At 45.4% G+C, this 57,671-nt stretch carries 53 protein-coding genes and 1 tRNA gene (2 of these 54 only partly in view); 41 read left to right on the forward strand and 13 right to left on the reverse strand.

Annotation, left to right across the window (positions count from 1 at the left end; genetic code table 11):
* Positions 1-1,642, forward strand: the 3' portion of a protein-coding gene (dnaB, locus tag NLG07_RS04050; RefSeq protein WP_303049219.1) for a replicative DNA helicase. It extends 1,244 nt beyond the left edge of the window; only the last 1,642 of its 2,886 coding nucleotides appear in the window; its start codon lies beyond the left edge, outside the window; its stop codon occupies positions 1,640-1,642.
* A 77-nt stretch (positions 1,643-1,719) separates the two neighbouring features.
* Here dnaB and NLG07_RS04055 read toward each other — a convergent pair whose 3' ends face one another.
* Complete coding sequence (locus tag NLG07_RS04055; protein ID WP_254856418.1) at positions 1,720-2,796, reverse strand: OmpA family protein; 1,077 nt, start codon at positions 2,794-2,796, stop codon at positions 1,720-1,722.
* A 34-nt stretch (positions 2,797-2,830) separates the two neighbouring features.
* Positions 2,831-3,256 (reverse strand): transcriptional repressor, encoded by a 426-nt coding sequence (locus NLG07_RS04060; RefSeq protein ID WP_254856419.1) that lies wholly within the window; start codon positions 3,254-3,256, stop codon positions 2,831-2,833.
* A gap of 49 nt (positions 3,257-3,305) precedes the next feature.
* Between NLG07_RS04060 and nudC the strand changes: the two genes are divergently transcribed.
* Both nudC and hemE read left to right on the forward strand, forming a co-directional pair.
* Positions 3,306-4,076 carry an NAD(+) diphosphatase gene (gene nudC, locus NLG07_RS04065; protein WP_254856420.1) on the forward strand — a complete coding sequence of 257 codons (771 nt, stop codon included), beginning with the start codon at positions 3,306-3,308 and terminating at the stop codon, positions 4,074-4,076.
* A 64-nt stretch (positions 4,077-4,140) separates the two neighbouring features.
* A complete protein-coding gene (gene hemE, locus NLG07_RS04070; protein WP_254856421.1) occupies positions 4,141-5,208 on the forward strand; it encodes a uroporphyrinogen decarboxylase in 1,068 nt (355 codons plus the stop codon).
* A 74-nt stretch (positions 5,209-5,282) separates the two neighbouring features.
* On the opposite strand, the gene queG is transcribed toward hemE, so the two are convergent.
* Entirely contained in the window at positions 5,283-6,473 is a 1,191-nt protein-coding gene (gene queG, locus NLG07_RS04075; protein ID WP_254856422.1) for a tRNA epoxyqueuosine(34) reductase QueG, read from the reverse strand.
* Positions 6,474-6,475: 2 nt separating this feature from the next.
* Here queG and NLG07_RS04080 point away from each other — a divergent pair, with 2 nt between their 5' ends.
* From NLG07_RS04080 to NLG07_RS04135, 12 genes are all read left to right on the forward strand, one after another.
* Positions 6,476-7,981: an NAD(P)H-hydrate dehydratase gene (locus tag NLG07_RS04080; protein WP_254856423.1), complete on the forward strand. Its 1,506-nt coding sequence runs from the start codon at positions 6,476-6,478 to the stop codon at positions 7,979-7,981.
* Between the two features lie 30 nt (positions 7,982-8,011).
* The gene (tsaE, locus tag NLG07_RS04085) at positions 8,012-8,482 is read left to right on the forward strand and encodes a tRNA (adenosine(37)-N6)-threonylcarbamoyltransferase complex ATPase subunit type 1 TsaE (protein WP_254856424.1); all 471 of its coding nucleotides are present in this window, start codon (positions 8,012-8,014) and stop codon (positions 8,480-8,482) included.
* A gap of 8 nt (positions 8,483-8,490) precedes the next feature.
* Positions 8,491-9,798 carry an N-acetylmuramoyl-L-alanine amidase gene (locus NLG07_RS04090; RefSeq protein ID WP_254856425.1) on the forward strand — a complete coding sequence of 436 codons (1,308 nt, stop codon included), beginning with the start codon at positions 8,491-8,493 and terminating at the stop codon, positions 9,796-9,798.
* Between the two features lie 2 nt (positions 9,799-9,800).
* Complete coding sequence (mutL, locus tag NLG07_RS04095; RefSeq protein WP_254856426.1) at positions 9,801-11,447, forward strand: DNA mismatch repair endonuclease MutL; 1,647 nt, start codon at positions 9,801-9,803, stop codon at positions 11,445-11,447.
* Positions 11,440-12,387, forward strand: coding sequence for a tRNA (adenosine(37)-N6)-dimethylallyltransferase MiaA (gene miaA, locus NLG07_RS04100; protein ID WP_254856427.1), 948 nt, complete (start codon positions 11,440-11,442; stop codon positions 12,385-12,387). The genes mutL and miaA overlap by 8 nt, the downstream gene beginning before the upstream one ends.
* A gap of 93 nt (positions 12,388-12,480) precedes the next feature.
* Positions 12,481-12,723, forward strand: a complete 243-nt coding sequence (gene hfq / locus NLG07_RS04105) for an RNA chaperone Hfq (protein WP_254856428.1) — start codon at positions 12,481-12,483, stop codon at positions 12,721-12,723.
* A 53-nt stretch (positions 12,724-12,776) separates the two neighbouring features.
* Positions 12,777-14,063: a ribosome rescue GTPase HflX gene (gene hflX, locus NLG07_RS04110; RefSeq protein ID WP_254856429.1), complete on the forward strand. Its 1,287-nt coding sequence runs from the start codon at positions 12,777-12,779 to the stop codon at positions 14,061-14,063.
* A gap of 81 nt (positions 14,064-14,144) precedes the next feature.
* Positions 14,145-15,314, forward strand: a complete 1,170-nt coding sequence (gene hflK, locus NLG07_RS04115) for an FtsH protease activity modulator HflK (RefSeq protein WP_254856430.1) — start codon at positions 14,145-14,147, stop codon at positions 15,312-15,314.
* A gap of 3 nt (positions 15,315-15,317) precedes the next feature.
* Positions 15,318-16,214 carry a protease modulator HflC gene (hflC, locus tag NLG07_RS04120; RefSeq protein ID WP_254856431.1) on the forward strand — a complete coding sequence of 299 codons (897 nt, stop codon included), beginning with the start codon at positions 15,318-15,320 and terminating at the stop codon, positions 16,212-16,214.
* Between the two features lie 155 nt (positions 16,215-16,369).
* Positions 16,370-17,962 (forward strand): AbgT family transporter, encoded by a 1,593-nt coding sequence (locus tag NLG07_RS04125; RefSeq protein ID WP_254856432.1) that lies wholly within the window; start codon positions 16,370-16,372, stop codon positions 17,960-17,962.
* 86 nt (positions 17,963-18,048) lie between these two features.
* Positions 18,049-19,134 (forward strand): ferrochelatase, encoded by a 1,086-nt coding sequence (gene hemH / locus NLG07_RS04130; protein WP_254856433.1) that lies wholly within the window; start codon positions 18,049-18,051, stop codon positions 19,132-19,134.
* A 22-nt stretch (positions 19,135-19,156) separates the two neighbouring features.
* Positions 19,157-19,630: a DUF4112 domain-containing protein gene (locus NLG07_RS04135; protein WP_254856434.1), complete on the forward strand. Its 474-nt coding sequence runs from the start codon at positions 19,157-19,159 to the stop codon at positions 19,628-19,630.
* Positions 19,631-19,763: 133 nt separating this feature from the next.
* On the opposite strand, the gene NLG07_RS04140 is transcribed toward NLG07_RS04135, so the two are convergent.
* The gene (locus tag NLG07_RS04140) at positions 19,764-20,522 is read right to left on the reverse strand and encodes a sulfite exporter TauE/SafE family protein (protein WP_254856435.1); all 759 of its coding nucleotides are present in this window, start codon (positions 20,520-20,522) and stop codon (positions 19,764-19,766) included.
* A 2-nt stretch (positions 20,523-20,524) separates the two neighbouring features.
* A complete protein-coding gene (locus NLG07_RS04145) occupies positions 20,525-20,887 on the reverse strand; it encodes a DUF2237 family protein (RefSeq protein WP_254856436.1) in 363 nt (120 codons plus the stop codon).
* A gap of 148 nt (positions 20,888-21,035) precedes the next feature.
* On the opposite strand from NLG07_RS04145, the gene ubiG reads away from it, so the two are divergent.
* The 3 genes from ubiG (at position 21,036) to NLG07_RS04160 (ending at position 23,121) form a co-directional block, all read left to right on the forward strand.
* The gene (ubiG, locus tag NLG07_RS04150; RefSeq protein ID WP_254856437.1) at positions 21,036-21,839 is read left to right on the forward strand and encodes a bifunctional 2-polyprenyl-6-hydroxyphenol methylase/3-demethylubiquinol 3-O-methyltransferase UbiG; all 804 of its coding nucleotides are present in this window, start codon (positions 21,036-21,038) and stop codon (positions 21,837-21,839) included.
* 18 nt (positions 21,840-21,857) lie between these two features.
* Entirely contained in the window at positions 21,858-22,466 is a 609-nt protein-coding gene (locus tag NLG07_RS04155) for a glutathione S-transferase family protein (RefSeq protein WP_254856438.1), read from the forward strand.
* Between the two features lie 79 nt (positions 22,467-22,545).
* Complete coding sequence (locus NLG07_RS04160) at positions 22,546-23,121, forward strand: HD domain-containing protein (RefSeq protein ID WP_254856439.1); 576 nt, start codon at positions 22,546-22,548, stop codon at positions 23,119-23,121.
* Here the strand turns inward: NLG07_RS04160 and NLG07_RS04165 are convergent.
* Complete coding sequence (locus NLG07_RS04165; RefSeq protein ID WP_254856440.1) at positions 23,118-24,710, reverse strand: cisplatin damage response ATP-dependent DNA ligase; 1,593 nt, start codon at positions 24,708-24,710, stop codon at positions 23,118-23,120. The two genes, NLG07_RS04160 and NLG07_RS04165, sit on opposite strands and share 4 nt — an antisense overlap.
* On the reverse strand, positions 24,707-25,744 hold the full coding sequence (locus NLG07_RS04170) for a ligase-associated DNA damage response exonuclease (protein ID WP_254856441.1): 1,038 nt from the start codon (positions 25,742-25,744) through the stop codon (positions 24,707-24,709). Before NLG07_RS04170 ends, NLG07_RS04165 begins: the two co-directional genes overlap by 4 nt.
* Positions 25,745-25,883: 139 nt before the next feature.
* Here NLG07_RS04170 and NLG07_RS04175 point away from each other — a divergent pair, with 139 nt between their 5' ends.
* Both NLG07_RS04175 and NLG07_RS04180 read left to right on the forward strand, forming a co-directional pair.
* On the forward strand, positions 25,884-27,287 hold the full coding sequence (locus NLG07_RS04175; protein ID WP_254856442.1) for an MFS transporter: 1,404 nt from the start codon (positions 25,884-25,886) through the stop codon (positions 27,285-27,287).
* 13 nt (positions 27,288-27,300) lie between these two features.
* Positions 27,301-28,989, forward strand: coding sequence for an alpha-glucosidase (locus NLG07_RS04180; RefSeq protein WP_254856443.1), 1,689 nt, complete (start codon positions 27,301-27,303; stop codon positions 28,987-28,989).
* A gap of 16 nt (positions 28,990-29,005) precedes the next feature.
* Here the strand turns inward: NLG07_RS04180 and NLG07_RS04185 are convergent, their stop codons facing one another.
* Both NLG07_RS04185 and NLG07_RS04190 read right to left on the reverse strand, forming a co-directional pair.
* Complete coding sequence (locus NLG07_RS04185) at positions 29,006-29,296, reverse strand: type II toxin-antitoxin system RelE/ParE family toxin (protein WP_254856444.1); 291 nt, start codon at positions 29,294-29,296, stop codon at positions 29,006-29,008.
* Positions 29,289-29,510: a ParD-like family protein gene (locus tag NLG07_RS04190; RefSeq protein ID WP_254856445.1), complete on the reverse strand. Its 222-nt coding sequence runs from the start codon at positions 29,508-29,510 to the stop codon at positions 29,289-29,291. The genes NLG07_RS04185 and NLG07_RS04190 overlap by 8 nt, the downstream gene beginning before the upstream one ends.
* Positions 29,511-29,616: 106 nt before the next feature.
* On the opposite strand from NLG07_RS04190, the gene NLG07_RS04195 reads away from it, so the two are divergent.
* The 3 genes from NLG07_RS04195 (at position 29,617) to pdeM (ending at position 34,276) form a co-directional block, all read left to right on the forward strand.
* Positions 29,617-32,076: a ligase-associated DNA damage response DEXH box helicase gene (locus tag NLG07_RS04195; RefSeq protein WP_254856446.1), complete on the forward strand. Its 2,460-nt coding sequence runs from the start codon at positions 29,617-29,619 to the stop codon at positions 32,074-32,076.
* A 105-nt stretch (positions 32,077-32,181) separates the two neighbouring features.
* On the forward strand, positions 32,182-33,570 hold the full coding sequence (locus NLG07_RS04200; protein ID WP_254856447.1) for an L-cystine transporter: 1,389 nt from the start codon (positions 32,182-32,184) through the stop codon (positions 33,568-33,570).
* Positions 33,560-34,276 carry a ligase-associated DNA damage response endonuclease PdeM gene (gene pdeM / locus NLG07_RS04205; RefSeq protein WP_254856448.1) on the forward strand — a complete coding sequence of 239 codons (717 nt, stop codon included), beginning with the start codon at positions 33,560-33,562 and terminating at the stop codon, positions 34,274-34,276. Before NLG07_RS04200 ends, pdeM begins: the two co-directional genes overlap by 11 nt.
* Positions 34,277-34,435: 159 nt before the next feature.
* Here pdeM and NLG07_RS04210 read toward each other — a convergent pair whose 3' ends face one another.
* The 3 genes from NLG07_RS04210 to folM are packed head-to-tail and all read right to left on the reverse strand — an operon-like array spanning position 34,436 to position 37,084.
* Positions 34,436-35,326 carry a carbon-nitrogen hydrolase gene (locus NLG07_RS04210; RefSeq protein ID WP_254856449.1) on the reverse strand — a complete coding sequence of 297 codons (891 nt, stop codon included), beginning with the start codon at positions 35,324-35,326 and terminating at the stop codon, positions 34,436-34,438.
* A gap of 12 nt (positions 35,327-35,338) precedes the next feature.
* Positions 35,339-36,361, reverse strand: coding sequence for an agmatine deiminase family protein (locus NLG07_RS04215; RefSeq protein WP_254856450.1), 1,023 nt, complete (start codon positions 36,359-36,361; stop codon positions 35,339-35,341).
* Between the two features lie 15 nt (positions 36,362-36,376).
* On the reverse strand, positions 36,377-37,084 hold the full coding sequence (gene folM / locus NLG07_RS04220; RefSeq protein ID WP_254856451.1) for a dihydromonapterin reductase: 708 nt from the start codon (positions 37,082-37,084) through the stop codon (positions 36,377-36,379).
* A 203-nt stretch (positions 37,085-37,287) separates the two neighbouring features.
* Here folM and folE point away from each other — a divergent pair, with 203 nt between their 5' ends.
* The 3 genes from folE (at position 37,288) to NLG07_RS04235 (ending at position 39,072) form a co-directional block, all read left to right on the forward strand.
* A complete protein-coding gene (folE, locus tag NLG07_RS04225) occupies positions 37,288-37,974 on the forward strand; it encodes a GTP cyclohydrolase I FolE (protein ID WP_254856452.1) in 687 nt (228 codons plus the stop codon).
* A gap of 90 nt (positions 37,975-38,064) precedes the next feature.
* A complete protein-coding gene (locus tag NLG07_RS04230) occupies positions 38,065-38,502 on the forward strand; it encodes a lipocalin family protein (RefSeq protein ID WP_368501284.1) in 438 nt (145 codons plus the stop codon).
* 66 nt (positions 38,503-38,568) lie between these two features.
* Entirely contained in the window at positions 38,569-39,072 is a 504-nt protein-coding gene (locus NLG07_RS04235) for a DinB family protein (protein WP_254856454.1), read from the forward strand.
* Positions 39,073-39,080: 8 nt separating this feature from the next.
* Here NLG07_RS04235 and NLG07_RS04240 read toward each other — a convergent pair whose 3' ends face one another.
* Positions 39,081-40,790: a lysophospholipid acyltransferase family protein gene (locus tag NLG07_RS04240; protein ID WP_254856455.1), complete on the reverse strand. Its 1,710-nt coding sequence runs from the start codon at positions 40,788-40,790 to the stop codon at positions 39,081-39,083.
* A gap of 136 nt (positions 40,791-40,926) precedes the next feature.
* On the opposite strand from NLG07_RS04240, the gene pyrC reads away from it, so the two are divergent.
* The 15 genes from pyrC to rpoC all read left to right on the forward strand — a co-directional run.
* Positions 40,927-41,961 carry a dihydroorotase gene (gene pyrC / locus NLG07_RS04245; protein ID WP_254856456.1) on the forward strand — a complete coding sequence of 345 codons (1,035 nt, stop codon included), beginning with the start codon at positions 40,927-40,929 and terminating at the stop codon, positions 41,959-41,961.
* Positions 41,962-43,335 (forward strand): ATP-dependent RNA helicase DbpA, encoded by a 1,374-nt coding sequence (gene dbpA / locus NLG07_RS04250; RefSeq protein WP_254856457.1) that lies wholly within the window; start codon positions 41,962-41,964, stop codon positions 43,333-43,335.
* 58 nt (positions 43,336-43,393) lie between these two features.
* Complete coding sequence (locus NLG07_RS04255; RefSeq protein ID WP_254856458.1) at positions 43,394-43,801, forward strand: MAPEG family protein; 408 nt, start codon at positions 43,394-43,396, stop codon at positions 43,799-43,801.
* A gap of 531 nt (positions 43,802-44,332) precedes the next feature.
* Positions 44,333-45,718 carry a sodium:proton antiporter NhaD gene (gene nhaD / locus NLG07_RS04260; RefSeq protein ID WP_254856801.1) on the forward strand — a complete coding sequence of 462 codons (1,386 nt, stop codon included), beginning with the start codon at positions 44,333-44,335 and terminating at the stop codon, positions 45,716-45,718.
* A gap of 114 nt (positions 45,719-45,832) precedes the next feature.
* Entirely contained in the window at positions 45,833-46,456 is a 624-nt protein-coding gene (locus tag NLG07_RS04265) for an RraA family protein (RefSeq protein WP_254856459.1), read from the forward strand.
* 75 nt (positions 46,457-46,531) lie between these two features.
* Positions 46,532-48,373, forward strand: coding sequence for an ABC transporter ATP-binding protein (locus tag NLG07_RS04270; RefSeq protein ID WP_254856460.1), 1,842 nt, complete (start codon positions 46,532-46,534; stop codon positions 48,371-48,373).
* Positions 48,374-48,530: 157 nt separating this feature from the next.
* Positions 48,531-48,607, forward strand: a tRNA-Trp gene (locus tag NLG07_RS04275).
* 48 nt (positions 48,608-48,655) lie between these two features.
* Positions 48,656-49,036, forward strand: a complete 381-nt coding sequence (gene secE, locus NLG07_RS04280; protein ID WP_254856461.1) for a preprotein translocase subunit SecE — start codon at positions 48,656-48,658, stop codon at positions 49,034-49,036.
* Between the two features lie 3 nt (positions 49,037-49,039).
* Positions 49,040-49,573 (forward strand): transcription termination/antitermination protein NusG, encoded by a 534-nt coding sequence (nusG, locus tag NLG07_RS04285; RefSeq protein WP_254856462.1) that lies wholly within the window; start codon positions 49,040-49,042, stop codon positions 49,571-49,573.
* A 207-nt stretch (positions 49,574-49,780) separates the two neighbouring features.
* Positions 49,781-50,209, forward strand: a complete 429-nt coding sequence (rplK, locus tag NLG07_RS04290) for a 50S ribosomal protein L11 (RefSeq protein WP_254856463.1) — start codon at positions 49,781-49,783, stop codon at positions 50,207-50,209.
* A gap of 3 nt (positions 50,210-50,212) precedes the next feature.
* Complete coding sequence (rplA, locus tag NLG07_RS04295) at positions 50,213-50,911, forward strand: 50S ribosomal protein L1 (RefSeq protein ID WP_254856464.1); 699 nt, start codon at positions 50,213-50,215, stop codon at positions 50,909-50,911.
* Positions 50,912-51,212: 301 nt separating this feature from the next.
* Positions 51,213-51,731 (forward strand): 50S ribosomal protein L10, encoded by a 519-nt coding sequence (gene rplJ / locus NLG07_RS04300; protein ID WP_254856465.1) that lies wholly within the window; start codon positions 51,213-51,215, stop codon positions 51,729-51,731.
* A 53-nt stretch (positions 51,732-51,784) separates the two neighbouring features.
* Entirely contained in the window at positions 51,785-52,159 is a 375-nt protein-coding gene (gene rplL / locus NLG07_RS04305) for a 50S ribosomal protein L7/L12 (protein ID WP_254856466.1), read from the forward strand.
* A gap of 222 nt (positions 52,160-52,381) precedes the next feature.
* Positions 52,382-56,407, forward strand: a complete 4,026-nt coding sequence (gene rpoB / locus NLG07_RS04310; protein WP_254856467.1) for a DNA-directed RNA polymerase subunit beta — start codon at positions 52,382-52,384, stop codon at positions 56,405-56,407.
* Positions 56,407-57,671 carry the beginning of a DNA-directed RNA polymerase subunit beta' gene (gene rpoC / locus NLG07_RS04315; RefSeq protein WP_254856468.1) on the forward strand. It continues 2,917 nt past the right edge of the window, so 1,265 of the gene's 4,182 nt are visible here — the first part of the coding sequence; it begins with the start codon at positions 56,407-56,409; its stop codon lies beyond the right edge, outside the window. Before rpoB ends, rpoC begins: the two co-directional genes overlap by 1 nt.

Raw genomic sequence — 57,671 nt, forward strand, 5'->3', positions numbered from 1 at the left:
TATGGCACAACTTTCTATATCCGGAAAAGCGCTGGCTCAAATTTTATCATTGCAGCCTTCCACGATTAGTCAGTGGCGACACGCAGTTGCGTTACCTGAACCATCTATATATTTCCGTATGTGTGGGCTATTGGGTGAAGAGTTTTCAAATGACTCACATAGTGATTGGCAAGCAGGCTCATGTCGTTATAACGCATTGACTGATTTTTTGGAGAATTGTCATTTATTGGATAAAAGCGCGCATGAAAAAGTGTTGCCTGAACAAGTGTTCACTTGGCATAAACCCGCGTTAGCTTTATTACTCAATCGCATGTTTGCTTGTGATGGTAGCGTATTTACCCAAGCCAATGGACAAAGTCGAGTGAGTTATGCCACCAGTAGTCCAAGGTTAAGTCTGCAAGTTCAGCATTTATTACTTCGTTTTGGCATTATCTCAAAACGACGTGCTAAAAAGACGAAATACCATGGTGCCCACACGCCCTATGAAGTTGAGATTATGGGGCAGCAAGGGATTACTTTGTTTTTGAATGACATCGGTATTCTAGGAAAGGAAAGAGCCTGTTCAGAGGCATTGCAAAACATTGAAGGGAAACAAACACACAGTAATATTGATAGCGTACCATTAAGCGTTAACGAATATGTTATTGCATTAAAGGGCGAGCGAAGTTGGCCGACCATCTTTGCAGCGGCTGGAAAAGAACCACCTCCAGGTTTTAATCCGCATTTAACGGGAAAGTCTCAACGCCAGTTGTCTCGACAACGATGTCAGTTCTTTGCCGATTTATTTAATGACGATTACTTGAAGCATCTCGCACAGTCTGATGTTTTTTGGGATCGTATTGTTTCGATAGAGTATCAAGGATACAAACAGGTATATGACCTGACAGTGCCCAAGTATCACAACTTTGTGGCTCAAGACTTTTTTGTTCACAATACCACATTTGCGATGAACCTCGTCGAAAATGCTATGATGATCGAAGAAAAACCAGTACTTGTGTTCAGTTTAGAAATGCCATCTGAGCAGTTGATGATGCGGATGCTTGCCTCATTAAGTCGAGTGGATCAAACCAAAATCCGGACCGCTCAACTCGATGAAGAAGATTGGGCACGCCTGTCAAACACCATGGCACAGCTAAAGGATAAGGACTGTGTGTACATCGATGATTCTTCTGGTTTGACCCCGATGGATGTGCGCTCTCGTGCGCGCAAACTCGCTCGGGAACGCGGCGGTTTGTCCATGATCATGATCGATTACCTTCAGTTGATGCGAGTGCCAGCGTTGTCTGACAACCGGACATTGGAAATTGCCGAGATATCGCGCTCACTTAAAGCCTTAGCGAAAGAGTTAAATGTACCGGTAGTCGCGTTGTCGCAATTAAATCGGACACTTGAGCAAAGAGCTGATAAGCGTCCGGTAAATAGTGACTTACGTGAATCTGGCGCAATAGAACAAGATGCGGATTTGATCATGTTCATCTATCGCGATGAGGTATATCACGAAAACTCTGAAGAGAAAGGCATTGCAGAAATCATTATTGGTAAACAGCGTAATGGTCCTATTGGTACGTGCCGCTTGGTATTCCAAGGACAATTTTCACGCTTTGAAAATTACGCAGGTCCTCATATGGGCGACCAATATTAGGGATAATCGCAAAATTCGGTTATAAAAAGCCCGCTCACACTTCAAAAGTGCAGCGGGCTTTTGTTTGAGCTAATGGTTTATTCTTGTTCAGTAATCGCGATGATGACCGACACTACTCTGCGATTTTGCGCGTGTGCTGCATCAGTCATGGCATTGTTTACCGGACGAGATTCACCATATCCAATACTCTCGATTCGATCAGCTGGCGCACCATGAACATCGATTAATACCTTGCGTACATTCTCTGCACGAGCCTCAGACAGAGCTTGATTAAATGCCTCTGAACCAACAACTGAGGTATGACCTTCAACGAGAGCCTGTGCTTGTGGGTAAGTGTTTAAAAACTCAGCGACTTTAGCAAAGTCCATGGAATTGGGATTTTTTACTAAGGCAGAGTTGTTGTCAAACAGTACGGTTAAGCTCACTTGTTTTTCTACTAACGTTTTTAACGCACACCCATTTGCGTCAACGGTTTTTCCTGAAGCGGTATTAGGGCATGAATCATTGCGGTTGAATACACCATCATTGTCGTCGTCTGAGTTGCGGTTTACGTCAATAGATTGTACAGCAGGCGTGTTTGACACAACGTTGCTAGATGCGAGTGATTTGTTGACACTTGCGCGATTGACAGATTGGCCAAAGTGATATGATACGCCCAGTTTGACAACCAAATCATTGTAATCGTTTGCAAAATCACGATAGAAGCCAGCCTCGGTGATCAAACGAAGGTCTGTAGCGCCTCCCCATTGACTACCAAGACCAATAGCACCGGATAAAGAAGATTCAATGCTATCATCTATTTGGCGAACACCGGCAAAGACGTAATGCTTGTCATTGTCAAAAAAATACATGCCGTCAAGGCCAAGATTCACGCCATCAATATCACCATTAAGCGCATCAATATAGGTGCGAGTAGCTTCTAAACGCATAGCCCATTGAGAAGAAAAACGAATGCCGACTTCAGCGCCAGCCAGTTTTCCGTCGTCATAGAGATTTTGCTCGTTAGGGCGAGAAGAGTCGCCAATATATTTGCCAGCAAAGACGCCTATCCATGATTGCTTAATATCATCAGTATTATGCTCATGTGCAATGGCCGGTAATGACAATGCTACGGTTAACGCAGAGGCTAGAATTAAGGTATTGTTGTGTTTCACAATTCATCCTGGAAAGTTAGTTTGTAAGTGTGCTTTATTGGCATTTGTGACAAACGCCATGAGCTTCTATAGTTTGTTGTTTTACGACGAAACCTTGTGAGGTCGCTTGTGCTGTGAGCGCATCGTGTAATGATGTGGATTGTATTTCAGAGACATTGCCACATTTATCACAGATCAAAAATTGCACCGGGTGTGCGCAACCAAAATGATGGCAAGCAACAAACATGTTGGTCGATTCGACCTTGTGAATCAGACCAAAATCCAACAAAAAGTCCAACGAACGGTATACGGTGGCTGGTTTGGCTGAATCGTTTTCCAATTTGAGCTGATCCAACAAGTCATAGGCACCGATCGGAGCGTTAGCTTTGACCAATAGCGTATACACTTGTTCGCGCAAAGGAGTGAACCGAGCGCCAGCATTTTCGCAGTGTTTTTTGGCTTTTTCTATTAATATACTCATAACACTTGTAGTATATCGACAAATCGCACTGGAATTAAAGCAATATCTCATGCATGTCATTATTATCGTTAAACAACAAGTGCTTGTGCACTCTGAAGGAATGCTTTTGCCACGCTGGCAGGACATTATAGATTCAGACGTTTTTGCATCGTATGTATCTTCAGCCGTGCCGATGGACGATGGTCTGAAAATTATCGACCTAGGTTCTCAATATATCGAACATACAGAGCTACGGCCGGTAGGTTTGCGTGATTTATTGGCAACATATACAGCGGACGAATTTCAGCCGGTAATGCGCGCCTGGCAATATGCCCTTTTTATGCGTACGCACCAATACTGTGGCCAATGTGGTGACAAAATGCGTCAAATAGGTTGGGAAATGGCGCGACAATGCGATTGTTGTGGTCATCGTGTGTATCCGAGAATTTCACCATGTATCATTGTTGCTATTCGGCACGAACAAAAAATTTTGTTAGCGCAAGGCCCACGACATGTTGATACTAATCTTTATTCTACTTTGGCGGGCTTTGTCGAAAGTGGTGAGACGTTAGAACAAGCAGTGGCTAGAGAGGTATTTGAGGAGGTTGGAGTTCAAGTTAAAAATATTGAGTACTTTGGTTCACAGCCTTGGCCATTTCCGCACTCACTGATGGTTGGTTTCATTGCTGAATATGCAAGTGGTCAAATACGGGTCGACGGCAAAGAGATTATTCAAGCAAAATGGTTTGATGTAAATGATTTGCCTAATGTCCCCCCGAAGTTATCCATCGCTGGACGCTTGATTGAACACACGCAACAGCTAATCGCAAAACAAGGCTAAGGTAGACAGTGCAATAAGTGTGTTTTTTTGCTAGGATGCGCGCGTCAAAGCAAGGATTACTCACATGTCAGAACTCAAAAACGACCGCTACTTACGCGCATTACTTAAACAAGATGTTGATGTCACTCCAGTCTGGATGATGCGTCAAGCCGGCCGCTATTTGCCAGAATACAAAGCGACTCGTGCCGAAGCCGGTGATTTTATGTTACTGTGCAAAAATGCAGAATTAGCCTGTGAAGTCACTTTGCAGCCATTGCGTCGTTTTGACTTAGACGCAGCGATTTTGTTTTCTGATATTTTGACAATTCCAGATGCGATGGGGTTAGGCTTGTATTTTGAAGCAGGGGAAGGACCACGCTTTGAAAGACCAATCACCTGTGCTGCCGATGTGCACAAACTCCCTCACCCAGATCCGGAAGGTGAGTTACAGTATGTGATGAATGCGGTTCGCACGATTCGCAAAGGTTTAGACGGTGCCGTACCACTGATCGGGTTCTCCGGTAGTCCTTGGACCTTGGCCACTTATATGGTGGAAGGCGGTTCGAGTAAAGCCTTTACCAAAATCAAAAAGATGGCTTTTGCAGAACCGCAGACGTTGCATATCTTGCTGGATAAAATAGCGGATTCTGTCATCTCTTATTTGAACGCCCAAATCAAAGCTGGCGCTCAGTCTGTTATGGTCTTTGATACATGGGGTGGCGTGCTTTCGCCACGCGATTACAAACTGTTTTCACTGCAGTACATGCACAAAATCGTCGACGGACTGATCCGTGAATACGATGGTCGTCGTGTGCCTGTGACGTTATTCACCAAAAATGGTGGCATGTGGTTAGAAGCCATTGCCGATACCGGCTGTGATGCGGTTGGCTTGGATTGGACAATTGATATTGCTGACGCCAAAGCCCGAGTGGGTGATAGAGTTGCTCTCCAAGGCAATATGGATCCGTCGATGTTATATGCTCAGCCGGAACGCATTGAAACAGAAGTGCAATCGATATTAGCTGGATTTGGTAACGGTTCCGGCCACGTCTTTAACCTAGGCCACGGCATTCATCTGGACGTCCCCCCTGAGCACGCAGGTGTGTTTGTTGAAGCAGTGCACAAATATTCAAAGCAGTACCACACTAAGTAGTACTGCTCTGCAATCTCCTTGGAAGATTGATTGTAAAATAAGCCGATAATTATTCATTTAATTGGCGGCTTTATTTAGGCGTCGCGTGGTAGCCCTTTTTGGACAATCCTGACTAATCTTTCTTGTTGACGGTTGCTTGGGCATTGCTGTGGTTGCACACTTTGTGATATTGCCCATGTAAGGTGTTCAATGAGCATGTTTTGCTGTGCTTCTGAAGGCGCTGAGTTAAAACCGTATTCTAGATACTGGCCAGCTTCCAACATGGTGAGCTTATCTTCTAATATCTGGGTGTATCCATTATCTTGTGATATGTTGCCAAGCGCAGTTATGAGATTGCGTTGCCATTTGGCATAACCGATTCTCCGTATGGGAGAGCCCTCGGTGTTAGCTAAAAACTCCATTTCACTCCAAGCAAATAAATTAAGTAAGCTATTGCCATGCAAATCGGGGCGCGCATGAAAATCGGCTTCGGCTGTAAGCGGAGCGGTTTTATTGAATGGGCAAACGAGTTGACAATCATCACAGCCATAAATGCGATTGCCCATCGCTTTGCGATATTGTTCAGGGATTGGGCCATCGTGTTCGATGGTCAGATACGAAATACATTTTCGCGCATCCACAGTATACGGCGCGACAATGGCGTTCGTTGGGCAAATGCTCATGCATGCTGTGCAGCTGCCACAATCGGCCAAGATTGGTTTATCGACTGGCAGAGGTAAATTAATGAATAACTCTCCAAGAAAAAACCAAGAGCCATGCTGAGGGTTAATCGTAAGTGAGTGCTTACCAGTAAAGCCAATGCCGGCTTTTTCGGCCACGGCATGCTCTAAAATTGGGGCAGAATCGACAAATGGACGATACTGAGTGCCAGCACAATGTTCAGAAATTTTTTCACCGAGTTGCTTGAGTTTTTTGCGCATAACTTTGTGGTAATCCCGACCCAGCGCATATCGGCTTATGTATCCGATTTTAGTATTATCCAGATGTTGTGCAAAGCTCGCATCGGGTGGCAGGTAATCCATGCGCACACTAATAATACGGCACGTCCCAGGCACTAATTCATCTGGTCTAGCACGCATCATACCGCGCTCTGGAAAGAATGACATCGTACCGTAATAGTGCTTGTCTAGCCACGCTTGTAACGGCGCTTCGTGTTTTTCAAGATCGATATCACAAATCCCAATGTCTTGAAACCCTAGCGCTTTGCCCCACTCCTTGATAAGGTGAGCTAAATGCGACAAATCTAGAGTTTTTTCAAAGGACATATATGCACATTCAAGTCGAAAAACGAAGCGCCAGTTTAGCACAAAAATTATTTCGCGCCGATCAAGTCTCACAACGTGAGGAGGAAGCCGCTGAGTTGAGTATGACAACGCTTTACGGGCTGATGCAACGTGCAGGGAAAGCGGTGTATGAAGCGTGTTTTGAACTTGTACCGAATTGCGAACATTTTTTGTTTGTGGTGGGTTCTGGGAATAATGCTGGGGATGGCTACGTCGCAGCAACACTTGCGTTAGAAGACGAACACGATGTAAAAGTCGTTTCGGTGAATCCAGATAAAGCTCTGACTGGAGATGCGCTGAAAGCTCAAGAAGCGTTCCTAGCGGCCGGTGGCAAAGTTGTTGCGTTTAACGAATCATTGTTATCCCGTGCGGATATCATTGTTGATGCATTGTTTGGTATCGGGGTGCAAGGGTTGATTAGACAAGACTCTTTAGCCGTGATTAATGCCATTAATGAAGCGAAGGTTCCAGTCTTGAGTGTCGATGTGCCATCTGGACTAAACGCAACGACAGGGGTCGCCTTTTGTGGGTGTGTGCAAGCAGACATGACGGTCACTTTTGTCGGCATCAAACAAGGCTTGGTCACCGCAGCGGGCAAAGAAGCCTCGGGTATTTTAAAATTCGCCGATCTCGATGTGGGTAAAGCGTTTGCTGAAGTCTGTCCATCGAACACTCATTTACTTAATTTAGACCAGTTTGAAAAACTCGCTCCACGTCGGGTTAATTCTCACAAAGGTCGTTTCGGTCGCTTGCTGTGTATCGGTGGAAACGCCGGTATGTCAGGTGCGATCCGTTTAGCGGGTGAGGCAGCCCTTCGAGCTGGGACTGGATTAGTAAAAATCTATGCTCACCCAGATAGTCGTGTACAAATATCCGCAGGCAGACCTGAACTCATGGTGATCAGTGAAGCGCTAGAAGATGCGCTGGAATGGGCCAATACAATCGTTGTTGGGCCCGGCTTAGGTCAAGATGAGTGGGCTCAAGAAACATTTAAACAAGTCATAGAATATTTACAAAAGAAAGATCTGCCTGTTGTGTTAGATGCTGATGCGCTAAATATGTTACCGCAGCATGCAACGCGATTTTCACCAGCGGATTGTATTTTAACACCTCATACTGGCGAAGCAGCTCGCTTACTTGAGACGACCATCGAAGATGTAGACAGCTCTCGCTACAGCAATGCTAGATTATTAGCACAACGCTATGGGGTTGTGACTATTCTAAAAGGGCCAGGTACCATCGTTGACAACGGCAAGCGTACTTGGGTCAGTGAACATGGCAACCCAGGCATGGCGACAGCAGGTATGGGCGATGTGTTAAGCGGGATTCTTGGCGCTTTGATGGCGCAGCGAATGAGTAACGTCGATGCAGCCAAATATGGCGTTTGTGTTCACGGACGGGCAGCTGATATAATTGCACATGAATATGGCGAGCGTGGCATGTTGGCAAGTGATATTTTTCCAGAGGTCAGGCGCTTAATTAACACTTAATCACAATCAAATGCTATCTTTTAGTGAGTTATGCAGCAAACAATAACAATAAATAGCGAAGCAGAGACCCAACGATTAGCTCAGCAAATTGCTCAGTTCGTCTCTGCGACTCATCAAACAGTCCTTCATCTTGAAGGAGACTTAGGTGCCGGAAAGACTACATTTTCACGGTATTTACTACAAGCGTTAGGCCATTCAGGTTCTGTTAAAAGCCCGACCTATACGCTGGTCGAACCGTATGCAATTGGTGAACTGTCGGTGTATCATTTTGATTTGTATCGACTAGCTGATCCAGAAGAACTCGAGTTCATGGGGATACGTGATTATCTGAATGATGCGCATTTGTTACTCATAGAGTGGCCATCACAAGGGCAGGGCTTTGTGCCTGAACCTTCTTTGCATATTCAATTAGTACACGGTACAGAGGCGTGTGAACGAGCTGTGACGTTAACCGCCCACAACTCGCATGGATTGCGCATTATTCAAACCTTACATGAGTGAGCGTTAGTATGCGACAGTTGAAAGTGTATGTGTTAGCAAGTGTCTTATATTGGTGCTTTTGTCTGACCGCTATCGCGCAAACCACACTGTCAGATGCGACTCTCAAAACGACTTCCCAGGGCACGCGTATTGAGTTCTCATTTTCAGAGACGGTTAAACACTCCTACTTTACTTTGCAAAAGCCTTATCGGGTAGTCATTGATTTACCCAACACCCAAGGACAGTTTGCGACAATCACTGAACGAAACTCAGATAGGCTGGTTCACAAAGTGCGAACGTCCAAACCCAAAAGAGCCTCTGATTTTCGTATTGTTATAGAAACTCGTAGCAAAGAGGATTTTACCCTTGGGTGGACTGGCACCACACTGTGGGTACAGTTTTCGGACCCTCCTCCTGCGGTACCTAAGTTATCTGTTGGTCAGCAACCAGACCGACCAACAGACATCATTATCGCTTTGGATGCCGGTCACGGAGGCCGTGACCCGGGCTCAGTTGGTCCGACGGGCACCTATGAAAAGCATGTTGTATTATCGATTGCCAAGAAGGTCGCTGAGCGTATCGATGCAACTCCAGGGCTACGGGCCGTGTTAACTCGAACGGATGATTATTATATCAAGCCGTCAAAACGCCCCGAGATTGCAAGGCAAAAGATGGCGGATTTGTTGATATCAATTCATGCGGATGCGTTCACAACCCCTCAACCATCAGGTGCTTCGGTCTGGCTATTGAATAATCGTCGGGCTAATTCTGAGCTGGCAAAGTGGCTACGCAACACAGAAAAACATTCTGAATTACTCGGTGGTGCTGGCAAAATTTTGGAAGAAACGGAAGAAGATGAGTTTTTGATGCGTACGTTGTTAGACATGCAGACTGAATCATCTCAGCAATCGAGTTATCAAATCAGCAAAAAAATGCTCTTAGAACTCAACAAAGTGACTAAACTTCATAAAAAATCGCCACAACACGCGTCACTAGCAGTACTGACTGCACCGGATATTCCTTCGATCTTGGTTGAAGTGGGCTTTATTTCGAACCCTAGAGAAGAAAAAAACTTAAATTGGTCCGCTCATCGCGAACGTTTAGCGGGCTCAATTTATGACGGGATTGTAAAATATTTCCGCGTGTATCCGCCTGAAGGCACGCTGTGGGCGATGCAAAAAAACAACCAACCTGTAGAGCATCGTGTTGCCAGCGGCGAATCACTAACTCGCATTGCCCAACGTTATCGGGTCAGCGTGGGGGCAATCAAACAACACAATGGTCTAACATCGGATGTTATACGAGTCGGACAGCGCATTAAGATCCCTCAAGGATAAGCATGGCAATCCAAATATTACCCCCACAGTTAGCGAACCAGATTGCCGCCGGTGAAGTGGTCGAACGCCCCGCTTCGATTGTCAAAGAATGTGTTGAAAATAGCCTTGATGCTGGTGCTACTCAGATATCCGTCGACATTGAACAAGGCGGAGCAAAAGTGATTCGCATCCAAGACGATGGTTGTGGTATTGCTAAAGATGAATTGCCGCTCGCGTTAGCCCGTCATGCGACAAGCAAAATTTCTGAATTAAATGATTTGGAAAACATTCAATCACTCGGATTTCGTGGCGAAGCATTAGCGAGTATCAGTTCGGTTTCTCGTTTGACATTATCGAGCCGTCCGGACCATCAAGAAGAGGCGTGGCTGGTGTTTGCTGAAGGCAAAGAGCAAGCTGTGACTTTTGAACCGGTCGCGCATCCAGTCGGCAGTACCGTTGAAATCCGCGATTTGTTTTTTAATACGCCAGCGAGAAGAAAATTCTTAAAAGCCCCTAAAACAGAGTTTCAACATATTCAGACTCTGATAAAACGAATTGCTTTGGCGCATTATGATGTAGGCTTTACTTTATCGCATAATCAAAAATCCGTCTTAAAACTGCCAGCGCGAGACTCACTAGAACGACGTATCAAAGATGTGTGTGGCGAGGCTTTTGCGCAAAATGCGTTACGCGTTGAAACGCAATATCAGGATTATCAGCTGAACGCTTTCGTGAGCAAACCCATGGATGGCTTTACCGACAACAGTTTGCAGTTTATTTACGTGAACGGACGGATGATGCGAGACAAGTTGATAATGCATGCGATACGGCAAGCTTATGAGGGCATGATCCCCGCTCAGCAACACGCAGGTTATGTCGTTTTTCTGACCTTACCTACGCAAGGTTTTGATGTTAATGTACATCCAGCTAAGCATGAAGTGCGTTTTGTTGAAAGTCGCATCGTTCATGATTTTATTTACCAAGCCATTAGCGATGTATTGCAAGGCGGTTTTGTCGACACTCCTGATTATACCCACATTGCTGAGGAATCCGTACAACACGACTATATTCGGCCACTGCAACAAGATACAAACGCCAACATACAAGCCGCTGCTGGGAAAGAGACATCATTTGAGCCATACTCTGCTCATCATCCCAGTCGCCAAGCGCTGCACAATTATGCTGAATTGCTGACGACTTCAAGTCGAACCTCAGAACGTATTGAGACTCACTGGGTGTTATTACCGGATATGCGCGTATTGTGGATCAATGATCGTCTCAAAGTCGTTAATGCTGTTGACGTCTTAACGCTGTACTTGCAGATTCAATGTGATGAGAGTGAAGCTTCAACGCCATTATTACTACCGGTTTCGATAAAGGCGGCCCATGCACCTTCGATTGAATTGGCCGATGGCTTTGATATTCAATATGTACAACAAAAAATCATTATTAAACGTGTGCCCAGTCGTTTGCGGAGTCTGCCTTGGTCACAAATAGTCGGAGTGTTAGGTGATTGTGAAACAATTAATCTATCCGCCTTGGCACACTCATTAACGCATAATCACGACCTTTTTACCCCAGTCAACCTTTGGCTACATTCTTTATCAAATGAACACTTAGATGTTTTACAACGAGCCAGTCAGCCTTGTCGCGTGGTATGCGATGAATAAATATCGAGTTGCGAGCCCATCGGATCCTGCGGAAGTCGTATTTATAATGGGGCCAACGGCATCAGGAAAAACCTCGTTAGGGATCGAATTAGCCAAGGTGTGCGAGGGTGAAATAATCAGTGTGGATTCAGCCCTCATTTATCGGGGGATGGACATTGGTACGGCAAAACCTGATGCTGCAGAACAAAGCGGTGTTGTGCACCATTTATTAGACATTCGCGACCCGTCTGAAACGTATTCTGTATCTGAATTTCGCAACGATACATTGCGTCTAATCGAAGATATTCGCTCGCGGGGCAAGATGCCTATCTTAGTCGGCGGTACCATGATGTACTTTAACGCCTTGATTAAAGGTATTTCAGCCTTGCCAGCTGCGAACGAGTGTGTTCGTGCGGACTTGACCGAGCAGGCGGAATTAAAAGGCTGGGAAGCCATGCACAAGCGGCTAGCAGAATGTGATCCAGAGAGTGCGCAGCGCATTCACCCCAATGATCCTCAACGCTTATTAAGAGCATTGGAGGTGTTTGAGCTAACAGGTCGACCTTTATCTGAACTGCAACAACAAAACTCACCACCTATTCCATACAGTGTTGCCCAATTTGCTATCGCACCTGAAGATCGAGCTGTGTTACATGAGCGAATAAGGCTTCGCTATGAACAAATGTTAGCGTATGGCTTAATCGAAGAAGTCAAAAAATTGTATAAACGTAAAGATTTGCATCCAGAACTACCAAGTATTCGTTGTGTAGGATATAGACAAACGTGGCAATTTTTGGAAAGTGAATTGAGTTTTGATGAGGCAAAAGAACGTGGCATCATTGCTACTCGGCAGCTCGCAAAGCGCCAGTTAACGTGGCTCAGAGGATGGGATGATGTGACTTGGCTCAATACATTTGACGCTGAGAATTTGTCCCTAATACTAAAGTTGATTAAAAATTAGTCGACTTTAATGGTGTACACCTTGTATCTTATTGTGTATTCTATTTTCAACTGTTAAACCAGTTACAATTATAAGAAAAGTAAGGAAAAACGCATGGCTAAAGGGCAATCACTTCAAGACCCATTCCTCAATATATTACGCAAAGAGCGCATTCCTGTGTCGATTTATCTAGTTAACGGTATTAAGTTACAAGGCCAAGTGGAGTCGTTCGATCAGTTTGTTATTTTGCTAAAGAACACAGTAAGCCAAATGGTCTATAAGCATGCGATTTCAACTGTAGTACCTTCTAAGGCAATTCAAATGCCGACTCAGGATGGTGATTCTCCGAGTGAGTAAGCCTTTTTTGATAGCTGTACCATTCTTCGTTTTACAACGAGGTAGTTCTAAGCTTGTTTGACCGCTATCAAGGTGGTGAACAAGCTGTGCTTGTCCACGTCGATTTCGCCGCAGAATCTGCTCAAGAAGATATTCATGAACTCCAGATGTTGGTCAGCTCGGCCGGTGTTGAAAGTTGTGAAATCATTACCGCTTCGCGCAGTGCGCCTCATCCAAAGTATTTTGTCGGTTCTGGTAAAGCAGATGAAATTGCTGCTATGGTGCAAGCGCATGAAGCCAATGTCGTCATTTTTAACCATTCGCTATCGCCTTCTCAAGAGCGTAATTTAGAAGCTATTTGTAAGTGTCGAGTGTTAGACCGAACGGGTTTAATCTTGGATATTTTTGCTCAGCGTGCTCGCACGCACGAAGGTAAGCTGCAAGTTGAATTAGCTCAGCTGCGTCATATTTCGACTCGTTTGATCCGAGGTTGGACCCACTTAGAACGACAAAAAGGCGGGATTGGTCTTCGGGGGCCAGGTGAGACTCAACTTGAAACCGATAGACGTTTATTAAGAGGTCGAATTAAAACCATTTTAAAGCGCCTAGACAAGGTGGCCAAACAGCGTGAACAAGGCAGACGGTCACGAAAACGTGCTGAAATTCCAACTTTGTCTTTAGTCGGCTATACCAATGCAGGAAAATCAACGTTGTTTAATACGATTACTGATGCCGGAGTGTATGCAGCGGATCAGTTGTTTGCGACGCTCGATCCGACTCTGCGCAAGTTAGATCTAAAAGACGTTGGCCCGGTTATATTGGCGGATACGGTTGGTTTTATCAGACACTTGCCACATGATTTGGTCGCAGCGTTTAAAGCGACTTTACAGGAAACTCAAGAAGCGGACTTATTATTGCATGTCGTGGATTTTGCCGACGATCAGTATCGCGACAATATGCAACAGGTCAATGATGTCCTCCAAGAAATTGAAGCGGATGAGATTCCGCAACTGATTATTTGTAATAAAATTGACCGGTTAGAAGGTGTTGAGCCACATATTGATTATAATGAAGAAGGTCGCCCAGAGCGCGTGTGGATATCCGCTCAACAAGGGTTAGGCATTGAATTATTAGAAAAAGCCCTTACTGAATGTTTAAGGCAAAGCATGCAAATTTGCCAGTTAGCCATCCCACCATATGCGGGTAAAGTCGCTGCAACGATGCATGAATATGATTGTATTGTAGAACAACATTACGACGAAAACGGTAACTGGATTGTGAACATACGATTACCAGTAACAGATTGGCACAAATTAAACAAAAGATTAGATGGGCAATTAGACGTCTTTCTGGTTAAATAAACAAAAAGTAGTCGATATAGTTAGACTATTTAAAGATTTGATACGTATCATTTTAATAACATTGAACAACGGAGAGTAGACATGGCTTGGAATGAGCCGGGCGGTAACAATAACGACCCGTGGAAGAATAAAGGGGGCAATAACCAAGGCCCACCTGATCTTGACGAAGTATTCAAAAAGCTATTTGGTAAGTTTGGCGGCAACGGCGGTGGCAATCGCGGTGGCTCTAGCTCAATCAATCTTGGCGGTGTGGGGATTTCTATTTTATTGGCTATCCTTGTCGTCGTTTGGGTGATAAGTGGCTTTTATACCATTCGCGAAGCAGAGCGTGGTGTGGTATTGCGCTTTGGAGCCTATCACAACCTAGTTGAACCAGGCTTACAATGGAAACCGACGTTTATTGATCGCGTTATTCCCGTCGACGTGCAAACCATTCGTGATCAGGCTTCAGCGGGATCTATGCTCACCGAAGATGAGAACGTGGTGCGTGTTCAGATGGAAATGCAATACCGCGTGGTTGATCCCAAGAAATTTGTGTTTCATGTGGTCAACCCAGAGCAAAGCTTGTCACAGGCGCTAGATTCAGCGATACGCTATGTGGTCGGCCATTCGACCATGGATGCCGTCTTGACATCAGGCCGTGAAGTCACCCGCCAGCGCGTGTGGGATGAGCTTCAAGCCATCATTGAGCCGTATGACATGGGCGTTTCGATCATTGACATGAACTTTAAGGACGCTCGTCCTCCTGAAGAAGTAAAAGACGCATTCGATGATGCGATTGCAGCCCAAGAAGATGAAATTCGTTTCATTCGTGAAGCCGAGGCCTATGCTCGTGAGATTGAACCTCGTGCACGTGGTCAAGTGAATCGTATGAACGAAGAAGCGACGGCTTACAAAACTCGAGTAACGTTAGAAGCTCAAGGTGAGGTGGCGCGCTTTGCGAAGTTATTACCTCAGTACGAGGCGGCGCCAGAAGTAACACGCCAACGTATCTACATTGAGACGATGGAAGAAGTGTTCTCAAGCACGTCTAAGATCATGGTTGATAATAAAAGCGGCGGTTCAATGATGTACTTACCATTGGATAAGATCCTCGAGCGTCAAAATACATCAAATTCGTCACAGTTACCAATGAATGCTACACAAAATGCCCTAGAAGGTTTGCGTAATGCGGCAACGGTAGACCGTCAAAATGCCTCGTCTCCGAACGGTGGTTTACGTAGCAATAACAACGGACGTACAGGGAGATAATTGATGAAAAATTTAATTGTAGCAATTGTTGTTGCAGTGGCACTCATTCTGTCTGGAGCCGTATTTTTTGTTGGCGAAGGAACTCGTGCCATTGTGATCCAATTTGGTAAGGTCAAAAAGGATAACGATACTGGACTCACTAAGATTTATGAACCGGGTCTACACTTCAAAATGCCATTCATCGATTCAAAACGTGTGTTAGATGCGCGCATTCAAACGTTGGATGATGCCCCAGACCGTTTTGTTACTAGCGAGAAAAAAGACTTAATTGTTGACTCGTACGTAAAATGGCGCATTGATGACTTCGAGCGTTACTATCTATCAACTGGTGGAAACACTTTGCAAGCCGAAGCGCTATTGAAGCAAAAAGTAAACAACGGCTTACGCTCTGAGTTTGGTACCCGCACGATTTCTCAGATTGTTTCGGGTGAGCGTTCCGAGCTGATGGATGAGGCAATGGCGCAAGCATCAGAAAGCTCTGATGAGTTGGGTATCGAAATTATCGATGTGCGCGTGAAGCAAATTAACTTACCGTTAGAAGTGTCAAACTCAATCTTCCAACGTATGCGTGCTGAGCGTGCAGCGGTTGCTCGTGAGCACCGTTCTGAAGGTCAAGAACAAGCGGATATCATTCGTGCTGACATCGATGCTCGAGTCACAGTAATGTTAGCTGATGCAGAACGTAATGCACGTCAACTTCGCGGTGAGGGTGATGCCGAAGCCGCACGTATTTATGCAGAGGCATATTCACAGAATCCTGAGTTTTACAGTTTCTTACGTTCGATGGATGCATATCGCGGCAGCTTTAACTCAAAGCAAGACGTGTTGATCGTAGAGCCGAACTCAGACTTCTTCCGTTATCTGAATGCTCAATCAGGCACAGTTAACAGTGTCGAATAATACACCTGAGTAGTGAATCTAAACGCCAACCCTTGGGTTGGCGTTTTTGTTTGTTTAGAATTTAATTCACCAATCTTAATTACAGTATTAATCTGTGATAACATTTCAAACTCAGTTCAGACCAAAAAGTATAAGCATAATAATAAGGACTTTTCATGGCCTACCCGACAGACTCTTTTTCCAAACAAGCCAGTACCGGCTTGTTTGCACGATTTCTCAATGGCGTTGAGCGTCTCGGCAACCTCTTACCTCATCCTGTGACCTTGTTTGCTATCTTATCGATTTTTATCGTGTTGTTGAGTGGGGTATTAGGCTATTTTGATATTGCCGTAGCGGATCCCCGTCCAGAAGGGGCTAAAGGCCGTGAAGCGGACGGCATGATTGAGGTAATTTCATTGATGAATGCAGATGGTCTGGCGCGAATCGTCACGGGTCTGGTGAGTAATTTTACCAATTTTGCCCCCTTAGGAACGGTATTAGTGGCGTTATTAGGAGTCTCAGTGGCAGAGCATTCTGGTTTATTGTCTGCCACACTTCGCTCACTTGTGGTGGGCGCACCCCGTCAGATGGTCACTTTTATTATTGTGTTTGCTGGGATAATATCAAATACAGCTTCTGAGCTAGGTTACGTTGTTATTATTCCACTGGCGGCAATGATATTTCATTCCTTGGGCCGACATCCATTGGCCGGCTTAGCTGCGGCATTTGCTGGTGTGTCGGCAGGTTATTCCGCCAATTTGCTGTTAGGAACAATTGATCCCTTGTTAGCTGGGATCACCACGCCCGCGGCGCAAATGATTGACCCAGGTTATGAAGTTAGCCCGATTGCTAACCATTGGTTTATGATTGCCAGTACTTTTGTGGTGGCGGCTATGGGGTACTTTGTCACTGAGCACATCGTTGAACCTCGTCTGGGCAAGTACAATCCCAGTGATGCCCCAGAAAAGCTCGATGCGCCAAAGATCGAAAAACCAACCGCGCTTGAGTATAAAGGGATGCGCAATGCAGGCCTGGCTTTCTTAGGTTTGTGTGGCTTGTTGGCCTTAACTGTCGTACCAGAATGGGGTATTTTGCGCAACCAAGAGACGGGTATGGTGATGGGGTCGCCCTTCTTAAAAGGGATTGTGGCCTTTATTTTTGTTACCTTCGCTATCCCCGGTTTTGTGTACGGCAAAACCGTTGGCACCATGAAAAACGACCGCGATGTGATTGAAGCCATGGGCAAATCGATGAGCTCATTGGGTATTTATATTGTGTTGGTGTTTTTTGCGGCGCAGTTTGTGGCGTTTTTTAAATGGACCAATCTAGGCACCGTTTTAGCTGTAAATGGCGCCGCAGGCATTCAGGCTGTTGGTTTAAATGGTCCAGAGATCTTTATCTTGTTTATCCTAATGTGTGGTCTGGTCAATTTATCATTAGGCAGTGCTTCGGCTCAGTGGGCAGTGACAGCACCGATTTTTGTCCCTATGCTTATGCTGGTTGGCTATTCACCTGAAGTGATTCAAGCGGCTTACCGTATTGGGGATTCGGTGACAAATGTTATCTCACCTATGATGAGCTACTTTGGACTTATCTTGGCAATGGCTGTGAAATACAAGAAAGACACTGGGATGGGCACTATGATTGCCATGATGTTGCCTTATTCGATGGTGTTTATGGCTGGCTGGACAATCTTGTTTTATATATGGGTGTTCGTTTTGGGGATCCCCGTGGGTTTTGGTTCGCCAACCTATTACCCTGCGCCATAATGATTGGCGCATGTGATTTTTGCCAAACAATAAGCTTCTTTACATATTAACACGTATATTAGACATTCTTTTTGTGGAAACGACTAATGAAGTATACTAAGAACACAGGATTCACTCATGATCAAGGCGATAAGCTAGGCGTATTGATCACTAATTTAGGTACCCCCGAGGCGCCCACTAAACAGGCACTGAAGCCATATCTCAAGCAGTTTTTATCCGACCCTCGTGTGGTTGAGGTGCCAAAACTCATTTGGTGGTGTGTTTTAAATCTCGTCATTTTGAACTTTCGTCCCAAAAAATCGGCTGAGGCCTATGCGACCGTGTGGACAGAAGATGGCTCACCGCTTTTAACGCACACCAAAAATCAGGCTGCAGCATTACAGGCTAAATTCGATGCTGACCGTCCAGGTGAGGTGCTCGTGGATTTTGCGATGCGCTATGGACAACCTTCGGTGGGGAATGCAATGGATAGTTTGCTTCAACGCGGGGCGCGTAAAGTAGTCGTTTTACCGCTTTATCCACAATATTGTGCTTCAACTACAGGGTCAACGTTTGATGCACTGGCTGAAGATTTTACCTCACGTCGTTGGTTACCTGAGCTCAGATTTATTAATCAATATCACGATGACGCGCGCTTCATCCAGTGTATTGCAGACAGCATCAAAGCGCATTGGGATGAACATGGTCGCGCGGATAAGCTTGTTTTTTCTTATCACGGTATCCCCAAGCGTTATTTGCTTAATGGTGACCCGTATCACTGTGAATGTCACAAAACAACTCGTTTAGTGACAGAGGCACTTGGGTTAGCCAAAGACGAATACATGACAACGTTCCAATCACGTTTTGGTCGCGAAGAATGGTTAAAGCCATATACAGATGAAACATTAAAAGGATTGCCTGAGCAAGGTGTGAAGTCGCTACAAGTCATTTGCCCTGGTTTTAGTGCCGATTGTTTAGAAACCATCGAAGAAATTGGCGAAGAAAATCGCGAATATTTTATGGAAAACGGTGGCGAACGCTACGAATATATTCCATGCCTAAATGCAACGGATGCCCATATTGATATGCTCTATGGGTTGTTGCAAGACCACATGCAGGGTTGGACGAATGCGTCAGCAGATGACATTGCGATTCGCGCGAAAGAGGCTAAGGCATTGGATGCCCCAGTCTAGTTTTAGATATTAAGGAAGATACATGCTAGCGCCCAAAGCACTCACAGACGCTCAAGATATTGCGAACACCTTAGATACTGCGGTCAAGATCCCATTTATCGGGGTTCGCGTTGGTCTGGATTTTTTAATTGGTTTGATTCCTGGGATTGGCGATGCCATTGTGTTGCTGATGTCTTGGCGCATCGTATACTTGGGGCGCAAAATGGGTGTACCAAAAACGGTTTTGACACAAATGGTTCGCAACTCGTTACTCGATTTTGGTCTGGGTTTTGTGCCGCTGGTTGGGGATATCGTTGATATCTTTTATAAAGCCAATACCAAAAATGTCCAGTTAATGGAGCGCTGGTGGATCAGCAATCACAAAGACGACGTGGATGCCTACGCCAAAGAGCAGTTGGCTTCGTGGGAAGCAGAGCAGGCACGTTTGGATAAAGCAGAGTTGTCAGAAACACAGCAGGCGCTACTGAAAGCGCAGCAAGAAGATAAGGAGTTGTAAAATGGAAATGTGGTATCACATTTTGGGATGGGGTTCCCCCGTGGGACTTGGCATTTTTATATTTTTAATTTGCGCGGGTTTAGGTAGCATGTTCAGTGGTATTGCGCGGTTGAAAGAGCAAGAGAGAAAGTCCTTACAGTAACCCTTGTGCACCGCTATATAAGGTGCGCAGCGCCAATACTGTCATGATCCCTTTAAATGCCCATTCGAAGGTGTTGGCTGAAAAGCGGTTCAGTAACTTTAACCCGATCCAAGTCCCGATAGCGCCACTCACAATCATGGCGATCACCAACGGCAACCAGGGCAAAAAGGCAAATCCCACCACACCAAACACCAGCATTTTCAATCCGTGTTGCAAGCTCATGCAGGTGGAGAAGGTGGCGACGATTTGATGTTTATCCGCGCGTTGTGAATGAATGATTGCTGCAACTAATGGCCCAGTCGCGCCAATGAACATGGATAAGAAGGTCGTTACACTGCCAGCCAAAATGCGCAAAGGCTTGGGTAAATCTCGTTTTTGCGGCTTTATTCCCCACACCATGGCTAACACAAATATGCCAATTGCTAACTCAATCAGCGATAACGGCAACTGCACGATCACAAAACTCGCAACGAGTGCCGCAATCACTGCGCCTATCGCAAAGTACCCTACAATACTCATTTGAATATGCTGCCTGGTCATCACCATCCGATTGACGTTGGAGCCAAGCTGTACCAAACCATGCACAGGGATTAATGCGGCTAATGGCATGATATTAGCCATAATGATGAGGAGCAATAAGCCACCACCAATCCCCATAGACGCAGACACAAAAGACGTAAATCCTGCGCTGAGAATAAGAATAATAGCGTTAGTCAGTGCAAATTCTGCGGGAAGAAGCCATTCCAACATGGTTATTGTGGGTCTATTGCATGAGCTTTAAGTGCGTCGAGAGTCACAATTTGCAGTGCAGCTTCACTCGTTGCATGCAAATCAACTTGCGGTGCAATCCCATAGTCATAGGCTTGTTTCCAGCGTGAGGCACATAAACACCAACGGTCGCCAGCTTTAAGGCCAGGAAATTGATAGGCGGGAATGGGTGTGATCAAATCGTTGCCTAACCGTGCTTGCATTTGCAGAAACTCATCGGTGACAATCGAGCATACTGAATGATTACCACGGTCGCTAAATGGCACTTGACAGTAACCATTACGCATAAAACCAGTGCCATCGCAACAAGGTTGTAATGGCTCGCTAAGTACATTGCGTTCGGTCATGAGCTTTCCTTTGAGTTGATTTAAGCATGGTAGACGTATTGAACACGCAGTTTAACACAATCAAAAATTGTGTCCGTATTAAAAATTATGCAAACTTATCGGTATGCCTTTACGTATTAAAATCAAACTCTTTTTTTATATTACAAGTATGTTAGACAAAAGCGCCTTAGTCGGTGACCTCAGTACCACCTTAGACCCTTCAGAAGTGGCCAAGTTTGACGAATTGGCTGACCAGTGGTGGGACCCAATGGGCAAATATGCCCAAGCGATTGCATTTAATCATGCTCGCTTAGCGTATTTTACTCAAGTTATTGCCACACATTTTGACCGGGAGTTAGCGTTCGTGCCAAAACCAACTGAGAACCTTTGGCACCTTTATGATTTGGGCCGGGTTTTTGAAGGCTTGTCGATTTTGGATGTTGGTTGCGGTGGAGGCTTAGTGTCTGAACCTTTGGCCAATTTGGGTGCGACGGTAACAGGAATTGATGCCAGTGCCATGAGTATTAGAGTCGCTCGTCAGCATGCGCATAACACGACAACACCGGTGAACTACGAACATGCCATGGCATCAGATTTATTAGCCGATGGCCGTTTGTTCGATGTGGTGATCAATGCCGAAGTGGTAGAACATGTGCATAATCAATCCCTGCTCATTGAACAATGCGCTAAGTTGGTCAAGCCGGGTGGAATATTGATTTTGGCGACTCTTAATCGGACGATTAAATCCTTTATGATTGCCATTGTCGGCGCGGAATATGTCATGAGTTACCTTCCTAAAGGAACCCATAGCTGGCATAAATTTGTGAAACCGGACGAATTATCGGGATGGGCTGAACAATCTGGATGTGAGATGATTGAGCAAACCGGTATGCAATATAATGTGTTTAAAAGTAAGTGGCGCTTGACGCCTGCAATGCCCGTCAATTATGTTCAGGTCTTTAAAAAAGCATAAACACAAAGGAATACACTCTTGAAACTTTACGATACCAAAACTGCTCCAACACCTCGTCGAGTACGAATTTTTATGGCTGAAAAGGGTATTCATTGTGACGTTGAGCAAGTGGATATTGTGGCAGGTGACAATCTATCTGATGCCATGCGAGCCAAAAATCCGTTGGGTAAAATCCCCATCCTTGAATTAGATGACGGAACTTGTATCAGTGAATCCACCGCGATTTGTACTTATTTAGAAGCGTTGTATCCAGAACCGACATTGATGGGAAGCACTCCTTTGGAAAAAGGCATCATCATGCAATGGCAACAGCGCGCCGAGTTGTACTTGTTTAACCAAGTCGGTATGTGCTTCCAGCATAGCTCTGGCGCGTTTAAAGATCGCATGACGCCTGTACCAGAGTATGGTCGAGAGGCCGGTATCAATGCAGCAAAGTTTATGCATATGATGGATAAGCATCTAGCGGGGAATACTTACTTGGCAGGTGAGAGCTATTCTATTGCAGATATTACGGCGTTTTGTGCAATCGAGTTTGCTAGAGTCGTCAAATTAAGGGTGCAGGCTGATCAAGTCCATTTATCAAGGTGGCTTGATGCGATGCGAGCAAGACCTTCCGCTCAAGCATAATTTATTGCCGTTTTTTAGACCTTGTTTTTTAAGAGGTGTTTGTTAATATCTTGTTAAGTAGCATCAAAGGAGCGCCGACATGGACATGACAAACTCAACACAGCAAGCCTCGTTTACCCGTATGCAAGACGGTACGAGAGACGACTGGATGAAAATCGCTGCAGCGCATAAGGCCGATTTTCAAAATACCGCCGACCGTTTCATTGATATGTTGCGTCAACTCGAAGGCATTACCCTCGGATTCAGTTGTGATCAATTGCAACATGCGTTGATGACTGGAACGCTTGCCCGTAGAGCTGGGGCAAGTGATGAAGAAATTGTCGTCGCTCTGTGTCATGACATTGCGAAAGTTATCAACGTGCCGAACCATGGCGCAATTGCCGCAGAAATGTTCAAACCCTATGTGAACGACCACCTTTATAATGTGCTCAAATATCATCAAGATTTTCAAGGTGAGCATTACTACGCATACTTAGATGCACCTACTGATCTGCGCTTACAATACAAAGACGAACCTTGGTATGAGTTAGCTGTGAAATTAGTTGATGAGTGGGATGCGGAAGGGTTTGACCCAAATTTTGAAGTTGACTCGTTAGAGAGCTTTATTCCGCTCATTCGCAAAGTGGTGCACGCTGAGCCTAAGGCGGTAGGTTAGTTTAAGAAGCTTCGTTTGAAGCCCTCCAAAGTATCCGCTTCTTCTGCTGGCTTATCCCAGCGTATGCGATGAATGCGAGGAAAGCGCAAGGCGATACCTGATTTGTGCCGATTTGATTCATGAGCACCATCAAATGCCACCTCAAATACCAGTGCTTTTTCGACCTCTTTTACTGGCCCAAAGTGCCCAATAGTATGCTTTCGCACCCATTTGTCGAGCTCTTTAAGCTCGGCATCGGTAAATCCAGAATAAGCTTTGCCAATGGGTAATAAACGCCTCTCGCCTGCTACGTCTGTCCAGACCCCAAAGGTAAAATCGGAGTAAAATGACGAACGCTTGCCATGCCCACGCTGGGCATACATGATCACGGCATCAACCAGTTTGGGATCGCGTTTGAATTTGTACCATGAACCTTTGGGACGCCCTGGTGTGTACATAGTATCGGCTCGTTTAAGCATTAAGCCCTCGACTAAACCATCATGCTCTCGGCAAGCTTGCTCTCTTTGTGAGTGGAGCGCATCAACATCTTTGATCGTAAATGATTTGGATAACCGAACTCGCTCGTGTGATTCTGAGAATAAACGACGCAATAATAACTGGCGCTCCAGTAAAGTTGTCTGAGTCACCTCTTGCCCGTTGTGCTCCAATACATCATAAATGACTAACCCACATGGAATGTCGGATTGTAATTGACGCGAGGGTTTTTTCTTATTCAAGCGCTGCTGTAATTGATTAAACGTACTGATGTTGCCAGCGGCATCAAACGCCAAAAGTTCTGCGTCAAACACGCCATAGACCTCTAGCAACGGTAATACGTCGGGAAAGCTATGGCTAATATCATCACCAGTACGTGAAAACATGGCTTTGCCTTGAGGCTTGTTTACCACTTGAACGCGGATGCCATCGTATTTGTATTCTGCGATGTACTGGGATAAATCGATTTTTGCAATATCATCTGCAAGCAATGGGTGAGCAAGCATGACGGGGTGAAAGACAATTTTGTCACGAATATCGGGCTTGTCAGCGTTACCCTCGAGCCAGTCTAGCAATTCTTGATAAGGTGGGCTAAGGCCATGCCACAATTGTTCGATTTCGGCCACATCACAGTTGCCATATTCGGCTAACACCTGTTTGAGTCGCCGAGCCGAAAGACCAACGCGTAACCCACCGGTCCCCATTTTGATTAAACTCCAGCGCATGGAAGGGCTAAAATTATTGAGACAGTGCACTAAAAATTCTTCGATATCGGCTTTTTTGTGAGACTCGACGTAGTCGACTACCTCATCAAATGACGGAATAATAAAATCCTCATCAGGTATTGCTGGCCACAAATGCGCCACCGTCTCACTCATTTCCCCAATGTAGTCGTAGCTTAGTGTAAATAAGGTTTCATCTATGCGTTCGAGCATGAGCTGTTTGATCGTATTGCGTTTGAAAAATTTAAAGTGAAGGTCCCCCGCGAGCATGGCAATGACATAACCGCGCTCAGGATCAGGAGCTTGTGTGAGATACTCACGCAATAGTCGCGACTTGGCTTTGTGACTTTGCGTAAAATACAACGCATCAAACAGTTCAGCCACGCGCCTCATGACTCGCTATCCTCATCATAACCAATTAACCTGAGCGCGCGAGCAGTATAACCGAGTTGTTCACAAGCATGAATAAGTGCGTCTTCACGGCCATGGGTTACCCAGACTTCTCTGGGATTGACTTCTTGAATCGAGTCTAATAATTCTTGCCAATCGCAGTGGTCAGAGATGACCAGTGGCAGTTCTACGTTTTTTTGTTTGGCACGGGCACGTACCTGCATCCAGCCCGATGCACCGACAGTCAGTACATCAGGTAGGCGTCTTGACCAGCGATCGTGAAGAGCAGAAGGGGGGGCTAGGACAATTTGACCCCGGAGTGCATGCTTATCCGCCACTTCCGTGACCGGAATAATCTGGCCAAAATCAAAGCCATACTTGCGATATAACTCAATCAATTTAATCATAGCGCCATGCACATAAATTGGCGCTTGATAGCCAGCGGCGCGTAAGCCAAGCAGAACACGCTGGCATTTACCCAATGCATACACACCAATCAAATGGCACCGTTCGGGAAAGCGATCAAGCGAGGTGAGTAGTCTGTCGATTTGTGATGAGAGTGTCGGATGTTTAAATACTGGTAATGCAAATGTGGCTTCAGTAATAAACACATCGCATGGTATTGCTGTGAATGACATACAAGAGGGGTCGGGTGTGCGTTTGTAGTCGCCAGTAATCACCACCCGGGCATCGCGATACTCAAGCAAAACTTGCGCCGAGCCCAAAATATGACCAGCTGGATAGAAAGTCAAAAAGACGGGTTCAATCACACCAATGTTGATACGTTGACCATATTCTAGTGCAGAAGTGATTACAGCATGGTCATCGCCATAGCGAACCGCCATGATAGCTAAGGTTTCTGGAGTGGCCCAGACCTGACCATGCCCACCGCGTGCGTGGTCAGCGTGCCCATGCGTCACAATGACCCGTGAATGTGGACGCATTGCATCTATATAGGCATCTGCGGGCTGGCAATATAACCCCTCAGGACGGGGTTCAAGCCAAGTTTCTGGATGGTTATTTGTCGTTAGCATCATTATGCATACGTTTGTTTGTGGTAGAGGTTTGAAAAGTTGTTAAAATTTAACTTAATTGATTAAGTTAATATAGTGTTAACGCACATTATCATGTTATTATCACGGCCTGAAAATAATAAGCGACATCAGGAGCACTAAGATGACCGATCGCAAAGCGGATACCGCACCATTATCGTTTAAAGAAAAGGCTGGTTACGGCCTAGGCGATATGGCCTCGAACTTTTATTTGGGCTTTTTTGGCCTATATCTATTGTACTATTACACCGACGTTTATGGTCTTGCACCGGCAGCGGTTGCTACCATGATGTTGATTTCCAAAATCATTGATGCAGTGACAGACCCAGGCATGGGGTTAATTGCTGACCGTACCAATTCACGCTTTGGTAAGTACCGTCCATATCTGTTATACATGGCGATCCCTTACGGTATTTTAGGGGTGGCGATTTTCTATGGCCCTGAACTATCGGATACCGGTAAACTCATTTATGCTTATGTGACCTACATTGGCGTCATGCTTATCTATACCGCAATCAACGTCCCTTACTCTGGTCTATTAGCGGTCATCTCTCCAGTCGCAGAAGAGCGGACTAAAGCCACCACTTATCGCTTCATCTTTGCTAGTGGTGGTACTTTGCTGGTCGCAATGTTCGCGACCCCATTGGTCAATATGCTTGGCGGTGGCGATGATGTGTTTGGTTTTAGAATGACCATCATCTTATTCGCCATCTTGTCTATGTTGTTCTTCTGGACGACGTTTGCCACAACCAAAGAGCGCATCGAGCTTCCTAAACACAAAACCAAGCCAATGGAAGACTTGAAGGAGCTGATCAAAAACATCTCATGGGTGATTTTGGCACTTGTGTGTATTGTGTTGCTAGTGGCTTACGTCACGCGCGTTGCGACAGTCATTTATTACGTCAAATACTATCAAGGACACAGCAGTGAAGCCTTTATTTGGATATTTGACCGCGTCGCTGTGTTCTCCTCGATTGCCTTGCTCGGCCAATTGATTGGTGCGATGTGTACGCCTTGGTTTACTAAGCGCTACTCAAAGCACATGCTTGTATTATGGTCATCTGTGGCACACGCTGGTTTCTTGGTCTTGAGCTATATGGTGCCAGCTGATAGCTATTGGTTAGCTGTGTTCTTACACACTTGTGGTCTATTTACCTTTGGTTTAACCATTACGTTATTGTTTGCGATGTTTACTGACTGTGCTGAATACGGTGAGTGGTTAACTGGTTCGCGCGCTTCAGGGCTCACAGTTTCCGCGTCTATGTTTGCGCTGAAATTTGGTTCTGCTATTGGTGGCGCCTTACCAGGATTTATCCTTGCTGCTGTTGGTTTTGTCGCCAATACAGAACTGACCGAATCAGCTATGAACGGTATTCACTGGATGACAACATTATTACCAGCGGTGTTATTTATCGCCGGCGGTGCGTTGATGGTGTTCTACAAACTAGACAAGACGCTACTAGATAAAATCGAAGTAGAATTGTTAGAGCGCCGTGAAAAAGGCGATTTTAACTCACAAACTAATTAATCTAAGGAAAATAATGCAAGTCATCAGTGATGCTGCCTCGCGAGGCCATATCCAAAAGTGGTGGAAAGAGCAAATTGTCTATCAAATCTATCCGCGCAGTTTTAAAGACTCAAACGGTGATGGCGTAGGCGATTTACGTGGCATCATTGATAAACTGGATTACATCAAAAGCTTGGGCGTGACGTCAGTGTGGATCAATCCCATCTACGCCTCGCCCAATGATGATAATGGCTATGACATTAGTGATTATCGCGCCATTATGCCGGAGTTTGGCACGATGGCGGATTTTGATGAACTCCTTGAAGGCTTGCACGCACGTGGCATCAAATTCATCATGGATTTGGTGGTGAATCACTCCTCAGATGAGCACGAATGGTTCAAACAGTCGCGTTCATCGCGCGATAATCCTTACCGCGATTACTATCACTGGTGGCCAGCCGAGAAGGGTAAACCTAATTGGCGCTGGAGCTATTTTGACGAGCGCGGCGATGCATGGAAATACGACGAGCAAACCGACTCGTATTACTTACACTATTTTGCCGTTAAACAGCCTGATTTGAACTGGGAAAACCCCAAAGTGCGTCAAGAAGTATATGACATCATGCACTTTTGGGCGCAAAAAGGCGTCGATGGCTTCCGTTTAGACGCGTTCCAGTTTGTATCCAAAGACACTGATTTTCCTCAGCTGCCAGACGAGTACATGGAGGGTAAACAGCACATCATCAAATACCACGGCATGGGACCGAACATTCATGCTTACTTGCGCGAGATGTATGAAGAGGTTTTATCGCAATACGATGTGTTTGCAGTCAGTGAGGGCGCTGGGTCGTCTTTCCAAGATGCCCATGATTTGGTCGATACTCACCGCAATGAATTGCAAATTGCGTATCATTTTGAAGGGGCTGAATTGGGCAAAAATGTCGATAATCCTCATACGCTGCTCGAATTCAAACAGCTTTATTCAGCTTGGGATGAGTCGTTTTCGTCAGATGGTTGGTTGTCGATTTTCTTAGCGAACCACGATATGTCTCGAATGGTCTCGCGCTGGGGCAATGACTCAGACGAACATCGCGAAGCCTCAACTAAGTTACTCAATACGTTTTTGTTGACCATGCGTGGCACACCGTTTACGTATTTTGGGGATGAATTGGGCATGACCAATATTCGCTTCCAGACCATCGAAGAATACAAGGACATCGATGCGATTAACGGCTACAAAAAAGCCCAAGCAGATGGCGCGGATATGGATACTTTCATGCGCAATTTAATTGAGTATAGCCGTGATAATAGCCGCACGCCGATGCACTGGGATGCATCAACTCAAGCGGGCTTTACCACAGGAGAGCCCTGGATCAACGTGCATGAAAACCATGCAGTGATTAATGTTGAAGCACAAGAAGCCGATCCACTTTCACCACTCAATCATTTCCGAGCATTAACGGCGTTGCGTCAACAGCACAAAGTATTGGTGTATGGTGACTATGAGCTGTTGCTCGCTGAGCACGAGGATATCTATGCATATGTGCGTCGCTATGAAGGGCAGTCGATGTTGGTGTTGATGAATTTCTCAGCGAACACGCACACAGTGAGTTTGGCTGAATTACTAGCTCATACTCAGGTTCTAGTGAATAATACGACAGACTGCGTAATAGAAGGTGAGCAAATTACCTTGACGCCATATCAGGCGGTGGTCTTAGGTTAGATTTATAGAGGGGATGTTATGTCCCCTTTTTTACGTCTCGATAAAAGTTTTCATGTGAGCCAAGTGCAATTAACTCTAATGTTAATGTTCCATCTATATAACTGTAACCGAGTAAGGTTAGTTGCTTTGCCATTTTAAACTTATACACTCTCAAAAAAGATAAGTCTCCTTTTTTTAGTTCACCTAACAGTGGCTTTGCCATCAAATCTTGTACGGCTTTGTCTAAGTCTTTCTTCTGATTGAGGTGTAATTTCTTTACCGCTTTTTTGAAGCTCGGCGTTTGCAGTACCTGAGTAATGTTAGCCAAAATCGTAATTTTCCAATTTACCAGCTTCTTTTTCAGCTTTAGCAATGATAGCTTGTCTGACAAACTCATAAGGTAAATCAGGATTATCTTCCATTATTTCACCTATCTTTGCCCAATGTTCAATTTGTTTGGGAGTAGTACGGTTCAGCGCTTTACCCATAATAGATGCCTTTTCAACGAGTTCTTGATCCAGTCTAACACTTGCGGTTGCCATAAAAATGTTCCAAAAAGTAAAAAATCATGTAAATTGTAGCAACTAGAATCAAATGTAGCAAATTGCAACATTAAACCTTTTTGTTATGTTTGCTCGTATTACAAACATGCGAAAGACACAACTCCCAAGACAACTTCAAGACTGGTTTTCCAGCAAAGGCTGGGCGCTTCGCGACTATCAAGTCCACATGCTTAAGCAAGCGAGTGACAACCGCTCTACCTTATTGGTTGCTCCCACTGGTGCGGGTAAGACCTTATCTGGTTTTTTGCCGACTCTGTGCGAACTCATTGAGGCACCGATGCAGGGTTTGCACACTCTTTATATCTCGCCATTAAAGGCACTCACGCATGATATTCAACGCAACTTATTGGCGCCCATTGATGCGATGGACGTGGATATTACCGTGGAAACGCGCACCGGCGATACGCCGAGCCACAAACGCCAACGTCAGCGCAAGAAACCGCCCAATATCTTACTCACAACGCCTGAATCCTTGATGTTGCTCTTGTCCTATGCCGATGCGAAACAGATGTTTCGCCATTTGCGAACAGTGATCATTGATGAAGCGCATTCACTCGCGGCAAACAAACGCGGTGATTTTACAACGCTTGCGTTGGCCAGATTATCTGTACTGAAATCAGATTATCGTCGTGTTGGGCTTTCTGCGACGGTGGCAGAAGCAGAAGTGTTAGCGGCTTGGCTTGGGCCAAGTGGTGAGCCAGTGGATGTGCATCGCGTGGCCAATGTGGTGAAACCACAGGTCAAATTAATGCACACGACCGCTGATATTCCGTATGGCGGGCACATGGCTACGTATGCGGTGGCCGACATTTATCGAGAAATCAGCCAAGCCAACACATCGTTAGTGTTCGTGAATACGCGAGCTCAAGCGGAGCTGATTTTTCAATCTTTGTGGGAAATTAACGAGCAAGGGTTACCTATCGCGATATACCATGGTGCGTTGGCCAAAGAACAACGTCATAAAGTCGAAAATATGATGGGGCAGGGTCTGATTCGCTCGGTGGTGTGTACCTCAGCCTTGGAGCTTGGCATCGATTGGGGCAATGTGGATTTGGTCTTGCAGGTTGGCGCACCCAAAGGGGTTGCCCGTTTATTGCAACGCATTGGTCGATCTAATCATACGTTAGATGAACCAAGTAAAGCGTTATTAGTACCTGGCAATCGATTTGAAGCGCTGGAAGCGTTGAGTGCGATAGATGCTATTGAACACAATCAGATGGATCATGAGCCATATCATGAAGGCGCGTTGGATATCATTCCGCAGTTTATCATGAACTGCGCCATTGCTGGCCCCGTTGCTCCTGAGGAAATCTACCAGCAGGTATTACTAGCGACACCGTATGGTGGCTTAGAACGTCACACCTTCATGCAACTATGGCAATTCACGATTGACGGCGGTTATGCCCTGAGTCATTACGATCGCTATCATAGGCTTGTAAAGCGCGAGGATGGATTATTTGAGCCAGCGTCAAAGCGCGTCACGTTAAGACATCGGCAAAATATTGGCACCATCGTCGAGGCGGGGCGTTTGAAAGTTAAACGCTTGCGTCGTGCGCATACTGGCAAAATCATCGGTGAGATTGAGGAGTATTTTGCTCAACAACTTGTGCCAGGAGATACCTTTTTATTTGCGGGAGAATGCTTGGTCTTCGATACCATCAAAGACATGTGTGTAGAGGCCTATCCGGGCAAAGGCAAAGAGCCCAAGATTCCAAGTTTTGTGGGTGGACAAATGCCGTTGTCGAGTTTTTTGGCCGATGCGGTGAGGTTGCTATTAGCTGAGCCGCATCGCTGGGTTGATTTACCCATACAAGTTAGGGAATGGTTGGATTTACAAGCGGAGTTTTCGGCAATTCCACAGCTAGGCAAAATCATGATCGAACATTTTCCTTATCGCCAAGCCCAGTACACTTTGATTTATACCTTTGAGGGGCGCAAAGCCAATCAAGCGTTAGGCATGCTCATCACTAAGCGCATGGAAAAACTCAAACTGCAACCTCTGAGTTTCAGTATTAATGATTACGGATTATCTATTTGTTCATTAAAAGTGATTGATGAGGCACAAATGTTATCCTTGTTTCATCCAGATATTTTGGGAGACGAACTGGCCGATTGGATGCTCTCTTCGCCGATGCTCAAACGCTCGTTTCGCCATGTAGCCATGGTCAGTGGGCTGACTGAACAAAACCATCATGCTACGCGCAAAACGATGAAGCAGGTCACATTTTCGACCGATTTGATTTATGACACGCTGCGCGAGCACGATCCAGATCATATTTTGTTAAAAGTCACGCAGCAAGACGCTGAAAGAGAACTGCTGGATTTACAGCGTCTAACCGATTTGCTCATCCGGTATGTGGGTAAAATTGATTTCATCGAGTTGCCAAAAGTCTCCCCGATGGCCATTCCAATTGTGCTCAATGTTCGAGCGGAGATCATCAAAGGTTCAGGCCGAGAGGCCTTGCTAGAACATGCTACCTTATATGATGAAGCAGAGTCTATGTTAGCAGAAGTGCGAGAAATGCTAGCAAATGCCTCGTTATGATCCCGGTATATTTAGGTTAAATAGGTTATAAGATATGCGTTGCATCCTCTTTCAGATCCTCTACAATCCGAACAACTATTATTAGACCAAGGTATGAAGTTGGCTATGGCATTTGTGATCCTCAATCTTATTTTATTTGCTGTCGTATGTATGGTGTTACGTCATTTAGCAAAGTGCGAAGCAAGCTTATCCAAACGCGTATTCACTGCATTAATCGTGGGAGCCTTGGGAGGAGCTTTGATGCAAGCTATCTTTGGCAACGACAGTACAATAGTAGTCCACACGCTGGAATGGTCAAATGCGGTTGGCAGTGGTTATGTCGCACTCCTCAAAATGATCATCATGCCATTGGTTTTGATTTCAATGCTTGCTGCCGTCGTAGAGATGGACCGAATCAGCTCCTTAGGCAAATATGGTGGCGTGATTTTATTTGTCCTGATTGGTACCACAGCCATCGCTGCATTGGTGGGAATCGGTGTGGCAAATATGTTTGGTTTGTCTGCCGATGGGTTAACACAAGGTGCGCGTGAATTAGCTCGTGTAGATGTGCTGATTGAACGGCAAGACGCGGTTTCAGAGCTGTCATTGCCTGCCATTTTGGTCAGTTTTATTCCACAAAATATCTTTGCAGATTTGGCGGGGATGAGAAAAACATCGATCATTGCCGTGGTTATTTTTGGGGTATTATTGGGGATAGCGGGCTTAAAGTTAGTTGCAGAAGATCCAGAGCAAGGCCTTCGTTTTCGCAGTTTTGTCAAATCCGCTCAGACTTTGATTATGCGTTTAGTCAAAATGGTGATTGAGTTTACGCCTTATGGTGTATTGGCATTGATGTTCAAAGTCGGCGCAAGCTCCAGTCTGGCAGATATTGTGGACCTGCTCATGTTTATTATCGCCTCCTATGTGGCAATCTTGATCATGTTCTTGATTCACGGTGGTTTGCTATTGCTTAACGGCATGAACCCCAAGCTGTTTTTTCAAAAAGTATTGCCGGTATTAACTTTTGCGTTTAGCTCCAGAAGTTCTGCGGCGACTATTCCACTTAATGTTGAGACGCAAGTAAACCAACTCAAAGTGAAGCCCGTCATCGCAAATCTGTCTGCGTCACTGGGCGCAACCATCGGTCAAAATGGCTGTGCAGGCATTTATCCAGCAATGCTTGCGGTGATGATTGCACCAAGTGTCGGCATTGATCCAAGTCAGCCCATGTTTATTTTGAGCCTGGTTGGGATCATCATTGTGAGTTCATTTGGCGTGGCCGGAGTGGGCGGTGGTGCGACTTTTGCTGCATTAATAGTATTACCAGCGATGGGCTTACCGGTGGCGCTGGCGGCGCTTCTGATATCCATTGAGCCGTTAATTGATATGGCGCGAACGGCGCTTAATGTGAATGGCGCAATGACTGCAGGAGTGATAACGCACAAACGTACCTCTGATTCAGATGCCCTCAACTTGCAAGATACAACCAAGCAACCCAATAGATATGACGTCTGAGAAGATTGAAAGATTACTCAACGATAATACCGCCTCCCTTTTTCGTTTTGCGAATAAGATTTGGCTCGCGGATGGTCTTGGCGCTCTGTACTTACCGGAGATCCATTTGTTGGTGGTATCGGATCTGCATTTTGGCAAAGGCAGTTTTCTCAAACAGCATGGTCACCCCTTACCGACTTATGACACAATTGCCACCATTGAGTTGATTGAGAAACTGCTAGAGCGCTATCAACCTATCACAGTGTTGTGTTTGGGGGATAGCTTTCACGATGTGCGAGTTGGAGAGCGCTTATCTAATGCTGAAGCGATGGCCATTCGCGCCATGATAGAGCAGGTACAACAATGGATCTGGGTGTTGGGCAATCACGATCCAGACATTCCAGCGGGTTTTGCTGGAGAGCAAGTCAGCATATGGGAATATGAAGATATTGTGTTTACGCATGAGCCTCTCACTGACACGGGTTTAGCCAATTATCAGATCATGGGACACTTTCATCCCAAATTAACCCATTCAATAAAGCGTCAGCAAATGACCGGCAAGTGTTTTATCGCAAGTATGCACGAGCTCATCATGCCGTCATTAGGCGTTTATACTGGGGGGTTATCAGTAGATGATCCGGTATATGAGGAGGTTTTTACCACTTCGGCAAATCAAACCGTATTGTGCTATCAAGAAAAAGCGTTTTTGTTGCTCTTAAACAAATAATCACTTCAGCAATCTCTCATTTTTCTCAAATCAATACAATTGCGTCAGAGCATGCAGGCATTTAAACAGCCTTAGTATAAGAGGTCTGACACTTAGCGCCTAGAGTGAAGGCGCTTGTCAGGTGATGTTGGTGCGCTGGGGTGAAGCTTGACAGTAACCCTAGTCGCGCCATCTTTTTGTTAGGTCAGCGTAATCATCAATTCTACGGTCACGGAAATACGGCCACCAGCGCTTAACTTGCTCACTGCGAGCGAGGTCGACTTCAACCAACAAGTTTTCCGGAGTGTCGTGAGAGGCTTTGGCTAAGATTTCGCCTTGAGGTCCGGCGACAAAACTCAATCCCCAAAAATCTATGCCGCTTTGACCATGCGGTGCGGTCTCAAATCCGGTTCGGTTTGCTACTACCACCGGTACGTTGTTCGCCACAGCATGGGCACGTTGGATCGTAAACCACGCATCCTGTTGTCGAGCTTGCTCATCGGTTGAATCGTTGCGATCCCAACCAATTGCCGTGGGATAGAATAAAATCTGTGCACCAGCCATCGCCATTAACCGCGCGGCCTCTGGATACCATTGATCCCAACACACTAGTACTCCAAGTTTACCAATGGAGGTTTCGATTGGAGTGAAGCCAAGATCACCTGGAGTAAAATAAAACTTTTCATAAAACCCAGGATCATCTGGGATATGCATTTTGCGATAAATGCCTGCAATGTCAGCACTACAATCGTAAACAACGGCTGTGTTGTGATAAAGCCCAGTGGCGCGCTTTTCAAACATGGATGTAATCAGCACAATGTTGAGCTCGGCGGCTAAGGCACCAAAAAAAAGATGACCTTCGCCTTCAATCGGCTCGGCCAAATCAAACACATCCACTTCTTCAGTCTGACAAAAATACAAGGTGCTGTGTAGCTCTTGGAGCAGGATGCATTGTGCCCCGTCTTTGGCAAGTGCTCTGATCTGCGCGGCAGATTCCGCCCAGTTTTGCTGTTTATCGTTGCCACTGATGGCTTGTTGAACGACGCCGATTTTGACTGTCTGTGCGCTCATGTTTTTGATCTCTTAAACAAATAGGTTGTTGTGTAATACACCTGTCGGCACTTGCATCGAAATACAATGCAAACTGCCATACTGCTCGACTAATACCAAGCAATCAATTGGGACAATATCATAGTTTGGATAGGCTTTGGCTAGTTGTGCTTGAGCCAGTTCATCCTCTGGTTGTTGATACACAGGTGCGAGGACTGCGCCATTGAGAATTAAAAAATTCGCATAGGAAGCGGGTAAGCGCTCACCATCTTTGGCACGTACGTCAGGCAGAGGTAAGTCGATAATCTCATGTTTGGGAAAATGGTGCTGCAATTCAGCGCCAAGAGCATGCAATCCGCTAAAATGAGGGTCAGTTGGACGATTTTCACAGCCTTGATAAATGATCCCTAGATGCGGTGTGAATCGAGCCAAGGTATCAATATGACCATCAGTATCATCCCCTGCCAAATGGCCATGCTCAAGTATCACCGTGCGACTGGCACCCAGTACATCAGCAAAATATTGCTCATACTGTTCCACACTCATATCACCGTTACGCTTTGGGTTACTGAGACAAAACAAGGTACTTAACAAGGTACCATCAGCATCAATTTCTAACGCACCGCCTTCCACAACACACTGTTCGCTATACAAGGGGATCTGTAACAAATCAGCAAGGTATTTGATGTTAACTTGATTGTCCTGAGTGGCGTTGAATTTTTGCCCCCAGCCATTAAATTCAAATTCCAATGCGTGTTTGCGCTTGGGATCCTGCGCATCAGCTAGAGTCAAAAAACCATAATCACGCACCCAGGTGTCATTGTATTTCGCCACAATGATATGCACGTCTGCATTGTCATGGTATAGGGAATTGACGTGTTCTATCTCACTCGGATCGCACAGTAACAAGACCTTAGCGTTGCGCTTGATTATCTCAGTAATGATCTCTTGATAGGTTGATTGCGCCCGAGCTAACCATGCCGCCCAATCGGTATCTCGGTGCGGCCAAGCAAGAATGACAGCTTCTTGTTCGACCCATTCTGGAAGTAATCTCATGTGTTATGCAAACCGTTATTTTAAATGTCTACCGCCGTCTAGGTGCATAGTTTGACCTGTAACGAAATCACTGGCAAATAAAAAATTCATCGCTTTGACCGCCTCACCGGCACCAGGGCAGATTTCGAGTAAAGATTTTTTGAGAGATCGCGCTTTGTACTCATCGCTATCGTGTTCGTTAAACATGAGTAATGCAGGTGCAATAGAATTTACTTTTACTTGTGGCGCTAAGGCCTGGGCAAAGGAAAGTGTTAGATTGTGTAACGCGGCTTTTGAAGCAGAATAGGCGATGTGTTTACTCGACCCTTTGGTTTGCACATAATCCGTCATGTGTATGATATCTGCGCCAGTGGGGTGGGCTAAAAGCAATTTTTTAAGGCCTAAGTTGAGCTGATAGGGCGCGCTGACATGCACCTGCATCATCTTGTTTAGCAGTGCTGGATAATCATCCGTATGTTTTTCGGCATCCCAACCAGAGGCGTTGTGAATAATAGCGCGTAATGACTCACAAGTTTGACTGATGTGCTGAATGAGCGTGGTGATATCTTCGTTGCGAGCAAAATCGCACCGTACCGTCTCAGCACCGGCTTGACGCAACTCCTCTAGAGCCGGGCGTTCACTGCGGTATGTAACAATAACTCGAAAACTTTGTGCCAATAAATCAAGGGCCATGGCAAGTCCCAGCCGTTGCGCACCGCCAGTAATGAGGATTGTGTCTGTCATATCTACTTCCTTTAACTTTATATAATGCGATAAATACACGCCATCACATATGATGCGTTATGTAATGGGTTAGTGTATACTATGCAGGTTGCTTGTAATATAGATACGTATCTATATTAACAAAGGTTATTTTTATTTTTACTAAACCAAAATAGCGATTTGTTCCGTATATAGCGGTACAAATACAAAAATGGAACATTCAAATGTTAGCAAAAGAAGCAGTTGTGGTTCGTGATGGAGTAGAACTCGCGATTACAAAAGAAGCTGCCCTTGTCAGACAAGCCCTGATTGACGCTGGCCTTGAAACCCCAATGGTTGAAAACGGTTTGTCAGACGAGCAAAAACGCACTCAGATTCAACAGCACATGACCCAAATCATGGACGTCCTCGGCTTGGATCTGGAAGACGACAGTTTGTGTGATACGCCTAAACGTATCGCCAAAATGTATGTGGATGAGATATTTTCTGGTTTAGACTATCGCAAATTCCCTAAAATCACTCAGATCGAAAACAAGATGTCGATCGAGCAACCTGTGCAAGTAACCGATATTTCCCTCACCAGCACTTGCGAGCATCATTTTGTGACGATCGATGGCACAGCATCCGTTGCTTACATTCCTAAACAAACTGTCATTGGGTTGTCCAAAATTAATCGCTTAGTGGCGTTTTTCGCCCAGCGGCCGCAAGTCCAAGAACGTCTGACGCAACAGGTCATGGTGGCCTTGCAAGCACTTACTGGCACACAAGATGTGGCGGTTTCAATCAATGCCACGCACTATTGCGTGAAAGCTCGTGGTATCAAAGACAGCAACTCATACACTAAAACATCCTCTCTGGGTGGCGTATTCTTGTCCGACCCGGAGATGCGTCGAGAGTTCTTTGAAGCGTAACACCGTTCAATACAGACGATGCGCTTAATTCCTTTATTATTACTTTTATTTCTTTCGGCATGCACCAGTGTGCCGGAAGGCATCACGCCGGTGCAAAATTTTGATAAATCTCGGTATCTAGGTACTTGGTATGAGATTGCTCGTCTTGATCATTCATTTGAACGGGGGTTAGAGCAAATCAGTGCAACCTACACAGTGCGAGAGGATGGTGGAATCGACGTGCTTAATCGCGGATTTCATGTTGTCGATGGTGTCTGGAATGAAGCTATTGGCAAAGCGTATTTTGTTGATTCAGAGGATGTGGGGCATCTTAAAGTGTCGTTTTTTGGCCCGTTTTACGCAAGCTACGTCATTATGGCACTTGACCCAGATTACCAGTGGGCGCTCGTGACAGGGCCGAATCGTGATTATTTTTGGATTTTGTCGCGTACCCCATCTTTATCAGAAACTACGCTGATAATGCTACTTGAACAAGCTAAACATAAAGGCTATCCCGTGCAAGAGCTGATATACGTGCACCACGATTGAAATATTCTTGGCACAAGCAAGGTCTAGGTGTTAGTCTAAACATGAGACTGATAAATAAGGATTTGCATGCTCAAGAGTCACCTGGAAGTCATTGACCAAGCCATCAGTTTGCTAAACGAACTTGATCACAATAGTTTCACCCAAGTGTTATCCCCCTATTTTAGTGGCTCCATCGGTCAACATTTGCGGCATGTGATTGACCACTATGACAATCTTTTTGCAGGACTAGCGGAAGGATTTGTGAACTACAACCAACGCAAACGCTTTTGCTCTGTGGAAAAGTCACTAGAGGCATGCAGCCAAGCTTTATATAACATTCGGTCCAAAATTAACGCGTTAACCTCCACCCAATTGTCTGAAACATTGTCTATTTTGACTGAAATTTCTATCTCTGAGCAAGACGATGCCTTGGTTGAATCAAACTTTGAACGAGAGTTAGTATTCGCATCTTCTCACGCTATTCATCATTATGCGTTGATCAAGATTATTCGCCAAATGCAACATGCTACTGTGCCCCCTGAGTTTGGCTATGCCCCCTCCACGTTAACTTACCTAGAACGCAAAATGTAGGATAAGCCTTAATCGGCCAACACCTTCCCTAAGTATCGTTTTTGGACTCGCTCTGGGATTTGTCGTAGATCCACACTGAGCAATAATCCAGGAGTATGATTAAAGCTTGTATCGATGCCCAACGCATGGAACTTTGCTCCCAGTTTCTGATATTGCTTGGCCAGTACAGGTAAGCCTTTGCCGTCTACCTCGAGGCATTTTAAGAAATCCTCCACCACATCTCGCAGACCATATTTGTCATGATACGCTTTGAGTTGTGGATGTAACGCAAATGGAAAGTGATTGCGCGGAATCACATGCTCTGGTGCATCAATTAAACCGTGCTCAATGATGCTGACGCTTTGAGGCCGGTAAAGCTTACTGATACTGACTGTGCCATATAGTACTTGGTATTGAGGAAATGCGTTGGCAAATTCTCCGATACCACGCCAGAGCATAAACAACCCTTGGGGTGAGCGTTGGTATTCGGGAATGATAAAGGAACGCCCCATTTCTAAACAGGGTTGCTGGCGATTGGCAAAGTCGGGCGCGAACTCAAACATTTTGTGCAGATACAATCCCTCAAGCCCTTTATCTGCTTGCAATACATCGGTACGACCCATGCGATACGCGCCAATAATGCGTTGTTCGGTGTTATGCCACACATATAGGTGGGTGTAAGTCGCATCAAAATCATCGGTATCTCTTGGTTCACCACTGCCTTCGTTGTGCATGCGAAACACACGTTCACGCAACATTGCAATTTCATCTACGATTTGAGGCGTCTGCGCTTGCATCGACCAATACACCGTAAATTCTCCAACTGTAGCGAGTGCTTGCTCAGATGGCAGCCCTTGTAGTTCTTTGAATAACTGTTCAGGGGGAGTGGGGGCGGCAAGGGCTTTGTGAGAGGTTACCGTATCTGCTGGCCAAGTGTAGTCCCAACGTGAATCGTTAGCATAGCTCAATGCCCGAGCCAGCGCAGCGCCTTGTTCTTGATCCGCTAAAGTGGGCAGTTTGATGGCTCTGCCACAGTCAATCTGTATGGTTCTATTGCGATTGGCCAGTAACTCTCTGGCGAGCATCAGTAAGCGGAAGCGATAGTAAATTCGGCCTAAACGATAAAATAGAGGACGATTAAAGCCCTGAACAAATATCGGCACAAACTGCGCGTTGGCTTTTTGTGTGAGCGAGTAGACCAGCTTGTTCCAGTCGTGTTCGATAATGCTTTTGTACCTGGATTGATAGTATGACACACGACCGGCTGGAAAAATTAATAATGCATTACCTTGTTTCACATGACGCAACGCTTGCCGGATGCTTGGCGCGTTTTTGGGATCGTTCTGTTTAAGTGGATTCGTAAAGATAAAATAATCTTCTAATTCACTGAATACTTTTAGCGCTCGGTTAGCAAAGACTTGCAAATCAGGGCGTTTTTGACTGATAAGACGTGCCAATATCACCCCCTCGATGCCACCAAAAGGATGATTGCTGGCGATAACGACAGGGCCTTCAGCGGGAATTTGCTCAAGTAATGTTTCGGCTTGAGCAATATCAATCCCTTGTATCTCAAGCAGTTTGTCGGCAAACGCTTCTTTACTTAAACCTGCCATTTGGTGTGCTTGATACAGTTTGTCCATCTTAGCAATGCCCAACAGCTTATCCAGTAATGTGAGTAAGGGTTTATGCCACCAAGCAGGCTTAGATATGAGATTGAGGGAGCTGATACGTTCGGTCACGAGTGCAATATATCCTTATTTTTGATAGTAGACCTGCATGAGATTTAGATTATTCGTAAACAATACGAAATTAAAGCAGTTTTTTGAGATTTCTGGCATACTATGCGCGTTTTAGTTTGATGAATAAAGGTTTTGTATGCAACGTTTAACCATAACCACTCCTGATGATTGGCACTTACATTTTCGTGATGCTGCCATGCTCGAAGAAACGGTACCGGCAACTGCACGCTGTTTTCGTCGAGCGATTGTCATGCCAAACCTTGTTCCACCTGTAGTAAATGCTGAGCAAGCACTAGCTTACAAAGATCGCATTATGGCGAATGTGGGCGAGTATACTGATTTTGAGCCATTGGTGACTTTGTATTTGACGAACACCACAACCCCTGAAGATATCAAAGAAGCTAAAGCTGCAGGCATTGTTGCCTCTAAACTGTATCCAGCGGGTGCGACCACTAACTCAGATGCTGCTGTGAAAGGTATTGAAGCGTTGTATCCAGTGTTTCAAACCATGAGCGATGTCGGTATGTTGTTACTTATTCACGGTGAAGTCACTGAAAATCACATTGATATTTTTGACCGCGAAGCCGAGTTTATCGAACGTCATTTACAACATATTGTGGCAGCGTTCCCAGATTTGAAAATTGTCTTTGAACACATTACCACTGCTGATGCTGCTGATTTTGTCCTAGCATGTGGTGATAATGTCGCGGCGACTATTACGCCACAACACTTGATGCTCAATCGCAACGATTTGTTAGTCGGTGGGATTAAGCCGCATAACTATTGTTTACCTGTGCTTAAGCGCAACATTCACCAACAGCGTTTGCGCGAAGTGGTGGCCTCGGGTTCATCAAAATTTTTCTTAGGCACTGACTCTGCACCACACGAAAAACACAAAAAAGAATCCGCCTGTGGCTGCGCCGGTTGTTACTCAGCTTGGAGCGCACTAGAGCTCTATGCGCAAGTCTTTGAAGAACTCGATGCATTAGATAAATTGGAAGGCTTCGCCTCACACTACGGCCCAGATTTTTATGGGTTACCGCGTAACACCGGCACTGTCACGTTGGTCAAAGATGAATGGCAAATCCCCGCTGAAATCAAATTGCCTACTGGTGATGATATCGTGCCATTCATGGGTGGTCAGCCTTGCCAATGGCGTTTGGAAAAATAAATGAAATTTAATGCACTGGCCTTGCGCCCTGAATTGTTAGAGGGCGTTGCCCAGTTAGGCTACGAAACCGCAACCGACATACAGGCAAGTACATTGCCGCTGATGCTGGATGGCAAAGATGTGTTGGCACAAGCCAAAACGGGCAGTGGTAAAACCGCCGCGTTTGCGCTTGGCGTTCTAAACGATTTGGATGCAGAATCAACCTATACCCATGCGCTGGTGTTGTGTCCAACCCGAGAGCTCGCCGATCAAGTAGCAGAGCAAATGCGTTTACTAGCGAAGCGCATCGATAATGTCAAAATCACCTGCCTATATGGCGGTGTGCCGATGCCAGGACAAATCGCTACCCTAAGGCATCGTCCGCACATTATCGTGGGCACACCAGGTCGGGTGATGGATCATTTGCTCAAACATCGCGTGCATTTAAAACAGCTCAAGCATCTGGTGTTGGATGAAGCCGATCGTATGCTCGATATGGGGTTTGCTGATGAATTGGAGGTGATTTTTGGCAAATTGCCCGCCAAACGTCAAACTGCACTGTTCTCGGCAACGTACCCTGATACGATTGCTGCCATCAGTGAATCGATACAACACAACCCACACAAAGTCGTGGTAGAAACCCACCATCAAGCTCACAAAATAGAACAAGTCGCTTACAAAGTCTTGCCACATGTGCGTGACCAAGCAGTAGCGACCATACTGAGTCACTATCAAGCGCAATCGGCTATCGTGTTTTGTGCGACCAAAGCGGAAACCTTTGCTTTGACGCAATTTTTGCAGGGTAAAAGCATTTCCGCAGTCGCACTCAATGGTGATATTGAGCAGCGCGAACGCACCCAAGTTTTAACGCGTTTTGCGCATCGCTCCGCTCTGGTTTTAGTGGCCACGGATGTCGCGGCACGTGGCTTGGATATTGATGCAGTCGAGTTAGTGATTAATTATTCGTTAGGTGAAGAGCTTGATACCTATATTCACCGAGTTGGACGCACGGGGCGTGGCGATGCGACTGGACGTGCAGTGACATTGGTCACCGATGACGAATTGGGCTTGTTGCGTCGCACCGCGGATCATGCTCAAGTGGTGTTAAAGCCCAAAGGTATTGAGTCGTTGCGCTTTCATGCGAATCGCATTGCAGAGCCGGAATATGTCACGTTGAGTATTGATGGCGGTAAACGGCAAAAACTTCGTCCAGGCGATATCCTAGGATCACTGACCAAAGAAGCTGGCATTCCGGGTGAAGATATTGGCAAAATCAATGTGACCAACCAAGTATCGTTCATTGCAGTCAAAATACGCAGTGTGAAACGCGCGCTATCTCAGTTGCGAGAAGGCAAAATCAAAGGCAAGAAGTTTCGAGCAAGGCGCTGTGTGTGAAATTTATCTAGCCGATCCCCGTTCAAATACGCTAGCATAAAAGAAAAAAGGAAATCTCATGACTCATACTCACATTGCTTTTTTGACCTACATCGCCCTAATCCTATTATTTTTACTGGTTTTGGCTGGGTATCGCACTTATCTAGGACTGACCAAACAAGTTAAATCGTTAAGATTTGCTTCCGATGGTTCTGGTGTACCAGAATTAGGCTATCGTTTAACTCGAGTGCATGCTAATGCAATGGAATGTTTTCCCTTTATCGGTGGGTTGTTGATTTATGCCATTGCCACAGGGAATACTGACATCACAGACGGATTGGCCATGATAGTGATTTATGCTCGGATAGCGCAGTCGTTGATTTTAGCAATATCCACCAGTAACTTAGCGGTTCAGTTGCGTTTTGCAACGTTTTTGGTGCAGTTCGGGATCTGTGTTTATTGGACATATATGTTCTTGCATGGGTAGATTTGCATAGCTAATCCAAAAGTCTTCTTGCACTTTTCATGTGTAGGCATATATTAGCTAAATGAAAGCCCCATTAGTTTTACTCCTCCTCATGTTCGGTCTGCTGTCAAATTTGGCGGCAGTTCATTCGCATGAACAAATAACTCTGCAAAATGACGCTTTTCAGCACACGAATCTGAGCCTCGAACAAACTCACGATGGTGATGATGAACTACACCTCTTAACAACATCTGTTGGGTGCACGCAAGCGCAATTTTGTACTTGCCACTCGTTTGTTACAAAATCACTCTGTTCAGTTACAAAAAAGCTATACCAAGCGCGAGCTCCCCCTCAAAGCCGTTAGTTTTCGAAGCCATTTATTTTTAACTTAACTTTTTTCGAGGTTGGCGTTATGAACAGGCATTAAGCATTCGCTAAATGAAATGTTAAGACCAACCTAAGGCGCGCTCGATGTCGTTTGGGTAGCGCCTGTTTACTTCCATATAAGAGAGAACTTTCGTGAAACGTTTATTATTACTGGCATGTATTGGGATGCCATGTGTTGCTATGGCGAGTGAGCCGGGCAGTATCGAATTGACCCATTCAGCCTATGGTCTGATAGCTGTTATTATTTTTGGTTTGGCCTATATGCTAGTGATTGCAGAAGAATATCTGCATTTAAGTAAATCCAAACCCGTGTTGGTGGTGGCAGGGGTAATATGGCTGATGCTTGGCTGGGTGTATTCTCAGCAAGGGCTCGCTGTCGAAGCGCAAGTCGCCTTTAATCACAACCTGCTTGAATACGCTCAACTACTGTTATTTTTGCTAGTCGCGATGACTTATATTAATGCATTAGAGGAACGTGGCTTGTTTAATACCCTCAAAGTCTATTTGGAAAACAAAGGCTTGAGTTTGCGAGGTTTATTTTGGGTAACAGGTGTCTTGGCGTTTGCTATTTCTTCATTTGCTAATAATCTCACCACTGCGATGTTGATGTGTGCCATCGTAATGAATGTGGCGGCTCATGATCGCAAATTCATTGCGTTAGCTTGTGTCAATATTGTTGTGGCTGCAAACGCGGGTGGAACGTTCAGTCCATTTGGTGATATTACGACTTTGATGATTTGGCAGTCGGGAAAAGTACAGTTTGCAGAGTTTTTTGTGTTAGTCCTACCGGCAATAGTGAATTTTGTTGTGCCGGCTGTGATTTTGAGTATTTTTATCAACAACACTGCGATTGTTGCGAGTCATGAAGTGACATTACCCATGAAGCGTGGCGCAAAACGCATTTTCTTCATGTTCCTACTGACGATTGCTACAGCTGTTATCTGTCACAGTCTATTCGGTATGCCCCCAGTGCTTGGCATGATGTTTGGCTTATCCTACCTCAAATTTACAGGGTATTATTTGCGCCAAAGCTTACCCAGATCCTTAGACAAAAAGCGCCAAAAAGCCACAGAGCAAAACGATTTACAAGCCTTAGAACGATTGGGTAACGTTGTGCCATTTGATGTGTTTTCCAATATTGCGCGCGCTGAATGGGATACGCTCATGTTTTTTTACGGTATTGTCATGGCGGTCGGTGGACTTGGCTTTATGGGGTATTTACACCTTGTTTCAGAAGTCGTGTATGTCAATTGGGAGCCGACGTACGCCAATATTGCCGTCGGTTTGATGTCCGCGATAGTTGATAACATTCCTGTGGTATTTGCGGTGTTGGCGATGAACCCGATGATGGATGTGAACCAATGGTTACTCGTGGCATTGACTGCGGGTGTGGGAGGTTCATTACTGTCGATTGGCTCTGCAGCCGGTGTGGCTTTGATGGGACAAACCAAAGGGATATATTCGTTTGGCTATCATCTAAAGTGGAGTTGGGCGATAGGACTCGGCTACGTGGCATCCATTGTCACACATCTAGTGTTAAATGGAGTCTAACTTAATTTGTGGTCTCCTCACCCGAAGCAATGTGAGTTTTTGATAATACCTAAGTCATATTACCTTTAGCGCACTATTTGGTTAGGCTAACCTTTTGCGCTCAAGGCACCAACAATGACACACCCTACCTATTCCCGATTTACCGATGTATCCACGTGCGACCTGGCGGATGCACTGCCACGCTCTCAGTTTATTGCCTCGCCAATCACTCCGTTGTGGCCGGATATGCCACGATTTGCAGGGCGAGCTTACACCGTAAAATGCGCTCCGGGCGATCATCTGATGGTGCATGTGGCAATCTATGAAGCACAACCTGGCGATATCTTGGTGATCCAAGCCGATCCTGAATTTGCCGTGTCAGGCGGCAATGTGTGCGCGATTGCTCAGCGCAATGGAATCACTGGATTTGTGGTGGAAGGCGTGGTGCGCGATATCGATGAGGTGCGAGAATTACAATTTCCTATTCACGGTTTGGGGATCTGTCCAAAACCAGGCGCTAAAAAAGTCTATGAGCCAAATGGTGCGCCAGTCCAGTTACAAGGAGTGACAGTCAATACTGGTGACATCATTGTGGCCGATAATGATGGAGTGGCGGTGATCCCGCAAGCCCGAGCGGAAGAAGCGTTGGCGATTGCGATAAAGCGCCGAGACAAAGACGCATCTCAGACCTTAGATGAGTGGCAAGCCAATCACAAAGCGAATGTAGACGTAATTGTCAGAAACCTCAGGTTAGAATAATACGCTACCAAAAACTTGAAGCTTCCATCACTTAACTCCATAATGTGAAACGATTTTTATTCTCTAGGTTATTGCATGTTTAAGTGGTTCGAGAGCCTCGTCCAACCCTATCCCCAAGACGTCCCAAGTCAACCGCCGACCTCGCTGTATGCCTTTTGTGTGCATTACACCAAAGGCGTGTGGCCGGTGATTTTTGCCGTGTCTTGTCTGGCCGCTTCGGTGGCTATCTTCGAAGTCATGCTATTTGGCTATATGGGCCAGTTAGTCGATTGGTTTGCCACGCGCGACCCACAAACCTTTGTACAGGAAGAATCCGAATCTTTGTGGCGGATGGCATTGGTCATATTGTTACTGTTGCCCTGTTTAGTAGTCATTCAATCCATGCTGATCCATCAGTCTCTATTGGGCAATTATCCCATGCGCATTCGCTGGTTAGCGCATCGCTATGTGTTGCAACAATCGCTGTCGTATTTTCAGGATGAGTTTGCCGGACGTGTGGCCACAAAAGTCATGCAAACCGCGCTGGCCGTGCGCGAGACAGTTCTTAAATTACTCGATTTAATGGTGTATATCAGCGTCTATTTTATTTCGATAGTGGTGTTGGTATTTGCGGTAGATTGGCGTTTGGCCGTGCCTTTTTTGCTCTGGCTGGTGGTATATGTTGGAATCTTGCGTGTTATTTTACCGCGTCTAAAAGAGGTCTCCAAAAAACAAGCCGATGCGCGTTCGATCATGACCGGACGCATTGTCGATGCCTACACAAATATCTCGACGGTTAAGTTATTTTCGCATTCATCGCGAGAGGCAACTTACGCCAAAGAAGGTATGGATGGATTTTTGCAAACGGTGCATCCTCAAATGCGCTTGGTCACGGTGTTATATGGGTGTGTGTGGTACTCCAATGCGCTATTGGTGTTCGCGGTAACCGCAATTTCTATCTATCTGTGGACAAAGGGGATTGTCACAGGTGGGGATGTGGCGATCGGCGTCAGTTTGGCTTTACGCCTAAATGGCATGAGTCAGTGGATCATGTGGGAAGTGTCCTCTATTTTTGAGAATCTCGGCACGGTACAAGATGGCATTAATTCATTAGCTGTCCCTGTTAACGTAGAAGACAAAGCCGATGCACAACCCCTTGCCATCAAAGGCGGACAAATCAATTTTAAGAATGTAAATTTTGCGTATCAGGCGCAAAACGGCAATCATATTCAAGTATTTGACAATCTAAATCTCGACATCAAAGCTGGCGAAAAAGTCGGCATCGTTGGTCGTTCTGGTGCCGGTAAATCGACGTTAGTGAATTTGCTGTTGCGCTTTTACGATATCCAAAACGGCACCATATCGGTAGATGGGCAGTCGGTGACCCAGCTACAACAAGAATCGTTACGCGCAAAAATCAGTATGGTCACGCAAGACACGTCGTTAATGCATCGCAGTGTACGCGATAATGTGATTTATGGCAGAGACGATGCAACGGAAGAAGACATGATCAAAGCGGTCAAGCAAGCTGAAGCATTTGAGTTTATTCAACAACTTAGCGATGCAAAAGGGCGAACTGGCTTTGATGCACACGTTGGCGAGCGCGGGGTCAAACTCTCGGGAGGACAACGACAACGCATTGCCATTGCACGGGTGATGTTAAAAGATGCGCCGATTTTGATTTTGGATGAAGCGACGTCCGCCTTAGACTCCGAAGTGGAAGCGGCCATACAAGAGTGCTTGGATAAAATCATGGAAAACAAGACAGTTCTGGCGATTGCCCACCGCTTATCGACGATTGCGCAAATGGATCGTTTAATCGTCCTCGACCAAGGGCGCATTGTCGAGTCCGGTACTCATTCTGAACTTTTGGCATTAGGCGGTATTTATGCCAAATTATGGGAGCATCAGACAGGTGGGTTCTTGGGGCTAGATTAGATGGAACCAAATTAAAGTTTGAAACCTTGCTTCAGATGGGTATAATACGCGTCCCTTCATTGTTCTTCCCCATCTGATTTAACTGGAAAGCGCAATCGAAGTGTATCTGAATTTTGTCGGTTTGCGTCAGTTTATAAGCGGTGCAAACCAAGAATTTAGGGGCGTAGTTCCAATTGGTAGAACAGCGGTCTCCAAAACCGATGGTTGGGGGTTCGAATCCCTCCGCCCCTGCCACTTTTATATGCATAGCGCCGCGATGTGAGCGTTATATAAGGGTTTAACATGAGTGAAACGGTAGAAAATCAATCATCCAGTGCATTGGATACGTTCAAATGGCTAATTGTGTTTGCTTTGTTAGCAGGCTTGGTTGCTGGTAACCATTATTTTGAGCAAGCATCAGTACTGTATCGTGCGTTAGCAGCAGTTGCTGTTGTGGTTGTGGCAGGCTTTATTGCGGCGACGACTATGAAGGGAACCCGTTTTTTGGCGTTTGCCAAAGATTCACGTACTGAAGTGCGCAAAGTGGTTTGGCCATCGCGTCAAGAAGCAACGCAGACGACCTTAATTGTATTGGTTGCAACGTTAGTTATGGCGCTTATCTTATGGGGACTTGACGGTATCATTGTTCGTCTAGTTGGTTTCGTTACTGGAATTGGGATCTAAATCATGGCTAAACGTTGGTACGTCGTTCAAGCGTTCTCAGGTTATGAGCAGCGCGTGCAAAAAACATTATTAGAGCACATCAAGACACATGAGATGGAAGAGCACTTTGGCGAAATCCTGGTGCCGACCGAAGAAGTCGTCGAGATGCGCGCAGGCCAAAAGCGTAAATCTGAGCGCAAATTTTTCCCTGGGTATGTTCTAGTTGAGATGGACATGAATGAAGATTCATGGCACTTAGTTAAATCAGTGCCTCGCGTATTGGGTTTTATTGGCGGCACCTCTGACCGTCCAATGCCAATCAGCAAAAAAGAAGCGGATGCGATTTTGAATCGCTTAGAAGAAAACGTGGATTCGCCGAAACCGAAAACCATGTTCGAGCCTGGCGAAGTGGTTCGTGTTACCGAAGGCCCGTTTGCCGACTTCGAGGGTACCATCGAAGAGGTGGATTACGAGAAGAGCCGCTTGAAGGTTTCAGTATTGATCTTCGGTCGTTCAACACCGGTCGAATTAGAGTTTGGTCAAGTCGAAAAGAACTAGGCTAAAACCGAGATAAACGAAAACCACCTACGGGTGGTTTTTTGTATACCGCGTTTTGATCAAAAATAAGTCAATTTTCTGACAATGTGTATTTACATACAGTTAGAGATGGACTATAATCCGCGTCCCTTTATTTGCGTGGGGAGCCTGTGACCTAGTTATTCTCAATAGCTACGAGGCGCGCAACCCACATACGAGAGAGAAACAATGGCTAAGAAAATTTCTGGCTTAATTAAGCTACAAGTCGGCGCTGGCGCTGCAAATCCATCACCACCTGTTGGTCCTGCACTAGGTCAGCACGGTGTGAACATCATGGAATTCTGTAAAGCGTTCAACGCTAAAACAGAAAGCCTAGAAAAAGGCGCTCCAGTTCCTGTTGAAATTACGGTTTATGAAGATCGTTCTTTCACATTCATCACCAAGACTCCTCCTGCGTCATTCTTATTGAAAAAAGCAGCAGGCATCAAGAGCGGTTCAGGTCGTCCAAATACTGAGAAAGTCGGTACTGTGACACGTGCGCAATTAGAAGAAATTGCAAAAACCAAAGAACCTGATCTAACTGCAGCAAGCTTAGACGCAGCTGTTAACACCATTGCTGGCTCTGCGCGCAGCATGGGCTTGAATGTAGAGGGCTAAGTCATGGCAAAATTATCTAAGCGCATGCGCGCAATTCGCGAAAAAGTAGACGCGAACAAAGAATACCAACTGAACGAAGCTGTTGCATTATTAAAAGAATTTGCAACCGCAAAATTCGCAGAAAGTGTTGACGTTGCTGTAAACCTTGGCATCGACGCTCGTAAATCTGACCAAAATGTTCGTGGTGCAACGGTATTACCACACGGTACGGGTAAAGACGTACGTGTTGCAGTGTTTACTCAAGGCGCTAATGCAGAAGCAGCAAAAGAAGCGGGTGCTGACATTGTGGGTATGGAAGACTTAGCGGAACAAGTTAAGAAAGGCGAAATGAACTTTGACGTTGTTGTTGCATCTCCTGATGCGATGCGTGTTGTGGGTCAATTAGGTCAAATCTTAGGTCCTCGTGGTCTAATGCCTAACCCTAAGACTGGCACGGTTACTCCTGATGTAGCGACTGCGGTTAAGAACGCGAAGTCTGGTCAGGTACAATATCGTAACGACAAGAACGGTATTATCCATGCAAGCATTGGTAAGATTGCTTTTGAAGAAGCCGCAATTGCTGGCAACTTAGAGGCATTGCTTGAAGCATTGAAGAAAGCGAAGCCTTCTTCTGCAAAAGGTACATACATCAAGAAAGTTAGCTTATCCACCACTATGGGTGCGGGCGTTACTTTAGACCAAGCGTCTTTAGGCCTTAAATAAGTTAAGTTTCAACCTGTCATCTTCGATGACGTCTCTGAAATAGGTTATGGGTTGGAGCTTTTTATCAACAGTGTTGATATCAAGTTCCCGTCCAAGACCGTAGGCGAGGTCAGTGTTAGAGGTAAGAGACCTAACACATAACTGGCTTCTTAATTCATGCCTACGCAGACGGTGGTACGGACTCAGACTCTCTGGGATAACGAACACCGTAGAGCGGTACAAAATACCTTAGGTGTGGCGTATCAATCTGTGAATCCTACAAAGGCTTTCGAGCTGGCGTAGTAACAAAGAGGTGAACTCAGTGGCACTAGGTTTAGCAGCAAAAAAAGAGATTGTAGCAGAAGTATCTGACGTTGCGTCTCAAGCTCTATCCGTTGCCGTCGCTGAATACCGTGGGATGGAAGTAGCTGAGTTAACAGATTTACGTATTAAAGCTCGTGAACAAGGCGTTTATCTAAAGGTTATTCGTAACACTTTAGCAAAGCGTGCACTTGCTGACAGTAAATTTGCTGACCTAGACAGCGCTTTAACTGGTCCTCTAATTTATGGTTTCTCTATCGAAGCACCAGGCGGTGCGGCGCGTCTTTTCAAAGACTACGCTAAGGGTAACGATAAGTTAAAGGTCACAGCGTTATCGATTGGTAGCGGTTTATTGGGTCCAGAGAAATTGGACGCAGTAGCTTCACTACCGACTCGCGACGAAGCGTTGGCGAAACTTCTTGCAACCTTCAAAGCACCGGTTGGCAAATTCGTTCAAACTATCAACGAAGTACCTACCAAATTTGTGCGTGTATTGGCGGCGATCAAAGACGAAAAATAATTTTCTCTTTGGCAATAATTTATTTTTAACATACAACCCAGGAGTTTAGAGAAATGGCTCTAACTAAAGATGATATCTTAAACGCGATTGCTGAAATGCCAGTTATGGAATTGGTAGAGTTAATCGAAGCAGCTGAAGAGAAATTCGGCGTAGAAGCTACTGCAGCAGTTGCTGTAGCAGCAGGTCCTGCTGCAGCTGCTGAAGCAGCTGAAGAGCAAACTGAATTTGACGTTGTCCTAGCGGGCATCGGTGGCAACAAAGTTGCTGTTATCAAAGCAGTTCGCGGCGCAACTGGCCTTGGCTTGAAAGAAGCTAAAGAGTTAGTTGAGTCTGCTCCAAAAGCAATCAAAGAAGGCGTAAGCAAAGAGGAAGCTGAAGAATTAGCGAACACTCTTAAAGAAGCTGGCGCTGAAGTTGAAGTTAAGTAATTAACCTTACTTAGCTTGCCAGAAATGGCAAAAGCAGGTGAATATTTGTTCACCTGCTTTTTTGCGCTATAGACATTTGAGATTTTGCTGCTTTTGTCTTAGTCTATATAACGGCGCAACACAATTTTTCTAAGTAGAAAAATATCAATAAAATCAAAAGTCTGGGAGTTTGTTGCGACAACGCAACGACAGGTCGGGTCAAAATTAGAGGCTAAGTAACCTATGGTTTACTCTTTTAGCGAGAAGAAACGTATCCGTAAGGATTTTGGCAAACGCCCTCAGGTATTGGATATTCCATACCTATTATCTATTCAGTTAGATTCATTCAAAAAATTCATTGATGTTCACGGCGACACCAATGTTGGCTTGGAAGCTGCTTTTAGCTCTGTATTTCCTATCAAGAGTTATTCAGGTAACTCAGAATTACAGTATGTCAGCTACCGCTTAGGCGAGCCAGTATTCGATGTACGTGAGTGTCAAATTCGCTCTGTAACTTATTCAGCGCCATTGCGCGTGAAGTTGCGCTTGGTGTTGTTTGATAAAGATGCGAATAACGCAGTCAAAGACATCAAAGAGCAAGAAGTCTACATGGGCGAAATCCCGCTAATGACCGAAAACGGTACATTCGTCATCAACGGTACTGAGCGTGTTATCGTATCTCAGCTACACCGTTCACCGGGTGTATTCTTTGACCATGATAAAGGTAAAACTCACTCATCAGGAAAAGTATTATATAACGCGCGAGTGATTCCTTATCGTGGTTCATGGTTAGACTTTGAATTTGATCCGAAAGACAATCTGTTTGTCCGTATTGACCGTCGTCGTAAGCTACCGGCTACTATCATTCTGCGTGCACTTGAGTATACCACTGAAGAAATCCTAGACATGTTTTATGAAGGTGTACAGGTACGCTTTGAAGGTGACAGCGTTATGATGGAAATTGTAGCGGATCGCCTTCGTGGTGAAATCGCGCAATTTGACATTATTGATAATGATGGCAACGTTCTAGTTGAAAGCGGCAAGCGTATTTCTGCACGTCATACTCGTGCTCTAGAAAAAGCAAAAATCACAGAGCTTGAGGTTCCAGCTGAATACATCATTGGTCGCGTGCTTAAAAACAGCATTGTGGACACCGATTCTGGTGAAGTCATAGCCCAGGCAAATGATGAATTAACGGCTGAAATGATTGAAAACATCAAAGCGGCTGGTGTCACTGAGTTCTCAACGCTTTACATTAATGACTTGGATCACGGTTCTTATATTTCTGATACCATTCGCATCGATACTACAACTGATCGTTTAACTGCATTAGTAGAAATTTATCGTATGATGCGTCCTGGTGAACCACCAACGAAAGACGCAGCAGAAACGTTATTCGACAACTTATTCTTCTCAGATGAGCGCTATGATTTATCTGCCGTTGGTCGTATGAAGTTCAACCGTCGTCTTGGCCGTGAAGAAATCACTGGCGAAGGCACTTTGTCTAAAGAAGACATCGTTGCGGTAATGCAGCAGTTGATTACGATTCGCGATGGTAAAGACGAAGTCGATGATATTGACCACTTGGGTAACCGTCGTATTCGTTCAGTTGGAGAAATGGCTGAAAACCAATTCCGCGTTGGTCTTGTTCGTGTTGAACGTGCCGTAAAAGAGCGTTTATCACTGGGTGATTTAGATAACGTCATGCCTCAAGATTTGATCAATGCAAAACCAATTTCAGCAGCGATCAAAGAGTTCTTCGGTTCATCACAGCTCTCCCAGTTTATGGACCAGAACAACCCGTTATCAGAAGTCACACACAAGCGTCGTATTTCTGCATTAGGCCCAGGCGGCTTGACTCGTGAACGTGCTGGCTTTGAAGTTCGAGACGTTCACCCAACGCACTATGGTCGGGTATGTCCAATCGAAACGCCGGAAGGTCCAAACATCGGCCTCATCAATTCATTGGCGTCATTTGCTCGTACCAATGACTACGGTTTCCTTGAAACCCCTTATCGCAAAGTGGTAGACGGTAAAGTAACCGACCAAATCGACTACCTTTCTGCGATTGAAGAAACAGCGTATGCAGTTGCTCAGGCAAACATCGCATTAGATGCTAACGGTGCGATTGTTGATGATCTAGTACCTTGTCGTCACCGTGGTGAAACCACATTGATGCAACGTGAAGACATCAGCTATATGGATGTTTCATCACAACAAATCGTATCGATCGCGGCGTCGATCATCCCATTCCTAGAACACGACGATGCGAACCGTGCCTTGATGGGTGCAAACATGCAACGTCAAGCCGTACCTACTCTGCGAGCTGATAAGCCGCTGGTTGGTACCGGTATGGAAAAAATCGTTGCGGTAGATTCTGGTGTAACGGTTGTCGCTAAACGCGGTGGTGTGATTGATTACGTCGATGCATCGCGCATTGTTGTAAAAGTCAATACAGATGAGACAGTCGCTGGTGAAGCAGGCATCGATATCTATAACCTGACTAAATATACGCGTTCAAACCAGAACACGTGTATCAATCAAAAACCAACGTGTAATGTTGGCGATCCAGTTGTGGTCGGTGACGTCCTTGCGGATGGCCCTTCGACTGACTTAGGTGAGCTTGCGCTTGGTCAGAACATGCGTATCGCGTTCATGCCTTGGAACGGTTACAACTTCGAAGACTCGATTCTGATTTCAGAGCGTGTCTCGCAAGAAGATCGTTTCACGACCATCCACATCCAAGAATTATCTTGTGTGGCACGTGATACCAAGCTTGGTCCAGAAGAGATTTCAGCCGACATTCCAAACGTGGGTGAATCAGCACTGGGTAAACTTGACGAATCTGGTGTTGTTTACATCGGTGCTGAAGTGAAAGGCGGCGATATCCTAGTAGGTAAAGTGACACCAAAAGGTGAAACTCAGTTAACGCCAGAAGAGAAGCTATTAAGAGCTATTTTTGGTGAAAAAGCTTCTGATGTAAAAGACACCTCTTTGCGTGTGCCAAACTCTGTTCACGGAACCGTTATCGACGTACAAGTCTTTACCCGTGACGGTGTCGAAAAAGACGCTCGTGCCAAAGAAATCGAAGAGATGCAGCTTAAAGAAGTTAAAAAAGACTTATCTGATGAGTTAAAAATCTTAGAAGATGGTATTTTTGCTGGGGCGCGTCGCTTACTTGAAGCAAATGGTATTGATAGTGCCAAGCTAGATGATACACCACGTGAAAAATGGTTCGAAATCGCACTGAAAGATGAAGACGCTCAAGCAGAGCTTGAATCTGCAGCCGAACAGCACGCAGAAGTACGTTCTACTTTCGATAAGAAATTAGAGCAAAAACGTCAGAAAATCATTCAAGGTGATGATTTACAACCTGGCGTACTTAAAGTTGTCAAAGTCTATCTTGCCGTTAAGCGTCAGCTGCAGCCTGGTGACAAGATGGCGGGTCGTCACGGTAACAAGGGTGTTATCTCAACTATCCTACCTGTTGAAGACATGCCTTATGACGAAAATGGCACACCAGTTGATATCGTACTGAATCCACTTGGTGTACCTTCGCGGATGAACATCGGTCAGATCCTTGAGACTCACTTGGGTATGGCTGCACATGGTCTTGGTGCGAAGATTGATGCGATGATCAAAGAACAAGCCGAAGTAAACCAACTTCGTGAGTTCTTATCTGAAGTTTACTCAACAGGTGAATCTCAGCAAAAAGTTGATATTGCGAGTTTCTCTGATGACGAAGTGAAACGTCTTGCGCAAAACTTGCGTAAAGGTGTGCCTGTTGCAACACCGGTGTTCGATGGTGCGACAGAAGCTGAAATTAAGCAATTACTGAAACTTGCAGACATTCCTGAGAGCGGTCAGATCACATTGTTTGATGGTCGTACCGGTCGTGCATTTGAGCGTCCAGTAACGGTTGGTTACATGTACATGCTCAAGCTCAACCACTTAGTGGATGATAAGATGCACGCACGTTCTACTGGCTCTTACTCACTTGTTACGCAGCAACCTCTGGGCGGTAAAGCACAGTTTGGTGGTCAGCGCTTCGGTGAGATGGAAGTATGGGCATTAGAAGCATACGGTGCTGCCTATACACTACAAGAAATGTTGACAGTGAAATCGGATGACGTGAACGGTCGTACTAAGATGTATAAGAACATCGTTGATGGTAACCACAAGATGGAACCAGGTATGCCGGAATCATTTAACGTATTGTTAAAAGAAATCCGTTCATTAGGTATCAATATTGAGTTGGAAGAACAATAATGAAAGATTTATTAAAGTTTCTAAAACAGCAAAATAAAACCGAAGAGTTCGATAATATTCGCATCGGTTTATCTTCACCTGACATGGTTCGTTCATGGTCTTTTGGTGAAGTGAAAAAGCCTGAAACCATTAACTACCGTACGTTCAAACCTGAGCGTGACGGTTTGTTCTGTGCTCGTATTTTTGGGCCGGTCAAAGACTATGAGTGCTTGTGTGGTAAATACAAGCGCTTAAAGCACCGCGGTGTGATCTGTGAAAAGTGCGGCGTTGAAGTCACGCTTGCCAAGGTTCGTCGTGAGCGCATGGGCCACATTGAATTAGCATCACCTGTTGCACACATATGGTTCTTAAAATCACTGCCATCTCGCATTGGTTTGATGCTTGATATGACGCTGCGTGACATTGAACGCGTATTATATTTTGAAAGCTATGTTGTAACCGAGCCGGGCATGACCAATCTTGAGCGCTCTCAGATGCTAACTGAAGAAGAGTATTTGGATGCACTAGAAGAGCACGGTGATGAGTTTGAAGCAAAAATGGGTGCCGAAGCGGTATTTGATTTGCTCAAAGTATTAGATGTTGATGCGGACGTTGCGGCAATGCGCGAAGAGTTACCGTCGATCAACTCTGAAACTAAGCGTAAGAAAATCACTAAGCGTTTAAAATTGTTAGAGTCATTCCAGCAGTCTGGCAACAAGCCAGAGTGGATGATCATGACAGTACTTCCAGTATTGCCACCTGATCTTCGTCCATTAGTACCGCTAGATGGCGGTCGTTTTGCGACGTCTGATTTGAACGACTTGTATCGTCGAGTAATCAACCGTAACAACCGTTTGAAGCGTCTATTGGACCTTGCTGCACCAGATATCATCGTGCGCAACGAAAAACGTATGTTACAAGAAGCGGTTGATGCCTTACTTGATAACGGCCGTCGTGGACGAGCAATCACCGGCTCGAACAAGCGTCCATTAAAATCGCTTGCTGACATGATCAAAGGTAAGCAAGGCCGTTTCCGTCAAAACCTTCTTGGTAAGCGTGTTGACTACTCTGGTCGTTCTGTAATTACCGTTGGTCCTACCCTGAAACTGCATCAGTGTGGTTTACCGAAGAAGATGGCACTTGAGTTGTTCAAGCCATTTATCTACGGCAAGTTAGAATTCCGTGGTCTTGCCACCACCATTAAAGCGGCGAAGAAGCTGGTTGAACGTGAAGCACCTGAGGTGTGGGACGTTCTTGACGAAGTGATTCGTGAGCATCCAGTGTT

It is taken from the genome of Alteromonas sp. LMIT006, assembly GCF_024300645.1.
Taxonomy (GTDB): domain Bacteria; phylum Pseudomonadota; class Gammaproteobacteria; order Enterobacterales; family Alteromonadaceae; genus Opacimonas; species Opacimonas immobilis.

Coding starts and splice junctions, on each gene's coding strand:
- rplL (WP_254856466.1), top strand. CDS start 51,785: ATGGCTCTAACTAAAGATGATATCTTAAACGCGATTGCTGAAATGCCA.
- NLG07_RS04210 (WP_254856449.1), bottom strand. CDS start 35,326: ATGAGCGCACAGACAGTCAAAATCGGCGTCGTTCAACAAGCCATCAGT.
- NLG07_RS04265 (WP_254856459.1), top strand. CDS start 45,833: ATGACACACCCTACCTATTCCCGATTTACCGATGTATCCACGTGCGAC.
- NLG07_RS04255 (WP_254856458.1), top strand. CDS start 43,394: ATGACTCATACTCACATTGCTTTTTTGACCTACATCGCCCTAATCCTA.
- NLG07_RS04175 (WP_254856442.1), top strand. CDS start 25,884: ATGACCGATCGCAAAGCGGATACCGCACCATTATCGTTTAAAGAAAAG.
- hemE (WP_254856421.1), top strand. CDS start 4,141: ATGTCAGAACTCAAAAACGACCGCTACTTACGCGCATTACTTAAACAA.
- pdeM (WP_254856448.1), top strand. CDS start 33,560: ATGACGTCTGAGAAGATTGAAAGATTACTCAACGATAATACCGCCTCC.
- tsaE (WP_254856424.1), top strand. CDS start 8,012: ATGCAGCAAACAATAACAATAAATAGCGAAGCAGAGACCCAACGATTA.
- nhaD (WP_254856801.1), top strand. CDS start 44,333: ATGCCATGTGTTGCTATGGCGAGTGAGCCGGGCAGTATCGAATTGACC.
- folE (WP_254856452.1), top strand. CDS start 37,288: ATGTTAGCAAAAGAAGCAGTTGTGGTTCGTGATGGAGTAGAACTCGCG.
- ubiG (WP_254856437.1), top strand. CDS start 21,036: ATGTTAGACAAAAGCGCCTTAGTCGGTGACCTCAGTACCACCTTAGAC.
- NLG07_RS04235 (WP_254856454.1), top strand. CDS start 38,569: ATGCTCAAGAGTCACCTGGAAGTCATTGACCAAGCCATCAGTTTGCTA.
- NLG07_RS04270 (WP_254856460.1), top strand. CDS start 46,532: ATGTTTAAGTGGTTCGAGAGCCTCGTCCAACCCTATCCCCAAGACGTC.
- rpoB (WP_254856467.1), top strand. CDS start 52,382: ATGGTTTACTCTTTTAGCGAGAAGAAACGTATCCGTAAGGATTTTGGC.
- NLG07_RS04160 (WP_254856439.1), top strand. CDS start 22,546: ATGGACATGACAAACTCAACACAGCAAGCCTCGTTTACCCGTATGCAA.
- dbpA (WP_254856457.1), top strand. CDS start 41,962: ATGAAATTTAATGCACTGGCCTTGCGCCCTGAATTGTTAGAGGGCGTT.
- secE (WP_254856461.1), top strand. CDS start 48,656: ATGAGTGAAACGGTAGAAAATCAATCATCCAGTGCATTGGATACGTTC.
- NLG07_RS04180 (WP_254856443.1), top strand. CDS start 27,301: ATGCAAGTCATCAGTGATGCTGCCTCGCGAGGCCATATCCAAAAGTGG.
- miaA (WP_254856427.1), top strand. CDS start 11,440: ATGAATAAATATCGAGTTGCGAGCCCATCGGATCCTGCGGAAGTCGTA.
- queG (WP_254856422.1), bottom strand. CDS start 6,473: ATGTCCTTTGAAAAAACTCTAGATTTGTCGCATTTAGCTCACCTTATC.
- hfq (WP_254856428.1), top strand. CDS start 12,481: ATGGCTAAAGGGCAATCACTTCAAGACCCATTCCTCAATATATTACGC.
- nudC (WP_254856420.1), top strand. CDS start 3,306: ATGCATGTCATTATTATCGTTAAACAACAAGTGCTTGTGCACTCTGAA.
- NLG07_RS04215 (WP_254856450.1), bottom strand. CDS start 36,361: ATGAGATTACTTCCAGAATGGGTCGAACAAGAAGCTGTCATTCTTGCT.
- NLG07_RS04190 (WP_254856445.1), bottom strand. CDS start 29,510: ATGGCAACCGCAAGTGTTAGACTGGATCAAGAACTCGTTGAAAAGGCA.
- mutL (WP_254856426.1), top strand. CDS start 9,801: ATGGCAATCCAAATATTACCCCCACAGTTAGCGAACCAGATTGCCGCC.
- NLG07_RS04145 (WP_254856436.1), bottom strand. CDS start 20,887: ATGACCGAACGCAATGTACTTAGCGAGCCATTACAACCTTGTTGCGAT.
- NLG07_RS04140 (WP_254856435.1), bottom strand. CDS start 20,522: ATGTTGGAATGGCTTCTTCCCGCAGAATTTGCACTGACTAACGCTATT.
- NLG07_RS04090 (WP_254856425.1), top strand. CDS start 8,491: ATGCGACAGTTGAAAGTGTATGTGTTAGCAAGTGTCTTATATTGGTGC.
- NLG07_RS04195 (WP_254856446.1), top strand. CDS start 29,617: ATGCGAAAGACACAACTCCCAAGACAACTTCAAGACTGGTTTTCCAGC.
- NLG07_RS04165 (WP_254856440.1), bottom strand. CDS start 24,710: ATGAGGCGCGTGGCTGAACTGTTTGATGCGTTGTATTTTACGCAAAGT.
- nusG (WP_254856462.1), top strand. CDS start 49,040: ATGGCTAAACGTTGGTACGTCGTTCAAGCGTTCTCAGGTTATGAGCAG.
- rplK (WP_254856463.1), top strand. CDS start 49,781: ATGGCTAAGAAAATTTCTGGCTTAATTAAGCTACAAGTCGGCGCTGGC.
- rplA (WP_254856464.1), top strand. CDS start 50,213: ATGGCAAAATTATCTAAGCGCATGCGCGCAATTCGCGAAAAAGTAGAC.
- NLG07_RS04060 (WP_254856419.1), bottom strand. CDS start 3,256: ATGAGTATATTAATAGAAAAAGCCAAAAAACACTGCGAAAATGCTGGC.
- NLG07_RS04200 (WP_254856447.1), top strand. CDS start 32,182: ATGGCATTTGTGATCCTCAATCTTATTTTATTTGCTGTCGTATGTATG.
- hflC (WP_254856431.1), top strand. CDS start 15,318: ATGAAAAATTTAATTGTAGCAATTGTTGTTGCAGTGGCACTCATTCTG.
- NLG07_RS04125 (WP_254856432.1), top strand. CDS start 16,370: ATGGCCTACCCGACAGACTCTTTTTCCAAACAAGCCAGTACCGGCTTG.
- NLG07_RS04135 (WP_254856434.1), top strand. CDS start 19,157: ATGCTAGCGCCCAAAGCACTCACAGACGCTCAAGATATTGCGAACACC.
- NLG07_RS04170 (WP_254856441.1), bottom strand. CDS start 25,744: ATGATGCTAACGACAAATAACCATCCAGAAACTTGGCTTGAACCCCGT.
- hflK (WP_254856430.1), top strand. CDS start 14,145: ATGGCTTGGAATGAGCCGGGCGGTAACAATAACGACCCGTGGAAGAAT.
- folM (WP_254856451.1), bottom strand. CDS start 37,084: ATGACAGACACAATCCTCATTACTGGCGGTGCGCAACGGCTGGGACTT.
- NLG07_RS04080 (WP_254856423.1), top strand. CDS start 6,476: ATGCACATTCAAGTCGAAAAACGAAGCGCCAGTTTAGCACAAAAATTA.
- pyrC (WP_254856456.1), top strand. CDS start 40,927: ATGCAACGTTTAACCATAACCACTCCTGATGATTGGCACTTACATTTT.
- hemH (WP_254856433.1), top strand. CDS start 18,049: ATGAAGTATACTAAGAACACAGGATTCACTCATGATCAAGGCGATAAG.